The organism is Kitasatospora sp. NPDC034023, assembly GCF_055575795.1.
Genome location: NZ_JBVIRY010000004.1, coordinates 1 through 57,105, shown reverse-complemented (window position 1 = coordinate 57,105; position 57,105 = coordinate 1). Strand labels below are relative to the sequence as shown.

At 72.4% G+C, this 57,105-nt stretch carries 48 protein-coding genes and 1 pseudogene (1 of these 49 only partly in view); 35 read left to right on the top strand and 14 right to left on the bottom strand.

Features of this window, described 5'->3' with window-relative positions; genetic code table 11:
- Nucleotides 1-11 carry the end of a 4-hydroxy-3-methylbut-2-enyl diphosphate reductase gene (locus ACZ52R_RS07370; RefSeq protein ID WP_360506570.1) on the top strand. 964 nt of this gene lie to the left of the window's left edge, so only the last 11 of its 975 coding nucleotides appear in the window; its start codon lies off the left edge, out of view; its stop codon occupies nt 9-11.
- A 175-nt stretch (nt 12-186) separates the two neighbouring features.
- Nucleotides 187-933, top strand: coding sequence for a polyphosphate--glucose phosphotransferase (ppgK, locus tag ACZ52R_RS07365; RefSeq protein WP_465616811.1), 747 nt, complete (start codon nt 187-189; stop codon nt 931-933).
- A 29-nt stretch (nt 934-962) separates the two neighbouring features.
- Here ppgK and ACZ52R_RS07360 read toward each other — a convergent pair whose 3' ends face one another.
- On the bottom strand, nt 963-1,577 hold the full coding sequence (locus ACZ52R_RS07360; protein WP_465753064.1) for a DUF6542 domain-containing protein: 615 nt from the start codon (nt 1,575-1,577) through the stop codon (nt 963-965).
- 164 nt (nt 1,578-1,741) lie between these two features.
- Here ACZ52R_RS07360 and ACZ52R_RS07355 point away from each other — a divergent pair, with 164 nt between their 5' ends.
- Both ACZ52R_RS07355 and ychF read left to right on the top strand, forming a co-directional pair.
- Nucleotides 1,742-2,131, top strand: a complete 390-nt coding sequence (locus ACZ52R_RS07355; RefSeq protein ID WP_465616813.1) for a VOC family protein — start codon at nt 1,742-1,744, stop codon at nt 2,129-2,131.
- Nucleotides 2,132-2,215: 84 nt separating this feature from the next.
- The gene (ychF, locus tag ACZ52R_RS07350; RefSeq protein WP_465616815.1) at nt 2,216-3,289 is read left to right on the top strand and encodes a redox-regulated ATPase YchF; all 1,074 of its coding nucleotides are present in this window, start codon (nt 2,216-2,218) and stop codon (nt 3,287-3,289) included.
- Between the two features lie 86 nt (nt 3,290-3,375).
- On the opposite strand, the pseudogene ACZ52R_RS07345 reads toward ychF, so the two are convergent.
- A pseudogene (locus tag ACZ52R_RS07345) lies at nt 3,376-4,517 on the bottom strand (dihydrofolate reductase family protein).
- A 166-nt stretch (nt 4,518-4,683) separates the two neighbouring features.
- On the opposite strand from ACZ52R_RS07345, the gene ACZ52R_RS07340 reads away from it, so the two are divergent.
- The 19 genes from ACZ52R_RS07340 (at nt 4,684) to ACZ52R_RS07250 (ending at nt 31,238) form a co-directional block, all read left to right on the top strand.
- A complete protein-coding gene (locus ACZ52R_RS07340) occupies nt 4,684-5,502 on the top strand; it encodes a methyltransferase domain-containing protein (protein ID WP_465616817.1) in 819 nt (272 codons plus the stop codon).
- A 148-nt stretch (nt 5,503-5,650) separates the two neighbouring features.
- Nucleotides 5,651-7,168, top strand: a complete 1,518-nt coding sequence (locus ACZ52R_RS07335; protein WP_465661284.1) for a DUF4190 domain-containing protein — start codon at nt 5,651-5,653, stop codon at nt 7,166-7,168.
- Nucleotides 7,169-7,358: 190 nt separating this feature from the next.
- Nucleotides 7,359-7,571 (top strand): SPOR domain-containing protein, encoded by a 213-nt coding sequence (locus ACZ52R_RS07330; protein ID WP_465616821.1) that lies wholly within the window; start codon nt 7,359-7,361, stop codon nt 7,569-7,571.
- 18 nt (nt 7,572-7,589) lie between these two features.
- Nucleotides 7,590-8,063 (top strand): NUDIX domain-containing protein, encoded by a 474-nt coding sequence (locus tag ACZ52R_RS07325; RefSeq protein ID WP_465753062.1) that lies wholly within the window; start codon nt 7,590-7,592, stop codon nt 8,061-8,063.
- 139 nt (nt 8,064-8,202) lie between these two features.
- A complete protein-coding gene (locus ACZ52R_RS07320; protein ID WP_465616825.1) occupies nt 8,203-10,947 on the top strand; it encodes a SpoIIE family protein phosphatase in 2,745 nt (914 codons plus the stop codon).
- 239 nt (nt 10,948-11,186) lie between these two features.
- Nucleotides 11,187-13,796, top strand: a complete 2,610-nt coding sequence (locus ACZ52R_RS07315) for a SpoIIE family protein phosphatase (RefSeq protein WP_465753060.1) — start codon at nt 11,187-11,189, stop codon at nt 13,794-13,796.
- A gap of 159 nt (nt 13,797-13,955) precedes the next feature.
- Nucleotides 13,956-15,761 carry an ABC transporter family substrate-binding protein gene (locus tag ACZ52R_RS07310; RefSeq protein ID WP_465753059.1) on the top strand — a complete coding sequence of 602 codons (1,806 nt, stop codon included), beginning with the start codon at nt 13,956-13,958 and terminating at the stop codon, nt 15,759-15,761.
- Nucleotides 15,762-15,982: 221 nt separating this feature from the next.
- Nucleotides 15,983-17,851, top strand: coding sequence for a translational GTPase TypA (gene typA, locus ACZ52R_RS07305; RefSeq protein WP_465616829.1), 1,869 nt, complete (start codon nt 15,983-15,985; stop codon nt 17,849-17,851).
- Between the two features lie 431 nt (nt 17,852-18,282).
- Entirely contained in the window at nt 18,283-19,923 is a 1,641-nt protein-coding gene (locus ACZ52R_RS07300; protein ID WP_465616831.1) for a peptide ABC transporter substrate-binding protein, read from the top strand.
- Nucleotides 19,924-20,067: 144 nt separating this feature from the next.
- Complete coding sequence (locus tag ACZ52R_RS07295) at nt 20,068-20,994, top strand: ABC transporter permease (RefSeq protein WP_465616833.1); 927 nt, start codon at nt 20,068-20,070, stop codon at nt 20,992-20,994.
- Nucleotides 20,987-21,931, top strand: coding sequence for an ABC transporter permease (locus ACZ52R_RS07290; protein ID WP_465616835.1), 945 nt, complete (start codon nt 20,987-20,989; stop codon nt 21,929-21,931). The genes ACZ52R_RS07295 and ACZ52R_RS07290 overlap by 8 nt, the downstream gene beginning before the upstream one ends.
- A 19-nt stretch (nt 21,932-21,950) precedes the next feature.
- Entirely contained in the window at nt 21,951-23,000 is a 1,050-nt protein-coding gene (locus tag ACZ52R_RS07285) for an ABC transporter ATP-binding protein (RefSeq protein ID WP_360499917.1), read from the top strand.
- Nucleotides 22,993-24,009 (top strand): ABC transporter ATP-binding protein, encoded by a 1,017-nt coding sequence (locus tag ACZ52R_RS07280; protein ID WP_465616837.1) that lies wholly within the window; start codon nt 22,993-22,995, stop codon nt 24,007-24,009. Before ACZ52R_RS07285 ends, ACZ52R_RS07280 begins: the two co-directional genes overlap by 8 nt.
- A gap of 185 nt (nt 24,010-24,194) precedes the next feature.
- Entirely contained in the window at nt 24,195-25,817 is a 1,623-nt protein-coding gene (locus ACZ52R_RS07275; protein WP_465661278.1) for a peptide ABC transporter substrate-binding protein, read from the top strand.
- A 110-nt stretch (nt 25,818-25,927) separates the two neighbouring features.
- Entirely contained in the window at nt 25,928-26,854 is a 927-nt protein-coding gene (locus ACZ52R_RS07270; RefSeq protein WP_465753057.1) for an ABC transporter permease, read from the top strand.
- Nucleotides 26,855-26,930: 76 nt separating this feature from the next.
- The gene (locus tag ACZ52R_RS07265) at nt 26,931-27,845 is read left to right on the top strand and encodes an ABC transporter permease (protein ID WP_360500082.1); all 915 of its coding nucleotides are present in this window, start codon (nt 26,931-26,933) and stop codon (nt 27,843-27,845) included.
- 16 nt (nt 27,846-27,861) lie between these two features.
- Nucleotides 27,862-28,914: an ABC transporter ATP-binding protein gene (locus tag ACZ52R_RS07260; protein ID WP_360499924.1), complete on the top strand. Its 1,053-nt coding sequence runs from the start codon at nt 27,862-27,864 to the stop codon at nt 28,912-28,914.
- A gap of 25 nt (nt 28,915-28,939) precedes the next feature.
- A complete protein-coding gene (locus ACZ52R_RS07255; RefSeq protein ID WP_465616903.1) occupies nt 28,940-30,025 on the top strand; it encodes an ABC transporter ATP-binding protein in 1,086 nt (361 codons plus the stop codon).
- A gap of 163 nt (nt 30,026-30,188) precedes the next feature.
- Nucleotides 30,189-31,238 carry an ABC transporter ATP-binding protein gene (locus ACZ52R_RS07250; protein WP_465616843.1) on the top strand — a complete coding sequence of 350 codons (1,050 nt, stop codon included), beginning with the start codon at nt 30,189-30,191 and terminating at the stop codon, nt 31,236-31,238.
- Between the two features lie 22 nt (nt 31,239-31,260).
- On the opposite strand, the gene ACZ52R_RS07245 is transcribed toward ACZ52R_RS07250, so the two are convergent.
- The 5 genes from ACZ52R_RS07245 to ACZ52R_RS07225 form a co-directional block, all read right to left on the bottom strand.
- Nucleotides 31,261-32,979, bottom strand: coding sequence for an ABC transporter family substrate-binding protein (locus ACZ52R_RS07245; protein WP_465753055.1), 1,719 nt, complete (start codon nt 32,977-32,979; stop codon nt 31,261-31,263).
- 121 nt (nt 32,980-33,100) lie between these two features.
- On the bottom strand, nt 33,101-35,416 hold the full coding sequence (locus ACZ52R_RS07240; protein WP_465753052.1) for a peptidoglycan binding domain-containing protein: 2,316 nt from the start codon (nt 35,414-35,416) through the stop codon (nt 33,101-33,103).
- 243 nt (nt 35,417-35,659) lie between these two features.
- A complete protein-coding gene (locus ACZ52R_RS07235; RefSeq protein ID WP_465753050.1) occupies nt 35,660-36,118 on the bottom strand; it encodes a DUF6113 family protein in 459 nt (152 codons plus the stop codon).
- Complete coding sequence (mshB, locus tag ACZ52R_RS07230) at nt 36,118-37,023, bottom strand: N-acetyl-1-D-myo-inositol-2-amino-2-deoxy-alpha-D-glucopyranoside deacetylase (RefSeq protein WP_465753048.1); 906 nt, start codon at nt 37,021-37,023, stop codon at nt 36,118-36,120. The genes ACZ52R_RS07235 and mshB overlap by 1 nt, the downstream gene beginning before the upstream one ends.
- A 31-nt stretch (nt 37,024-37,054) precedes the next feature.
- Nucleotides 37,055-37,249 carry a DUF2304 family protein gene (locus ACZ52R_RS07225; protein ID WP_360499936.1) on the bottom strand — a complete coding sequence of 65 codons (195 nt, stop codon included), beginning with the start codon at nt 37,247-37,249 and terminating at the stop codon, nt 37,055-37,057.
- A gap of 312 nt (nt 37,250-37,561) precedes the next feature.
- On the opposite strand from ACZ52R_RS07225, the gene ACZ52R_RS07220 reads away from it, so the two are divergent.
- The 4 genes from ACZ52R_RS07220 (at nt 37,562) to ACZ52R_RS07205 (ending at nt 42,882) form a co-directional block, all read left to right on the top strand.
- Nucleotides 37,562-39,715 carry a S9 family peptidase gene (locus ACZ52R_RS07220; protein WP_465753046.1) on the top strand — a complete coding sequence of 718 codons (2,154 nt, stop codon included), beginning with the start codon at nt 37,562-37,564 and terminating at the stop codon, nt 39,713-39,715.
- 187 nt (nt 39,716-39,902) lie between these two features.
- Nucleotides 39,903-40,898: an ABC transporter ATP-binding protein gene (locus tag ACZ52R_RS07215; RefSeq protein WP_465616855.1), complete on the top strand. Its 996-nt coding sequence runs from the start codon at nt 39,903-39,905 to the stop codon at nt 40,896-40,898.
- Nucleotides 40,895-41,617, top strand: a complete 723-nt coding sequence (locus tag ACZ52R_RS07210) for an ABC transporter permease (protein ID WP_465616857.1) — start codon at nt 40,895-40,897, stop codon at nt 41,615-41,617. The genes ACZ52R_RS07215 and ACZ52R_RS07210 overlap by 4 nt, the downstream gene beginning before the upstream one ends.
- 8 nt (nt 41,618-41,625) lie before the next feature.
- Entirely contained in the window at nt 41,626-42,882 is a 1,257-nt protein-coding gene (locus ACZ52R_RS07205) for a sensor histidine kinase (protein ID WP_465616859.1), read from the top strand.
- On the opposite strand, the gene ACZ52R_RS07200 is transcribed toward ACZ52R_RS07205, so the two are convergent.
- A complete protein-coding gene (locus ACZ52R_RS07200) occupies nt 42,883-44,292 on the bottom strand; it encodes a sensor histidine kinase (protein WP_465616861.1) in 1,410 nt (469 codons plus the stop codon).
- Nucleotides 44,293-44,294: 2 nt separating this feature from the next.
- On the bottom strand, nt 44,295-44,960 hold the full coding sequence (locus ACZ52R_RS07195; RefSeq protein WP_465753043.1) for a response regulator transcription factor: 666 nt from the start codon (nt 44,958-44,960) through the stop codon (nt 44,295-44,297).
- A 142-nt stretch (nt 44,961-45,102) separates the two neighbouring features.
- On the opposite strand from ACZ52R_RS07195, the gene murJ reads away from it, so the two are divergent.
- The 3 genes from murJ to ACZ52R_RS07180 are packed head-to-tail and all read left to right on the top strand — an operon-like array spanning nt 45,103 to nt 47,380.
- A complete protein-coding gene (gene murJ / locus ACZ52R_RS07190; protein ID WP_465753041.1) occupies nt 45,103-46,698 on the top strand; it encodes a murein biosynthesis integral membrane protein MurJ in 1,596 nt (531 codons plus the stop codon).
- Nucleotides 46,695-47,015 (top strand): hypothetical protein, encoded by a 321-nt coding sequence (locus ACZ52R_RS07185; RefSeq protein ID WP_465616867.1) that lies wholly within the window; start codon nt 46,695-46,697, stop codon nt 47,013-47,015. Before murJ ends, ACZ52R_RS07185 begins: the two co-directional genes overlap by 4 nt.
- Before the next feature lie 14 nt (nt 47,016-47,029).
- Entirely contained in the window at nt 47,030-47,380 is a 351-nt protein-coding gene (locus ACZ52R_RS07180) for a hypothetical protein (protein WP_360499946.1), read from the top strand.
- Nucleotides 47,381-47,477: 97 nt separating this feature from the next.
- Here the strand turns inward: ACZ52R_RS07180 and ACZ52R_RS07175 are convergent, their stop codons facing one another.
- A complete protein-coding gene (locus ACZ52R_RS07175; RefSeq protein ID WP_465616869.1) occupies nt 47,478-47,978 on the bottom strand; it encodes a GNAT family N-acetyltransferase in 501 nt (166 codons plus the stop codon).
- Nucleotides 47,979-48,077: 99 nt separating this feature from the next.
- Between ACZ52R_RS07175 and ACZ52R_RS07170 the strand changes: the two genes are divergently transcribed.
- Nucleotides 48,078-48,707, top strand: a complete 630-nt coding sequence (locus ACZ52R_RS07170; protein WP_465616871.1) for a response regulator — start codon at nt 48,078-48,080, stop codon at nt 48,705-48,707.
- 12 nt (nt 48,708-48,719) lie between these two features.
- Here ACZ52R_RS07170 and ACZ52R_RS07165 read toward each other — a convergent pair whose 3' ends face one another.
- Both ACZ52R_RS07165 and ACZ52R_RS07160 read right to left on the bottom strand, forming a co-directional pair.
- The gene (locus ACZ52R_RS07165; RefSeq protein ID WP_465616873.1) at nt 48,720-49,592 is read right to left on the bottom strand and encodes a transglutaminase family protein; all 873 of its coding nucleotides are present in this window, start codon (nt 49,590-49,592) and stop codon (nt 48,720-48,722) included.
- A 128-nt stretch (nt 49,593-49,720) separates the two neighbouring features.
- Nucleotides 49,721-50,734 carry a GNAT family N-acetyltransferase gene (locus ACZ52R_RS07160; protein ID WP_465616875.1) on the bottom strand — a complete coding sequence of 338 codons (1,014 nt, stop codon included), beginning with the start codon at nt 50,732-50,734 and terminating at the stop codon, nt 49,721-49,723.
- Between the two features lie 130 nt (nt 50,735-50,864).
- Here ACZ52R_RS07160 and fdxA point away from each other — a divergent pair, with 130 nt between their 5' ends.
- The gene (fdxA, locus tag ACZ52R_RS07155) at nt 50,865-51,191 is read left to right on the top strand and encodes a ferredoxin (protein ID WP_030061559.1); all 327 of its coding nucleotides are present in this window, start codon (nt 50,865-50,867) and stop codon (nt 51,189-51,191) included.
- A gap of 20 nt (nt 51,192-51,211) precedes the next feature.
- Complete coding sequence (dapC, locus tag ACZ52R_RS07150) at nt 51,212-52,360, top strand: succinyldiaminopimelate transaminase (RefSeq protein WP_465616877.1); 1,149 nt, start codon at nt 51,212-51,214, stop codon at nt 52,358-52,360.
- A gap of 125 nt (nt 52,361-52,485) precedes the next feature.
- Here dapC and ACZ52R_RS07145 read toward each other — a convergent pair whose 3' ends face one another.
- Entirely contained in the window at nt 52,486-53,289 is an 804-nt protein-coding gene (locus tag ACZ52R_RS07145) for a hypothetical protein (protein WP_465616879.1), read from the bottom strand.
- 303 nt (nt 53,290-53,592) lie between these two features.
- On the bottom strand, nt 53,593-54,570 hold the full coding sequence (locus ACZ52R_RS07140; protein WP_465616905.1) for a VldE C-terminal domain-containing protein: 978 nt from the start codon (nt 54,568-54,570) through the stop codon (nt 53,593-53,595).
- Nucleotides 54,571-54,916: 346 nt separating this feature from the next.
- Here ACZ52R_RS07140 and dapE point away from each other — a divergent pair, with 346 nt between their 5' ends.
- Both dapE and ACZ52R_RS07130 read left to right on the top strand, forming a co-directional pair.
- Nucleotides 54,917-55,993 (top strand): succinyl-diaminopimelate desuccinylase, encoded by a 1,077-nt coding sequence (dapE, locus tag ACZ52R_RS07135; protein WP_465616881.1) that lies wholly within the window; start codon nt 54,917-54,919, stop codon nt 55,991-55,993.
- Nucleotides 55,994-56,125: 132 nt separating this feature from the next.
- Complete coding sequence (locus tag ACZ52R_RS07130; RefSeq protein WP_360499964.1) at nt 56,126-56,935, top strand: LOG family protein; 810 nt, start codon at nt 56,126-56,128, stop codon at nt 56,933-56,935.
- Nucleotides 56,936-57,105: the final 170 nt, after the last annotated feature.

Here is a 57,105-nt window from a genome sequence, read left to right as displayed (position 1 = left end):
GCAAGCTCTGACCACTCCGGAAGGGCCGGTACCCCCGCGCGGGGGTACCGGCCCTTCCGTCGTGTGGCCTTGCGTCGTGTGGCTTCCTGTCGTGTGGTTCTGCTGTGCGGGCGCGGGTGCCCTCTCGTAGTTTTGTTCACAGGCTGTGGACAAGCGGGTCCGCGGCCACGGCGGAGGGCGGACGTGATGACGGCGGTATTCGGCGTGGACATCGGCGGCTCGGGCATCAAGGGCGCACCGGTCGACCTCGCCCGGGGTGTGCTCGCCGCGGAGCGGCACAAGGTGCTCACCCCGCAGCCGTCCGCCCCCGAGGCCGTGGTCGCCGCCGTGTGCGAGGTGGTCCGCGCCTTCGACCACCGGGGCCCGGTCGGGCTGACCTTCCCCGGCGTGGTGGTCGGCGGCCGGACCAGGACCGCGGCCAATGTGGACAAGGGCTGGATCGGCGTGGACGCCGAGGGCCTGTTCCGCGAGGCGCTGGACCTGCCGACCACCGTCCTCAACGACGCGGACGCGGCCGGGCTCGCCGAGCTGACGCACGGCGCGGGCCGGGAGCAGCCGGGGGTCGTCCTGGTCCTCACCTTCGGCACCGGCATCGGCAGCGCGCTCTTCGTGGACGGCGCGCTGGTGCCCAACACCGAGCTGGGCCACCTGGAACTGCGCGGCAAGGACGCCGAGCGCCGGGCCTCCTCGGCCGCCAAGGAGCGGCACGGGCTGGACTGGGAGCAGTGGGCCGGGCGGGTCGACGAGTACCTGGACCTGGTGGAGATGCTGTTCTCGCCGCAGCTGATCGTGATCGGCGGCGGGGTGAGCCGCAAGCACGAGAAGTTCCTGCCGCTACTGAGGGACCGCGAGGCGCGGGTGGTGCCGGCCGAGCTGCGCAACGACGCGGGCATCGTCGGCGCCGCCATGGCGGCCGCCCGGGCGGCGGGCTGAGGCCCGCTCCCGGTGCTCCCCGCCGTGACTCAGCGGGAGCGGTGGATCCGGCGCTGGGCGACGAAGCGGGCGAGCACGATCAGCGCGGCGAGCCCAGTGCCGGAGAAGAGCCAGCCGGCCCGCAGGGCGAGCCCGGTCGCCAGCGAGACCACCTGGGCGGTGACGCCCGAGGAGCCGACCGGCGCGAGCAGCAGCAGCGCCAGGGCGAAGGCGATCGGCCCGCTGATCGGCGCGGCCAGCAGGTCGACGTAGCGGACCCGGACGGCCAGCTGGAAGCAGACCACCAGGTAGCCGAGGCCGAACAGCCAGTTCAGGTCGTCGAAGAGCAGCCGGTCCAGGCCCGCCACCGCGAGCGTGGCCAGGACGGCGACCACGCCGGCGCCGATGGCCGTCAGTCGGGTCGGCCGACCGGTCCGGCGCCGCCCGTACAGCTGCTCGTTGCCGCGCCCGCGCAGCGGCAGGCGCAGCCGCGGGGCGGCCGGGCGGGCGGGTCCGGCCGAGCCGGCCACCGGGCGCAGGCGGGAGGCGGGGGCGGACCCGGCGGTCTCGGGAGCCCGGCCTGGACCGGGGACGGCGGCTGCGGCCGCGCCGTTCGGCGGACGGCGTCTGGGCCCTGGCGGCTGGGTTCGAATGCTCTGCTCCACCTGTCCAACGTACGGTCCGATCATCGCCACACTGTGTAATGGACCGTTCAGGGCTTGTCCCGTGTCTCCGGGTGGCGTAGTCATGTGATCGTCGCTCAAGTGGGCTGATCTGCCCGGCCGAGTCGACACGGCATGTTCGTCAGGTGATGACACGGGGGCTCCGCATGACCGATTTCACGTTCGAACGACTCGACCACGTCCAGCTCGACATCCCGGCCGGAGCCGAGGACGAGTGCCGCGCGTTCTGGTCCGGCGTGCTCGGCATGGCCGAGCTGGAGAAGCCCCCGGTGCTGGCCGCCCGCGGCGGCTGCTGGTTCCGCGGCGGCGGGGTCGAGGTGCACCTGGGTGTGACCCCGGACTTCCGTCCGTCCCGCAAGGGGCACCCCGGCATCCTGGTGGGTTCGCTGGACGCGCTGGCCGAGCGCCTCACCGCGCACGGCCACGAGGTGCTCTGGGACGACAACCTGCCCGGCCACCGGCGCTTCCACGCCGCCGACAACCTGGGCAACCGGCTGGAGTTCCTGGAGCCCCGGGCGGCGGCGACCGAGGCGTGAGGCAGCGCGGGCGCTGCCCGTAGACTTGGGGGTCGGCCCGTACGGTGCCGACCCAACTCCTCCAAGCCCCCGGGACTGCGCTTCATGTCGCTCACGATCGGAATCGTCGGTCTGCCGAACGTCGGCAAGTCGACCCTGTTCAACGCCCTGACCAAGAACGACGTGCTGGCGGCCAACTACCCGTTCGCCACCATCGAGCCGAACGTCGGCGTGGTCGGCGTCCCGGACGCGCGGCTGGCCAAGCTCGCCGAGATCTTCGGCTCGCAGCGCATCCTTCCGGCCACCGTCGACTTCGTCGACATCGCCGGCATCGTGCGTGGTGCCAGCGAGGGCGAGGGCCTGGGCAACAAGTTCCTCGCCAACATCCGTGAGTCGGACGCGATCTGCCAGGTCGTGCGCGCCTTCACCGACCCGGACGTGGTGCACGTGGACGGCAAGGTGTCGCCCAAGGACGACATCGAGACCATCCACACCGAGCTGATCCTGGCCGACCTCCAGACCGTCGAGAAGGTCCTGCCGCGGCTGCAGAAGGAGGCGCGCCTCAAGAAGGACACCGCCCCGGTGCTGGCCGCCGCCGAGGCCGCGCAGGCGGTCCTGGAGACCGGCAAGACGCTCTTCGAGGCCGGCTTCGACACCACCCCGATCCGCGAGCTGCACCTGCTGACCGCCAAGCCCTTCCTCTACGTCTTCAACGTGGACGAGGACGAGCTGGCCGACGAGGACTTCAAGAACGCCCAGCGCGAGCTGGTCGCCCCGGCCGAGGCGATCTTCCTGAGCGCCAAGATCGAGTCCGAGCTGATCGAGCTCGACGACGCCGAGGCCCTGGAGCTCCTCCAGTCGATGGGCCAGGAGGAGCCCGGTCTGGCCACCCTCGCCCGGGTCGGCTTCGACACCCTCGGCCTGCAGACCTACCTGACGGCCGGCCCCAAGGAGACTCGGGCCTGGACCATCAAGAAGGGCGCCACCGCCCCCGAGGCCGCCGGTGTCATCCACACCGACTTCCAGAAGGGCTTCATCAAGGCCGAGGTGATCTCCTTCGCCGACCTGGTCGAGACCGGCTCCATCGCCGAGGCCCGCTCCAAGGGCAAGGCCCGCATCGAGGGCAAGGACTACGTCATGCAGGACGGCGACGTGGTGGAGTTCCGCTTCAACGTGTGATCATGCCGCTACTGCATGTCACCTGACTTGGCGGGTGGGCAGGCCGGAGAGGGTCGGACTCCGTGGAGTCCGACCCTCTCCTCATTTCAGCCGAGCAGGTGGGCGTTGACCGCGCGGGCGTCCTCGGCCAGCTCCGGCAGCTCGACCACCTCGACCCCGGCCGCCTCCAGCAGGGCGGTGCCCTGGCAGTCGGTGACGAACAGGTCCGGCTCGCGCCAGGCGACCACGACCCGGGGCACGCCCGCCGCGATGAGCAGCCGGGCGCACGGTACCGGCCGCGAGGCGCGCTGCCCGCAGGGCTCCAGCGAGCTGTAGACGGTCGCCCCGCGCAGCCGGGGGTCGCCGGCCGGGAGTTTGGCCAGGGCGGCCTCCTCGGCGTGGTCGTGGGCGTCCGCCTCCCGGCTGTAGCCCTCCGCCAGCACCCGGCCGTCGGCGCCGACGATCACCGCGCCGACCGAGAAGGCCGTCTCGGACGGCGGGCACTGGCGGGAGAGTTCGACGGCCCGGCGCAGGTGGTCGAGGTCGGTGGTCGCGGGGCGGTTCACGGCGCGGGCTCCTTCGGGGCGTACCTGAGCAGGACGACGTCGCCCACGGTACGTGCCTCCAGCAGGCGCATCCGCCGGGCCGGGCCGCCCGGGAAGGCGGCCGGGCGGACGAACCTGGGCGCCTCGGCCTGGCCGACCAGCAGCGGGGCGACGGCCAGCTGCAGCTCGTCCGCGAAGCCCCCGGCCAGGAACTGGGTGTGCACGCCCCCACCGCCCTCGACCATCAGCCGGCGCACTCCGCGCGCGCCCAGGTCGTCCAGCACCGCGCCGAGGTCCACCGCGCCGCCGAGCGCGACCACCTCGGCCAGCCCGTCCAGCCGGGGGCGCAGCGCCGCCGCCCCGGCGTCCGTGGTGTAGGCGAGCTTGGTGCCGCCGGTGTGCCAGAACCGCAGACCGGCGTCGAGGTCGCCGCTCGCGCTGAGGGTCACCTTCAGCGGGTACTCGGGCCGGCCCGCGGCCAGTCGGGCGGCCCGGCGGCCGGGGTCGTTGACCAGCAGGCGCGGGTTGTCGGCGCGCAGGGTGTTGCCGCCGACCAGGATCGCGTCGGCGGCGGCGCGCTCCTCGTCCACCCGGTCGAAGTCCGCGGCGTTGGAGAGCAGCAGCCGGTCGGGGGAGGCGTCGTCGAGGTGGCCGTCGAGCGAGACGGCGGCGCTCAGCAGGACGAAGGGGCGCTGGCCGGGCATGGGCGGGAACCGTTCTGTCGGGGGCGCCTCCACGGTACGGCGGGCGGGTGCGGCCGGGATGCCGCATGGTCGACATGTGAGACGGATCTTCTCGACATGCGGGACGCGGAGTAGCGTCGAGGACGTCGAGGAGAACGGAAAGCCGACCACACCCCAGGGGGATCCCATGTCCGGACCGCAGCCCTCCGCCGTCTACACCCACGGCCACCAGGAGGCGGTGCTGCGCTCGCACCGCTCCCGTACCGCCGCCGACTCGGCCGCCTACCTGCTGCCCGAACTGCGCCCCGGGCAGGCCCTGTTGGACATCGGCTGCGGGCCCGGCACGATCACCGCCGACCTGGCCGAGCTGGTCGGCCCGGACGGCCGGGTGGTGGCCGTGGACACCTCCGCCGAGGTGCTGGAGCAGGCCGCCGCGTACGTGGCCGGGCGCGGGCTGTCCAATGTCGTCTTCGAACGCGCCGACGTGCACCGACTGCCCTACCGGGACGGCGAGTTCGACGTGGTGCACGCCCACCAGGTGCTGCAGCACGTGGCCGACCCGGTGGCCGCGCTGCGCGAGATGCGGCGGGTGGCGGCCCCCGGCGGCGTGGTCGCGGCCCGGGACGTCGACTACGCCTCGATGACCTGGTTCCCCGAGGTGCCGGCGCTGGACCGGTGGCTGGAGCTGTACCGGCGGACCGCCCGTGCCAACGGCGGCGAGCCGGACGCCGGCCGGCGGCTGCTGTCCTGGGCCCGCGCGGCCGGCTTCGCGGAGGTCACCGCGAGCGCCACCACCTGGACGTACGCGACGCCCGAGCAGCGCGCCTGGTGGGGCGGGATGTGGGCGGACCGGGTGACCGGCACCGCGCTGGGCCGGACGGTGGTCGAGCGGGGCTACGCGGAGCAGGGCGAACCGGAGCGGATCGCGGCCGGCTGGCGGGAGTGGAGCGCCGCCGGGGACGGCTGGTTCTCGATGCTGCACGGCGAGGTCCTGGCCCGCGGCTGAGCGGCCGGACGGGGCCCCGGCCGGGGCGGGCGGGCGTTCGAAAAGATCGGGTAAAGTCGCGCGACCGTTCACATCCGGCCCGTTCGGGTCCGAGCCATGGTGCCGAACGCCGAGCCGATGCCCGCCCCGGCGGGTTGGGGGAGTCCACGTGTCCAAGCCTCAGTCCGAGCTGCCCGCCCCGGAGACGGAGCCGCCCGCGCGGACCGGGGCGGACGCGGGGGCGGACACCGGCGAGGCCGGGGCGGCGCCGGCGACGGGCCAGGATCCCCGGGTGGACTTCCGCAAGGAGGCCGACGAGCCCGCGGCCACCACTCCGGCCGACGCCGAGCCCGAGCCGGTGGCGGCACCCGAGCCGGTCCCGGCCGCACCCGCCGCACCCGCCCCCGTGTCCTCCGCCGACCCCTGGGCCGTGCCTGATTTCTCCGCCGTGCCCGCCGCGCCCGCCGTCACGCCCCCGCAGGCCGGGCCCCTGCCGTCGGCCGCCCCGCCCCAGCCGCCGCACCCGCTGCCCGCCGGAGGCTGGGCCTCCGTCACGCCCTCCGCCCAGTCCGGCTTCCGGCCCGGCCTGCAGCCCGGCCACCCGTCCCCGCAGCTCCCCGGCCCCGGGCACCCGTACCCGCAGTTTCCTGGCCCCGCCGCCACCAACGGCTTCGCGGTCGGCTCCCTGGTGACCGGCCTGGTCCTGGTGGCGCCGCTGGCCCTGGTGTTCGGCATCGTGGCGCTGGTCCAGATCAACCGCCGCAAGGAGCGCGGCTTCGGCATGGCGGTGACCGGGGTGGTGCTCGGCGCGATCGGCACGGTGCTGCTCTCGCTGCTGCTGGGCGCGGGGGACTTCAGCGGGGCGAACGGCGGCCGGTTCGCCCAGGCCCCGAAGGCCCCGGCCGGCTCCGTCCACTGGTCCGCCCTCAAGGCCGGCGACTGCTACAGCTCCCCCGACGGGGGATCGGTGGCCGAGGGCGACGGCGACGAGACGGTGTACTGGGTGCGCCGGGTGGCCTGCTCCGACCCGCACCACGGCGAGGTGGCCGGCACCGCCAAGTTCCCCGCGAGCAACGGCCCCTACCCGGGCGAGAGCGAGGTCCGGGAGTCGGCCGCCACGCTGTGCCGCAAGGTGCTGGACGACTACGCGCTCGACCAGTGGGCCGTCCCGGCCGGCATGGACGACGTCTACCTCTACCCGACCGCGAGCAACTGGGCGTCCGGCGAGCGGTACGCGACCTGCGCGTTCGAGGACCGCCACGACCAGCACCGGGGCACCGTCCGCACCGACCGGCGCAGCCTGACCGCGCCTCAGCTGGCCTATCTGGAGGCGCTCCGGGGCTTCAACGACGCCTACCTGGACCAGCCGAAGAAGGACGTCTCCGACGCCGAGGCCGACTACCGGAGCTGGGCCCGCACGATGGCCGCCGCCTCCCGCGCCGAGGCCGCCGCGCTCGGCGCGCCGACGACGGACTGGCCGGCCGACGTCCGGCCGAAGATCGCCAAGCTGGTCGAGGCCCAGTCGCAGGCGGCCGCGGCCTGGGACACCGCGGCCTCCGGCAACGACCCGGAGGGTGACATCCGCCGGGCCAGGGCGCTGGTGGCCAAGACGGTGCCGGTGTCCGTGGACATCCGCCGCACGCTGGGCCTGTCCACCGGCGAGCAGGTGCCCGACCTGCGGGTCTGAGCCGCTGGGGTGCGGTTACCGGCCGTTAACAACGCCCGTACCTGCCGGTAGCGAACCGCGCGTAGCGTCGCGGGTGTGCCCCCGGCCCGACCCCCACGCGAGCCGGGGGCACGACGGCGTCCGCCGTGACCGCCTCCGGGGTCGGACCCGGGGGCCTGACGCTCGGCGAAGCGCCGGATACCCTCCCGCCATGGGCACCTATCGGGTGATGCGGCAGGACGACAACGGCAACCGCTTCGTGGTCGCCGGGGACCTGGACCGCGCCGAGGCGCAGCGGCTGGCCGCCGAGTTCGAGGCCCGCGGCCACAAGCAGCTGTACTGGGTCGAGGCGCTTGGAGCGACGGAAGCGGCCGAGGCGGCGGAGTCGGCCGAGAGCGGGAACGGCGGACCCCGGAACGCCTGAGGCCGTAGGGTCGGGGCCATGGACGCCACGCACGCCACCCACCCCGCGGGCCCGGCCGACCTCCCTGCCGCGCCCCGGATCGTGGTCGGCGGCGCGCTGGTCCACGACGGCCGGGTGCTCGCGGCCCGGCGCAGAGCGCCCGAGGCGGTGGCCGGGCGGTGGGAGTTCCCCGGCGGGAAGGCCGAGCCCGGCGAGACGGAGGCGCAGGCGCTGGAGCGCGAGCTGCTGGAGGAGCTCGGGGTCCGGGCGCGCGCGCTGTCCCGGCTGCCCGGCGCGTGGGCCGTGCGCCCCGGCCTGGAGTTGCGCTTCTGGGCCGCCGAGCTGCTGGCCGGTGAGCCGCGCGCGCTGCAGGACCACGACGCGCTGCGCTGGTTGGGCCCGGACGAGTTGGACGCGGTCGACTGGATCGACCACGACCGGGACGTGCTGCCGTACGTCGCCCGGCTGCTCACCGGCCCGGGAGCGGCGGGCGACGCGCAGTCCGCCGGGTAGGTCAATCGGACAAGACGACCCAGCGACCGGGATAGCCTGGGTTGTGCTGGGTATGTCACTTTTCGGCACCATTCGTCACCATCGGTGAGCCGCCCCCAGCCGGCGACGCCGATCCCGACCAGAGCCGGAGGCCCCCTCGGTGTCGAGTACCGGGAACGGCGGCGGGGGAGAGCGGCGGGCAGCAACCGCGGGCAGCGCCGCCGCGCGCGCCCGACTGCGCCGCGCCGCCCGTCCGACCGCCCCCCAGCCGTCGGCCGGCCGACGCCGCGGTACCGTCGCCGCCCCGGACACCGAGCGGCCCGCCCAGCCCGCGCCGACCCTGGCCCTCCCCGAACCGGGCGACCGGTCCGGCCTGCGCAGCCGCCCCGGCCGGCCGTTCCCCGGCGGGCCGGCTGACGCCCCGAACGGCCCCGGCGCCCCGGCCGAGGGCAGCCTGCTCGACATGCTCAAGGTCGCCATCGCGATCCTCGACACGGCGGGCCGGGTGGTGCTCTGGAGCCCCGCCGCCGAGGAACTGCTCGGCTGGCCGAACGAGCTGCTGGTCGGCCGGCGGATCGACGAGCTGATCCCCGACCAGGACCAGGTCGTCCGGATCCGGGCCGCGATCCAGGACACCCTGCGGCACGGCCGCTGGGCCGGCTACGCGGAGCTGCGCGACCGCGACGGCGAGCCGGTCGCCGTGGACACCCGGATCTCCCTCCTGGTGGACGGCGACGGCTCCCCCTTCCTGCAGGTCAGCATGGCCGAGTCGGCGGCCGTACGGGCTGTCGAGCGCGATCTCGCGGTCCGTGACGCGCTGTTCGAGCAGTCCCCGCTGGGCATCGCCATCCTGGACACCGACCTGCGCTACACCGCCGTCAACCAGACCCTCGCCGAGATGAACGGCGTGGCCCTGGAGGACCACGTCGGCCGCACCACCGGTGAGACCCTGCCCGAGCGGGCCGCCGACGAGATCACCGCCATCCAGCGCCAGGTGCTGGCCACCGGCGAGCCGGTCATCGACGTCACCCTCGCCTCCCCGGTCACCACCCGGGCCGGCTACCGCTCGATCTCCTACAGCCGGATGACCGACCGCTCCGGCCGGGTGCTCGGCATCTCCGGCACCGTGATGGACGTGACCGAGCGCTACCGGGCGGTCGCCAAGGTCGAGCACGCCCGCCGCCGGCTCTCGCTGCTCAACGAGTTCGGCTCCCGGGTCGGCGACCTGCTGGACGCCTCCCGGATCGCCCAGGAGCTGGCCGGCTCGGTCGTTCCCCGGCTCACCGACCACTCGGCGGTGATCCTGCTCCAGGCCGTCGCGCACGGTGACGACCTGCCCCGGCACGGCCACGACCGGCGCACCTCGCTCCTCCAGCTCGGCACCGCCTCCGTCCAGGACGGCCCCGAGGTCGACGTGATGCTGCGCCGCGGCGCCCGGATCACCTTCGCCGAGGACTCCGCCTGCGGCCGGGTGCTGCGCACCGGCGTGCCCGAACTGCTCTCCGGCGCCGACCAGCTGGACGACGTCACCTACCCCGGCGACCCGAAGATGCAGGCCGGCCGGGACCTCGGTGTGCACTCGATGCTGGTCGTCCCGCTGCGCGCCCGCGGCATCGTGATCGGCCTGCTGCTGGTCAGCCGGGCCGGCTACCGCGAGGGCTTCGACCGGGACGACCTGGCCTTCACCGTCGAACTCGCCGACCGGGCCGGCAGCTCGCTCGACAACGCCCGCCTCTACGCCCGCGAGCGCACCGCCGCGCTCACCCTCCAGCGCACCCTGCTCCCGCAGCAGGTCCCGCAGCCCACCGGCGTCGAGGTCGCCTACCGGTACGTGCCCGGCAGCAGCGGCACCGAGGTCGGCGGTGACTGGTTCGACGTCATCCCGCTGCCCGGCGACCGCACCGCGCTGGTGGTCGGCGACGTGATGGGCCACGGACTGCGGGCCGCCGCCACCATGGGCCGACTGCGCACCGCCGTCCGGGTGCTGGCCGCCCTCGACCTGCCGCCGGACGTCCTGCTGCGGCACGTCCACGAACTGGCCGACGACCTCGCCCAGGGCCCGGACGAGGCGCTGCTCGCCACCTGCGTCTACGCGGTCTTCGACCCGGCGACGGCCCGGCTGACCGTCGCCAAGGCCGGGCACATCCCACCGGTGCTGGTGGTGCCGGGTCAGGAGAGCGATGAGCCGACCCGTACCGGCGGCCCGCTGCCCGGCGGCGCCGGCCGGATCCTCGACCTGCCCTCCGGCGCCCCGCTCGGGGTGGGCGGAGTCCCGTTCGAATCGGTCGAACTGAAGATCCCCGAGGGCAGCCTGCTCGCGCTGTGCACCGACGGCCTGGTCGAGTCCCGGGACAAGGACCTGGACGTCGGCCTCGGCCGACTGGTCACCGTCCTCCAGGAGCCGCACGCCTCCATCCAGGCCGCCTGCGAGGCGGTGCTCGACACCATGGAGCAGGGCCGCGAGCCGGACGACGTCGCGCTGCTGCTGGCCAGGCTGGGGCACGGCCAGGCCGGCACCCCGACGGCCGGCTGGACGCTGCCGGCCGAGCCCACCGCCGTCTCCCGGGCCCGCCGGCTGGTCCGCGCCACGCTCACCGAGTGGGGCGTCGAGGCGCTCACCGACACCGCCGAGCTGCTGGTCAGCGAGCTGGTCACGAACGCCGTCCGGTACGCCAGCGCCCCCATCGGGGTACGGCTGACGCTCGGCGAGACGCTGCTGGTCGAGATCTCCGACCCGCTGCCCGACCCGCCCCGGGAGCGGCACGCGGCCGAGGCCGACGAGGGCGGCCGGGGCCTGGAGCTGGTCCGCCGGCTGGCGCTGCGCTGGGGCGCCCGGGCCGAGGGCATCGGCAAGGTGGTCTGGTTCGAGCAGGCGCTGCCGGGTAATGAGCTCGACGAGTCGTGACTCGACGACCGCCGGACGAAACGCCAGGAGAGCGGTGCCGCATATGCCATCGGGGGGCCTGGGGGAGCGCGCGCCCCGGCAGGGGGCGCGAGCGTGGCATTGTGGTGGCGCGGGCGGTAGGACAAAAACCTTCGCCCGATCTGATGTTGTGATGTTGAGGGCGTGTGAACGTACCCCTCGATGATGAATACTCGGTCTTCTCGACATCCGGACGGTCGCGGGTTGGAGGGGTCGGTCCGTTGAACAGCACTCCGGCGCGGAACGCGCCGAGCAGCAGCGGTCATGCCGCTGTACCCGGGCAGGCCGGCTCGTTGCACCTGCCCGTACCGGCGGCCCCGCCGGAGGGTGAGATCGCGAGCCGCGGCGCCCACCCCGTCGCCGAGGCCCAACCATGGGGCGTCGGCGACCCTGGCTCGATCTACGACTACATCCGGGTCGCGACCTTCGCGATCGGCCCGGACGGGCGGATCAGCCAGTGGAGCGAACGCGCCGCCGAGTTCTTCGGCGTCCCGGCCGCCGATGCCGTCGGCGCCGACCCGATCGCCACCTTCGTCCCCCGCGAGCTCTGGCAGCGCGGCCGCACCCGGCTGGAGCGCACCCTGGCCGGCGAGGAGTGGGTCGGCACCACCCCCTACCGGGACGCCGACGGCGGCGAGGGCCTCGCCGAGCTCTACCTGATGCCCGACAGCGCCCTGCCCACCGCGGGCGCCACCTGCCTGGCCGTCGACCTCGGACGGCTACGCCGGATCGAGACCGACCTCGCCGCCTCCGAGGCCGTCTTCGGACAGACCCCCACCGGCTTCGTGCTGTTCGACGGCCGGCTGCGCCTGCAGCGGGTCAACGACTCCTTCGCCTCCGGCATGGGCCTGGTCCCCACCGACCTCGAGGGACTCACCCCGCACGACCTCTTCCCGCCGTCCGAGGCCGACCGGCTCAGCGCCGCCCTGCGCAAGGTCCTCGCCACCGGCGAGCCCGTCTTCGACCTGCGCTTCCACGGTGCCGTCCCGACCCGCGAGGGCAACCGGCTCTGGGCCGTCTCCCTGTACCGCCTCAACGGCGCCGCCGGGCAGCCGATGGGCGTGGCCGGGCAGGTCTCCGACGTCACCAGCCGGCACGTCGCCGAGCGCGAGGCCGACGGCGTGCGCCGCAACCTCGCCCTGCTCAACGAGGCCAGCGCGCACATCGGCTCCACGCTCGACCTGGAGACCACCGCCAAGGAACTGCTGGACGTCGTCGTCCCGCCGTTCTGCGACCTCGCCACCGTCGACCTCTACACCGCGCTGCTCTCCGGCGAGACCGTCCCCAGCGCCGGCCGGCTCGGCGACACCGTGCTCACCGACGGCAGCGGCGAACTGCGCCGGGTCGCCGTCTCCAGCGTCGTCGGCGGCGCCTCCTCGGTGCTCGGCTCGGTCACCGGCCTGCCCATCGCCGAGGCCGGCGGCACCCTCTGTTACCCGCGCCGCTCCCCGCACGCCCGGGCGCTGCGCACCGGCCGCAGCGTCGTCCCCGAGCCCGGCCCCGACCCGCTGATGCGCTCCACCCTGATCGTCCCGCTGGTCGCCCGCGACCAGGTGCTCGGCCTCGTCCAGCTCTCCCGGGCGATCGGCAGCGAGCCCTTCGACGCCCGCGACGTCGCGATCGCCGAAGAGCTCGTCGCCCGCGCCGCCGTCTGCATCGACAACGCCCGGCTCTACCGCCGCGAGCACGAGCGGGCGCTGATCCTCCAGCGCAGCCTGCTGCCCCCGGGCAACCCGGCCGCCAGCGGCCTGGAGATCGCCTGCCGCTACCTGCCCAGCAACAACAACACCGAGGTCGGCGGCGACTGGTTCGACGTCATCCCGCTGCCCGGCAACCGCACCGCGCTGGTCATCGGCGACGTGATGGGCCGCGGCCTGCGCGCCGCCGTCGCCATGGGCCAGCTGCGCACCGCCGTCCGCACCCTGGCCATGCTCGACCTGGAGCCGGGCGAGGTGCTCACCGCCCTCGACGAGATCGCCCGCGGCCTCGGTGACGACTCCGTGCCGGCCGGACCGCCCACCCCGTACGGGCGGCTCACCTCGACCGCCGACGAGGAGGCCCGCGAGGTCTACCTGGCGACCTGCGTCTACGCGGTCTTCGACGCCGTCAGTCGGCGCTGCTGGATCGCCAACGCCGGCCACCTGCCGCCGGTGCTGCTCAGCCCCGGCGAGGGCGCCCGGATGCTCGACGTGCCGCCCGGACTGCCGCTCGGCGTCGGCGGCGAGCCCTTCGAGGAAGTCGAGTTCGAACTCCTGGACGGCTCCGTCCTCGGCCTGTACACCGACGGCCTGGTGGAGAGCCGCAAGCACCAGCTGGACGAGGGCCTGCGCGCCTTCCGTACGGCGCTCTCCGCCGAGGGCAAGGGCCTGGAGGACCTCTGCGACCACGTGCTCGGCGAGCTCAACCCGCACCACGGCGAGGACGACATCGCCCTGCTGATGGCCAAGGTGCACGCGTTCCCCGAGGACGCCGTCGGCAACTGGTACCTGCCGCCCGAGCCCACCTCCGTCGCCAAGGCCCGCGAGCTGGCCTGCAGCTGGCTGCTGGCCCGGGGACTGGACGAGCTGGTCGACACCACCGAGCTGCTGGTCAGCGAGCTGGTCACCAACGCGCTCAAGCACGGGCGCGGTGAGATCCGGCTGCGGCTGCTGCGCGAGCGCGGCCTGGTCTGCGAGGTCTGGGACGACGGCTACGCCCAGCCCCGGCAGCGGCGCGCCCAGGAGACCGACGAGGGCGGGCGCGGCCTGCAGCTGGTCAGCCTGCTGGCCGAGCGCTGGGGCAGCCGGCGCACGCCGAAGGGCAAGATCGTCTGGTTCGAGCTGGCGCTGTAGCCGCCCCGGGAGTCGACCGGGCCGGCCGGGCCGCGGGGTCGGCCGCACCTGTCGGGCCGTACCGGTCGGGCCGTAAGGATTGGGCCGTAAGGGTGCAGTCGCCCCCGGCCCGCCGTGTCGGTGCGGGCCGGGCCGGGCGGGCGGCGTTCGATGGCCGCCATGCGCGTCCGCCAGCTCACCGCCGCAGCCGCCGCGCTGCTGCTCGCCGCCGGTCTCGGCGGCTGCTCCGACGACCCCGCCCCCACCCGCACCCCGGCCCCCGCGCCGTCCTCGGCCGATCCCACCGCCACCACCGGGGACGTCCGGCCCGCCGACCGCTCCGCCGTCCGGGACGGCGGCACGCTGCGCTGGGCGGTGGACGGCGTCCCGGCCACGCTGAACGTCTACCAGGGCGCGGCGACCGCCGACTCGGCGCTGCTCGCCCACGCGCTGTACCCCTCGCTGTTCCGCCCCGACGGGCACGGCCGGCTCGAACCCGACCCGGACTACCTGACGAGCGCGGAGTCCACGCCGCCCGGGCAGCAGCCGCAGGTGGTCACCTACCGGCTCAACCCGCACGCCGTCTGGAGCGACGGCACCCCGCTGTCGGCCGCCGACCTCGCCGCCCAGCGGGCCGCCCTCTCCGGCCTCAACCCCGCCTACCGGGGCGGGCACCCGGCCGGGTACGACGCCGTCGACTCGGTCGCCCGGGGCACCGACCCGTACGAGGTGCGGGTCACCTTCCGGCGGCCGTACGCCGAGTGGCGTTCGCTGTTCGGGCCGCTCTACCCGGCGGCCGAGACGGGCACGCCGGACGCCTTCAACCGGGCGCTGACCGGTGGCGGCCACCCGAGCGCCGGGCCGTACACCGTCTCCCGGTACGACGCCGAGGGCGGGCAGGTCACCGTGACGCGCAACCCGCTCTGGTGGGGGGACGCGCCGAAGGCCGACCGGATCGACTTCCTCGCCGCCCCGCCCGAGCAGCGGCTGGACGCGCTCGACCAGGACCGGCTGGACATCGCCCCGCTCACCGCGGCGGTGGACCGGGCGGTGCCGGCGCCCACCGGGTCCACCCCGGCGGCGGCTCCGCCCGCCGCGGCACCCGAGGCGGCGGCGACGGCGCTGCGGCGCGCCGAGTCGCTGCCCGGCGTCACCGTGCACCGGGCGGCCGCCGCCTCGCTCACCCAGCTCACCGTCAACGCCGCCCGCGGTCCGCTCACCGACCCGGCCGTGCGCCGCGCCCTCGGCCGCGCCGTCGACCGGCGGCGGATCGCCGACGCCGCGCTCACCCCGCTCGGCCTGCCCGCCGCGCCGCTCGGCAGCCACCTGCTCGCCGCAGACCAGGAGGGCTACCGCGACAACAGTGCGGCGGCCGGCCCGGCGGACGCGGCCCGGCTGCTGGACGGGGCGGGCTGGAAACGGCCCGCCGGCCGGGGCACCCGGACCAAGGGCGGCAAGGAGCTCGCCCTCACGCTGCTCGTCCCGGCCGGCTCGGCCACCGCCAGGCGCACCGCCGACGCGCTCACCGCCGACCTCGCGGAGTCCGGGATCGCCCTGAAGCCGGTGACGGTGCCCGCCGAGACCTTCGTCCGGGACCGTCTGGCCGCCGGGGACTACGACCTCGCGCTCTTCTCCTGGCCGGCCGGCCCCAGTCCGGCGAGCGAGCAGCGCCCCGCCTACGCCAAACCCCGGCCCGATCCCGACGGCGCGCTCGACCCAGGCACCAACTACGGCCGCAGCGGCACCGAGGAGATCGACCGGCTGTTCGACCGGGCCTCGGCCGAACTGGACCCGACGGCCCGGCTGGACCTGCTGCAGGAGGCGGACGTACGGATCTGGCAGCTCGGGCACTCGGTGCCGCTGTACCAGCGCCCCGAGCTGGTCGGCGTCCGGGAGGGCGTGGCGGGCGCGGGAGCCTTCGGCTTCGGCTGGCCGCGCTTCCAGGACGTGGGGTGGACCGGGTCCCGTAGGGCTGCCGGAGGGTGAACAGTGTGTGACCCAGCTGTGATCTTGGTCCCGCCCGACCTGCTCGTTTCCGCCCATCTGGGCGCTTCCCCGTACGATAGGAGGAAGCCGAGGCATGTCCATTGCCCGGCGGGTGGACCGGTAGTAGCAGGCGGAACGGGCGGCGGCGATCGATAGGGATCGCAAGTGCGCGTCACGCAGCCGGGCGCCGCAACCCACGATTCCGGGAGAATCAGCAAGGCATGCCCACGCGCAACGACATCCGTAACGTCGCCATCGTCGCCCACGTCGACCACGGCAAGACCACCCTGGTCGACGCCATGCTGAAGCAGGCCGGCGCCTTCGCCGCCCACCAGCAGCTCGACGACCGCATGATGGACTCGAACGACCTGGAGCGCGAGAAGGGCATCACCATTCTCGCGAAGAACACCGCCGTCAAGTACCACCCCAAGGAGGGTGGCGCGCCGGTCACGATCAACATCATCGACACCCCGGGCCACGCCGACTTCGGTGGCGAGGTCGAGCGCGGCCTGTCGATGGTCGACGCGGTCGTGCTGCTGGTCGACGCCTCCGAGGGTCCGCTGCCGCAGACCCGCTTCGTGCTGCGCAAGGCGCTGACGGCCAAGCTGCCGGTCATCCTGTGCATCAACAAGACCGACCGTGCGGACTCCCGGATCGACGAGGTCATCAACGAGACCTACGACCTCTTCCTGGACCTCGACGCCACCGAGGAGCAGATCGAGTTCCCGATCGTCTACGCCTGTGCGCGTGACGGCGTCGCCTCGATGACCAAGCCGGAGGACGGCACCGTGCCGGCCGACAGCGACTCGCTGGAGCCGTTCTTCTCCACCATCCTGGCGCACGTCCCGGCCCCGACCTACGACGAGGGCGCACCGCTCCAGGCGCACGTCACCAACCTGGACGCCGACAACTTCCTCGGCCGTATCGCGCTCTGCCGTGTCGAGCAGGGAGAGCTGCGCAAGGGCCAGCAGGTCGCGTGGATGAAGCGGGACGGCTCGGTCCAGCAGGTCAAGATCACCGAGCTGCTGATGACCGAGGCGCTCACCCGCAAGCCGGCCGAGGTGGCCGGCCCCGGCGACATCTGCGCCGTCGCGGGTATCCCGGACATCATGATCGGTGAGACCCTGGCCGACCTGGAGAACCCGGTCGCGCTGCCGCTCATCACGGTGGACGAGCCGGCCATCTCGATGGTCATCGGCACCAACACCTCGCCGCTGGTGGGCAAGGGCGGCAAGGGCCACAAGGTCACCGCCCGCATGGTGAAGGACCGCCTGGACCGCGAGCTGATCGGTAACGTCTCGCTGCGCGTGCTGCCGACCGAGCGTCCGGACGCCTGGGAGGTCCAGGGCCGTGGCGAGCTGGCGCTGGCCATCCTGGTCGAGACCATGCGCCGGGAGCTGTTCGAGCTGACCGTCGGCAAGCCGCAGGTCGTCACCAAGGTCATCAACGGCAAGGTGCACGAGCCGGTCGAGCGGATGACCATCGACAGCCCCGAGGAGTACCTCGGCGCCATCACCCAGCTGATGGCGACCCGCAAGGGCCGCATGGAGACCATGACGAACCACGGCTCCGGCTGGGTCCGCATGGAGTTCATCGTCCCGTCGCGTGGCCTGATCGGCTTCCGGACCCAGTTCCTGACGGACACCCGTGGCACGGGTATCGCGCACAGCATCTTCGAGGGCCACGAGCCGTGGTTCGGCGAGCTGCGGATGCGCAACAACGGTTCGCTGGTGGCGGACCGCGCGGGCGTCGTGACGCCGTTCGCGATGATGGGCATCCAGGAGCGCGGCACGCTGTTCGTCGAGCCCACCACCGAGGTGTACGAGGGCATGATCGTCGGCGAGAACTCGCGCCAGGACGACATGGACATCAACATCACCAAGGAGAAGAAGCTCACCAACATGCGTGCGGCCTCCTCCGACACCACGGAGAACCTGGTCCCGCCGCGCAAGCTCTCGCTGGAGCAGTCGCTGGAGTTCTGCCGCGAGGACGAGTGCATCGAGGTGACCCCGGAGACGGTTCGCATCCGTAAGGTCGTCCTGGACCAGAAGGACCGCGGACGCACTGCCTCGCGTGCCAAGAAGGCGTGATCCGGACGCACTGAACGGCCATTGGCCGGAATGATTCGCCCCCCTTTCCATTGGAGAGGGGGGCGAACTTTTTCAACTACTCCAAGTTGCCGGGGCCGCTATTAACCGAATAACGCTCATCACATCGAGGTGTCCGCTGAGCGGACGCGACGGTTCGTCATGCATGACGACTGTCCGTTTGGTACCTGTCTGGCTATGTCTCAAATGTCCGGTTTTCGAAACTTACCGACTGTTCATGTGACCTAATTGAGATCGTCACTGGTCACTTTCGTGTCCGTGCGTGACGGATAGTGGGTGCAGTCAGGCTCGGGTCAAGGGTGAACGCGCAGGGGTGCGCGCCGAAACCACGAGCGCGGACGGCACAGCGGGTCGGTGAGAACCGTTTCCGCAGTGCTCTCCTCGTTGCAACGTCGAATTCAGGAGGCACACCGATGCGTGGTGGGAGCCAGGCCAAGTGGGTTGTCGCAGCTGTTGCGGTCGCCCTTGCCGCGACTGCTTGTAGCAGCAGCAGCGACTCCTCCAGCGGGGGCAGCTCCGATGGTGCGGTCAACGCCCAGGGCGTCTTCAGCTACCAGAGCGCCGAGCCGCAGCGTCCGCTGCAGCCGGCGAACGCCATGGAGAACCAGGGCGGACGTATCGTCAAGCAGCTCTTCACGGGCCTCGTCGACTACGACCCCGCGACCGGTGCCCTGCGCAACCAGGTGGCCGACAAGATCGAGACCACCGATGCCAAGACCTACACCGTCACGCTGAAGTCCGGTTGGACCTTCCACGACGGCACCCCGGTCACCGCCAAGTCCTTCGTGAACTCGTGGAACTGGTCGGCCAACCCGGCGAACAACCAGATCAACTCGGACTGGTTCTCGGACATCGTCGGCTACGACGCGGTCCACCCGGACAAGGACAAGGGCGACCCGACGGCGAAGGAGATGTCGGGCCTCAAGGTCATCGACGACACTCACTTCACCATCGAACTGACCAGCACCGTCTCGTACTTCACGTACAAGCTCGGCTACTCGGCCTTCTTCCCGCTGCCCGAGGGCTTCTTCGCGGACCCGAAGGGCTACGGCGAGAAGCCGATCGGCAACGGCCCCTACAAGTTCGTCTCGTGGGAGCACAACAAGGCCATCACGCTGGCCGCCTACGACAAGTACACGGGCAGCAACAAGCCGAAGAACGGCGGAATCGTCTTCCGCAACTACACCTCGCCCGAGGCCGCGTACAAGGACCTGATGTCCGACACGCTGGACGTGCTGGACCAGGTCGACTCGACCGACCTGCCGAAGTACAAGGACGACCTGGGCAAGCGCGCCGTCGACCAGGCGCAGGGTGCCATCCAGAACATCTCCTTCGCGCTGTACAACGCGGAGTGGAGCGACCCGGCCAAGGCCAAGGTCCGCCAGGGTCTCTCGATGGCGATCGACCGCGACACCATCACCAAGACCGTGCTGAACAACAGCCGTCAGCCCGCCGACTCGTTCGTGGCGCCGGGCGTCATGGGCTACAAGGCCGGCACCTGCGGCGACGCCTGCAAGTACGACCCGGTCAAGGCGAAGCAGCTGATCGCCGAGGGCAACGGCGTCCCGGGCAACAAGATCGGCATCATCTACAACTCCGATGGCGGTCACAAGGAGTGGGTGGACGCGGTCTGCAACTCGATCCGCCAGGCGACCGGCGTCGAGTGCGTCGGTGACCCGAAGCCCGACTTCAAGACCTCTCGTGACATCATCACCAAGAAGACCGTCCCGAGCATGATGCGTACCGGCTGGGTGCAGGACTACCCGCTGAACGCCAACTTCCTGCGCGACGTCTACGGCACCGGTGCCTCGGCCAACGACGCCGGCTACTCGAGCGCCGAGTTCGACAAGCTGTCGCACGAGGCCGACGCCGCCACCTCGGTCGAGAAGACCGCCGACCTGTACCAGCAGGCCGAGGCCGTTCTGGCCAAGGACATGCCGGCGATCCCGCTCTGGTACTACAAGACCAACTCGGGTTACTCCAACAAGGTCCAGAACGTCAAGTTCAACTCCTTCGGCGACCCGGTCTACACCGACGTCGAGGTCAAGAAGTAGTAATCGGTCGGCACCGCCTGACCCGGTGACAACGGCCGGTGCCCGTCCCATCCCCACAAGGGCGAGGACTGGCACCGGCCGTTGGCACGCCGACTTATCTCTGGCCGGGTTGACGGGCCCGGCAGAGTCATACATGGAGGCACGATGGGGCGCTTTGTCGCGAGGCGACTGCTCCAGATGATTCCGGTGTTCCTCGGAACGACCGCACTCATCTTTTTCATGGTGCACTTGCTGCCCGGTGATCCGGTGGCAGCGTTGTGGGGCGACAAGGCGCCGGACCCGGTGCAGCTCGCCGCCCTGAAGCACCAGCAGGGACTCGACCAGCCGCTGCTGCAGCAGTACTTCTCCTACATGGGGAAGCTGTTCACCGGCGACTTCGGTACCTCTCTGGACGGCCGACCGGTGCTCGACAAGATCACCGAGGCGCTGCCTGTCACGATCCGGCTGGCGCTGTTCGCGTTCGGCATCGAGATCGTGCTCGGCATCGGCATCGGACTGTTCGCCGGTCTGCGTCGCGGCAAGGCGTTCGACAAGGGCGCGTTGGTCATGACGCTGCTGCTGATCTCGATCCCGGTCCCCGTGCTGGGCTTCATCTTCCAGACGGTCTTCGCGAACAACCTCAAGTGGGTCACCCCGACGGTCCAGGACTCGAACGACATCACCCAGCTGGTGCTGCCGGCCTTCGTCCTCGGCTCGCTGTCGCTGGCCTACGTCGCGCGTCTCACCCGTACCTCCATAGCCGAGAACACCAAGGCCGACTACGTCCGCACCGCGGTGGCCAAGGGCCTGCCGCGCCGGAAGGTCATCGGCACCCACCTGCTGCGCAACTCGATGATCCCGGTGGTCACCTTCCTCGGTACCGACCTCGGCTCCCTGATGGGCGGTGCGATCGTCACCGAAGGCATCTTCAACGTGAAGGGTGTCGGCAACGCGCTCTACCACGCCATCAACATGAAGGAGGGCGCGACCGTCTCCGGTTTCGTCGCCTTCCTGGTGCTCGTGTACCTGGCCGCCGGCCTGATCGTCGACCTGCTTTACGCGGTCCTGGACCCGAGGATCCGTTATGCCTGACCTGACCGAGAAGACCGCCGGGGACAACATCCCGGCCCAGCGCACCGCGGACACCCCCGCGCCGAAGCCGGAGAAGCCCCGCAGCCTCGGCTCGGACGCCTGGCACGACCTGCGCCGCAAGCCGATCTTCGTGATCTCCGCGCTGTTGATCCTGCTGCTGATCGTCATCGCGATCGCGCCGGGTCTGTTCACCTCGGTGGACCCGCGCGCCGGCGACCTGCGCAACCACTACCTGACGAAGCCGAACTACAGCCACTTCTTCCAGGCCGACTGGTTCGGTTACGACCTCCAGGGACGCAGCCTCTACGCCCGCGTCATCTACGGCGCCCGCGCCTCGGTCGTGGTCGGCATCACCGTCACCGCGGGTGTGACCATCTTCGGTGGCATCACCGGCATGCTCGCCGGCTACTTCGGCGGCTGGATCGACACGATCATCTCCCGGATCACCGACATCTTCTTCGGTATCCCGCTGCTGCTCGGTGCCCTGGTGATCCTGAACGCCTTCACCTCGCGCACCATCTGGAGCGTCGTCTTCGCCCTGGTCGCCCTGGGGTGGACCCAGATGACCCGCGTGATGCGCGGCTCGGTCATCACGGTCAAGCAGGCCGACTTCGTGACCGCGGCCAAGGCGCTCGGCGCCGGCACCAGCCGGATCCTGCTCAAGCACATCCTGCCGAACGCGATCGCCCCGGTGATCGTCGTCGCCACCATCGCGCTCGGCGGCTACATCGCCACCGAGGCGACGCTGAGCTTCCTCGGTATCGGTCTGCAGGACCCGACCATCTCCTGGGGTATCGACATCAACTCGGCCCAGAAGGTGATCCGGACGGCGCCGTTCGCGCTGTTCTTCCCCGCCGGAATGCTCAGCATCACGGTGCTGGCCTTCATCATGCTCGGCGACGCGGTGCGCGACGCCCTCGACCCGAAGCTCCGCTGAGAGAAGAGGTGACGACCCGATGACCACCGTGATCGAGAACAACCAGAAGAACGATCGTCTCGAAGTCGGAACCCCGCTCCTGGAGGTCAAGGACCTCCACGTGGAGTTCCACACCCGGGACGGGATCGCCAAGGCCGTGAACGGGGTCAACTACTCCGTCGCGGCGGGCGAGACGCTCGCCGTGCTCGGTGAGTCCGGCTCCGGCAAGTCCGTGACGGCGCAGACCATCATGGGCATCCTGGACATGCCCCCGGGCAAGGTGACCCAGGGCGAGATCCTGTTCCGCGGCCAGGACATGCTCAAGATGAGCAACGAGGGACGCCGGAAGATCCGCGGCCAGAAGATCGCGATGATCTTCCAGGACGCGCTCTCCGCCCTCAACCCCGTGCTCAGCGTCGGCTACCAGCTCGGCGAGATGTACCGGGTGCACCAGGGCGCCTCCAAGAAGGAGGCGAAGGAGAAGGCCATCGAGCTGATGGACCGGGTGCGCATCCCCGCCGCCCGGCAGCGGGTGAACGACTACCCGCACCAGTTCTCCGGTGGTATGCGCCAGCGCATCATGATCGCGATGGCGCTCTCCCTGCAGCCCGACCTGATCATCGCCGACGAGCCCACCACCGCCCTGGACGTGACCGTCCAGGCCCAGGTGATGGACCTGCTCGCCGAGCTGCAGGCCGAGTACAACATGGGTCTGATCCTGATCACCCACGACCTCGGCGTGGTCGCCGACGTCGCGGACAAGATCGCCGTGATGTACGCGGGCCGGATCGTGGAGACCGCCCCGGTGCACGAGCTGTACGCGAACCCCGCGCACCCGTACACCAAGGGCCTGCTCCGCTCCATCCCGCGCCTGGACCAGAAGGGCCAGGAGCTGTACGCGATCAAGGGCCTGCCCCCGAACCTGCTGAAGGTCCCGGCCGGCTGCGCGTTCAACCCCCGCTGCGATGTCGCCACCGACCTGTGCCGCACCGAGATCCCGGCGCTGCACCACGTGACGGACAAGGACGGCAAGGAGCTCACCGGCCGCCGCAGCGCGTGCCACCTCTGGAAGGAGACCCTCCATGGCTGAGAAGATCCTGGAGGTCAAGGACCTGGTCAAGCACTACCCGCTGACCCAGGGCATCCTGCTCAAGAAGCAGGTCGGCGCCGTCAAGGCGGTCGACGGCATCTCCTTCGACCTGGAGAAGGGTGAGACGCTCGGCATCGTCGGCGAGTCCGGCTGTGGCAAGTCCACGCTGGCCAAGGTGCTGATGAACCTGGAGCGGGCCACCTCCGGCCAGGTGCTGTTCAAGGGTGAGGACATCTCCACGCTGTCCGGCTCGGCGCTGAAGGCCGTCCGCCGGAACATCCAGATGGTCTTCCAGGACCCGTACACCTCGCTCAACCCGCGCATGACGGTCGGCGACATCATCGGTGAGCCGTTCGAGATCCACCCCGAGGTGGCGCCCAAGGGTGACCGCCGCAAGGCCGTCCAGGACCTGCTGGACGTCGTGGGTCTGAACCCGGAGTACATCAACCGGTACCCGCACCAGTTCTCCGGCGGCCAGCGCCAGCGCATCGGCATCGCCCGCGGTCTCGCGCTCAAGCCCGAGATCATCATCTGCGACGAGCCGGTCTCCGCCCTGGACGTGTCCGTCCAGGCGCAGGTGATCAACCTGCTGGAGCAGCTGCAGGGCGAGTTCGGGCTCTCCTACATGTTCATCGCGCACGACCTCTCCATCGTCCGGCACATCTCCGACCGCGTCGGCGTGATGTACCTGGGCAAGATGGTCGAGATCGGCACCGACGAGCAGATCTACGAGAACGCCACCCACCCGTACACCCAGGCGCTGCTCTCCGCGGTTCCGGTGCCGGACCCGACGGCGCGCGAGGCCCGCGACCGGATCATCCTGACCGGTGACATCCCCTCGCCGGCCAACCCGCCGTCCGGCTGCCGCTTCCGCACCCGCTGCTGGAAGGCGGAGGACCGCTGCGCCGAGGAGATCCCGCTGCTCGCGGTGCCCTCGGTGCTGAAGGGCGCGGCCGCGCACGACACGGCCTGCCACTTCCCCGAGGTCCGGGAGCAGGCCGCGGCCTGACCCCCGCTCTCCCCGGAAGGGCCCGTGGCTTCCCGCCACGGGCCCTTCCGTCATGCTGTGGATCCGGCGCCGCGTCAACTCCGCAGGGGGTCACGGCACCCGTCCGGGTGTACCCGACTCGCGCCGTCGCCGGGGCGCGCTTCTCATGGGGTGTGATGCGACACACACCATGAGGAGGGACCTCCATGCCCGTAGCCGCCCGCGCTCGTTGGGTCCTCGCCGTTGCGACGTCCGTGGCCCTGGTGGCCACCGGGTGCAGCAGCGGCGGCGGAGGCAGCGGCAGCTCGTCGGACACCAGCAAGACGTTCAGTTACCAGAGCAACGAGCCGCAGAACCCGCTGCAGCCCGCCAACGCGAACGAGGTCGGCGGCGGTCGCATCATCCAGAACCTCTTCAAGGGGCTGGTCGACTACAACCCCAGCAACGCCCAGCTCCGCATGCAGGTCGCGAGCGCGATCGACACCAGCGACTCCCAGACCTTCACCGTCACGCTGAACGACGGCTGGACGTTCCACGACGGCACCCCCGTGCAGGCCAAGAACTTCGTCGACGCCTGGAACTGGGCCGCCAGCCCGGCGAACAACCAGATCAACAGCTCCTGGTTCTCGGACATCGAGGGCTACCAGGACGTCCACCCGGCCACCGGCAGTCCGACCGCGGCCAAGATGTCCGGGCTGACCGTCACGGACAACCTGCACTTCACCATCAAGCTGAACCACAAGGTCTCGTACTTCGAGTACAAGCTCGGCTACATCGCCTTCTCGCCGCTGCCGGACGCCTTCTTCAACGACCCGGCCGGGTACGGGCAGAAGCCGGTGGGCAACGGCCCGTACCAGTTCGTCAGCTGGGCGCACAACACCCAGGTGGTCACCAAGTCCTACCCGGGCTACAAGGGCGTGGACAAGCCGAAGAACGGCGGCATCGTCTTCAAGATGTACACCACGTCCGAGGCCGCCTACGCCGACCTGCAGTCCAACAACCTCGACGTGATGGACCAGGTCCCGCCGTCCGCGCTGGCGACGTACAAGAGCGACCTCGGCGACCGGGCGGTGGACTCCCCGCAGGGTGCCATCCAGAACATCGGCTTCACGCTCTACCAGGCCGACTGGGCCGCGCCCGAGAAGGCCCAGGTGCGTCAGGGCCTGTCGATGGCCATCGACCGCGCGACCATCACCAAGACCGTGTTGCAGGGCTCCCGGGTGCCGGCCAGCGCCTGGGTCGCCGAGGGCGTCCAGGGCTACAAGGCCGGAACCTGCGGGGACTTCTGCAACTTCGACGTCGCCAAGGCCAAGCAGCTGATCCAGCAGGGCGGCGGCGTCCCCGGCAACAAGGTGCTGATCACCTACAACGCGGACGGCGGCCACAAGGAGTGGGTCGACGCGGTCTGCAACTCGATCCGGCAGAACACCGGCGTCGACTGCCTCGGCGACCCGAAGCCGGACTTCAAGACCGCCCGCCAGGCCATCACCTCGCACCAGCTCGACGGCGCGTTCCGCACCGGCTGGGTCCAGGACTACCCCCTGAACGCCAACTTCCTGGCCGACGTGTACCGCACCGGTGCCGCCTCCAACGACACCGGCTACAGCAACCCCCAGTTCGACCAGCTGTCCACCCAGGCCGACGAGGCCCCGAGCGTCAGCGACTCGACGACCGGTTACCAGCAGGCCGAGGCCGTGCTCGCGTCCGGCATGCCGACCATCCCCCTCTGGTACTACCGCACCAACTCGGGCTACTCGACCAAGGTGCAGAACGTGAAGTTCGACTCCTTCGGCAACCCGGCCTGGACGCAGGTCGAGGTCAAGGGCTGACGCCCCGGCCCTGATCCCCTCGCGCCGGCCCCGCCCTCCCCGCACGGAGGGCGGGGCCCGGTCTCCCGGCCGACCGGCCCCCCGGTCGGGCACCTAGGAAGGAGGCCCGGATGGGCAGTTACGTGCTGCGGCGGGTGCTGCAGATGATTCCGGTGTTCTTCGGCACCACGTTCCTGATCTTCGTGATGGTCTACACGCTGCCGGGCGACCCGGTGGTGGCGCTGTTCGGCGAGAAGGCCGCCGACCCGTCCGTGGTCGCGAGCATCAAGCACACGTACTACCTGGACCAGCCGGTCTGGAAGCAGTACCTGCACTACATGGGGAACCTCTTCCAGGGGGACTTCGGCACCAGCTTCACCGGCCGCCCGGTCGCCGACATCATGGCGGACGCCTTCCCGGTCACCATCCGGCTGGCACTGCTGGCCTTCGTCTTCGAGATCGTCGTGGGCCTCTCCTTCGGCGTGGTCTCCGGGCTGAAGCGCGGCAGCATCGCGGACACCCTGGTGCTGGTCCTGACCCTGGTGGTGATCTCGATCCCGGTCTTCGTGCTCGCCTACATCGCCCAGACGGTGTTCGCCACCAACCTGGGCTGGGTCACGCCGACGGTGCAGGACAGCTACGACCTCACCCAGCTGGTCCTGCCGGCGGTCGTCCTGGCCTCGCTCTCGCTCGCGTTCGTCGCCCGGCTCACCCGGACCTCCATCGGCGAGAACCTGCGGGCCGACTACATCCGCACCGCGACCGCCAAGGGCCTGCCCCGGCGGACCATCATCACCCGCCATCTGCTGCGCAACTCGCTGATCCCCGTGGTCACCTTCCTGGGCACCGACCTCGGCGCGCTGATGGGCGGTGCGATCGTCACCGAGGGCATCTTCAACGTGCAGGGCATCGGCAACGTCCTGTACCGGGCGATCAACCAGAAGGAAGGTCCGACCGTGGTCGGCATCGTGACCGTGCTGGTGATCATCTACCTGATCGCCAGCCTGCTCGTCGACCTGCTCTACGCGGTCCTGGACCCGAGGATCCGCTATGCCTGACGTCCACGACGAGGACTCGTACGAACCGCATCCGAAGCCGGGCGTCTCGCACCTCGACTACGCGGGGGAGCAGGGCATGGCGGTCGAACAGGAAACCCTGATCGAACCCGACGCGGAGAAGCGGGAGGAGGCCCGCAGCCTCTGGGGCGACGCCTGGCGGGACCTGCGGCGGCGGCCGATCTTCCTGATCTCGGTGCTGCTGATCGTCCTGCTGGTGCTCATGGCGATCTTCCCGTGGGCCTTCACCGACGCCAACCCGCGCAAGGCCGACCTGGTGCACGACTACCTCAAGCGGCCCGACTGGACGGACTTCTTCGGCGCCGGCTGGTTCGGCTACGACGCCCAGGGGCGGTCCATCTACGCCCGGGTGATCTACGGCGCCCGCGCCTCGATCACCGTCGGCATCGTCGTGACCGCCGGGGTCACCCTGCTCGGCGGGCTGACCGGCATGGTCGCCGGGTACTTCGGCGGAGCCGTCGACGCGGTGATCTCCCGGATCATCGACATCTTCTTCGGCATCCCGCTGCTGCTCGGCGCCCTGGTCCTGTTGAACGGGTTCGCCAGCCGTACGGTCTGGGCCGTGGTGTTCGCGCTGGTCGTCCTCGGCTGGACCCAGATCGCCCGCGTCATGCGCGGCGCGGTGCTGACCGTCAAGCAGTCCGACTACGTGGTGGCGGGCCGGGCGCTCGGGGCCGGGACCGGGCGGCTGATGCTCCGGCACATCCTGCCGAACGCGGTCGCGCCGGTGATCGTGGTGGCGACCATCGCGCTCGGCGGCTACATCGCGACCGAGGCGACGCTGAGCTTCCTCGGCATCGGCCTGCAGGAACCGACCATCTCCTGGGGCATCGACATCTCCTCCGCCCAGAAGGTGATCCGGACCGCGCCGTACGTGATGTTCTTCCCGGCCGCGGCACTGTCCATCACCGTGCTGGCCTTCATCATGATGGGCGACGCGGTGCGCGACGCCCTCGATCCGAAGCTTCGCTGAGCGAGGGGAGCACACCGTGGGTACAGCGGCGCAGACCACCGAGCGCGAGCGCGGGACCCCGTACGAGGGGCCGCTGCTCGACGTGCGGGACCTGCACGTCGAGTTCGTCACCAGGGACGGCGTCGCCAGGGCCGTGAACGGGGTCAACTACTCCGTCTCGGCCGGCGAGACGCTGGCCGTGCTGGGCGAGTCGGGCTCCGGCAAGTCGGTGACCGCGCAGGCGATCATGGGCATCCTGGACATGCCGCCCGCCCGGATCCCGCGCGGCGAGATCCGCTTCCGGGGCCAGGACATGCTGAAGATGAGCAAGGAGGAGCGGCGCAGGATCCGCGGTGGGCGGATCGCGATGATCTTCCAGGACGCGCTGTCCTCCCTGAACCCGGTGCTGTCGGTGGGCTTCCAGCTCGGCGAGATGTTCCGGGCCCACCGGGGCGTCTCCCGCAAGGAGGCGAAGGACAAGGCCGTCGAGCTGATGGACCGGGTGCGCATCCCGGCAGCCAAGGACCGGGTGAACGATTACCCGCACCAGTTCTCGGGCGGTATGCGCCAGCGCATCATGATCGCGATGGCGCTGGCGCTGGAGCCGGACCTGATCATCGCGGACGAGCCCACCACCGCCCTGGACGTCACCGTGCAGGCCCAGGTGATGGACCTGCTGGCCGAGCTCCAGGCCGAGTTCCACATGGGTCTGATCCTGATCACCCACGACCTGGGCGTGGTCGCCGACGTCGCGGACAAGATCGCCGTGATGTACGCCGGCCGCATCGTCGAGACGGCCCCGGTCCACGACCTGTACGCGCGCCCCGCGCACCCGTACACCCGGGGCCTGCTGGACTCCATCCCACGGCTGGACCAGAAGGGCCAGGAGCTCTACGCCATCAAGGGCCTGCCGCCCAACCTGCTGCGGATCCCCACGGGCTGCGCCTTCAATCCGCGCTGCCCGCGCGCGCAGGACATCTGCCGGGCCCAGGTGCCGGAGCTGTTCCCCGTCACCGAGGACGACGGGACACCGCTGGAGGGGCGCGGCAGCGCCTGCTTCTTCTGGAAGGAGACCCTCCATGACCGCTAACGGGGCCAGCGCACTGGGCGCGGCGATGCCGGAGGAGGTCGCCTTCACCCAGGAGGTGCCGCGCGGCGAGCCGATCCTCGAAATCCGGGACCTGGTCAAGTACTTCCCGCTGACCCAGGGTGTCCTGTTCAGGAAACAGGTCGGCGCCGTCAAGGCGGTCGACGGGGTCAGCTTCGACCTGATGCAGGGTGAGACGCTCGGTATCGTCGGCGAGTCCGGCTGCGGGAAGTCCACGCTGGCCAAGGTGCTGATGAACCTGGAGCCGGCCACTGCGGGCTCGGTCCGGTACAAGGGGGAGGAGATCTCCCGGCTGTCCGGCGCGGCGCTGAAGGCCGTCCGCCGGAACATCCAGATGGTGTTCCAGGACCCGTACACCTCGCTGAACCCGCGCATGACGGTCGGCGACATCATCGGTGAGCCGTTCGAGATCCACCCCGAGGTGGCGCCCAGGGGCGACCGCCGCAAGGCCGTCCAGGACCTGCTGGATGTGGTCGGGCTCAACCCGGAGTACATCAACCGGTACCCGCACCAGTTCTCCGGCGGCCAGCGCCAGCGCATCGGCATCGCCCGCGGTCTCGCGCTCAAGCCCGAGATCATCATCTGCGACGAGCCGGTCTCCGCCCTGGACGTGTCCGTCCAGGCGCAGGTGATCAACCTGCTGGAGCAGCTGCAGGGCGAGTTCAACCTGTCGTACATGTTCATCGCGCACGACCTCTCCATCGTCCGGCACATCTCCGACCGGGTCGGCGTGATGTACCTCGGGCGGATGGTCGAGATCGGCAGCGACGCGGAGATCTACGACCACGCCACCCACCCGTACACCCAGGCGCTGCTCTCCGCGGTGCCCGTACCGGACCCGACGGCGCGCGAGTCCCGGGACCGGATCGTCCTCACCGGGGACGTGCCCTCGCCGGCCAACCCGCCGTCGGGCTGCCGCTTCCGCACCCGCTGCTGGAAGGCGCAGCAGCGGTGCGAGGTCGAGGTGCCGCTGCTCGTCGCGCCGTCCTGGCTGGCCGGGGCGGCGTCCCACGACTCGGCGTGTCACTTCGCTGCGGAGCGCGAAAGTGAGCAGAGCGCCGCGGAGCGCGAGAACGGGCAGGGCGCCGACTGAAGGTTTCGCCCCAAGGGCGCGTCCTCGTGTCGGGGGCGCGCCCTTGGCCGTCCGTCCCGTGATGGAAAAGAGATCTGCCGCAGGCTCGCCAAGTGCGGCCCGGTCCTTGATAGTTGCTCTGCGCCTATCGATGCTCGCTGCTGCGCGGAGGAGGGCTGCCCACATGGACGCGGTGGAGGTGATCGGCGGCGGACGGGAGGGCCTGGAGCCAGGGACCCCGTTGCTGGAGGTCGAGGATCTGCACGTGGAGTTCCACACCCGGGACGGCGTCGCCAAGGCCGTCAACGGGGTGAGCTACGCGGTGTCGGCCGGCGAGACGCTGGCGGTGCTGGGGGAGTCCGGCTCCGGCAAGTCGGTGACGGCGCAGGCCGTCATGGGCATCCTGGACATGCCGCCGGGGCGGATCACCTCGGGGCGGGTCCTGTTCCGCGGCGAGGACCTGCTGACCATGAGTGCCAACGCCCGGCGGGCCGTGCGGGGCCGGCGGATCGCGATGATCTTCCAGGACGCGCTGTCCGCGCTCAACCCCGTGCTCAGCGTGGGGTACCAGCTGGGCGAGATGTTCCGGACGCACCACGGCGTCACTCGCAAGGAGGCCCGGGAGAAGGCCGTCGAGCTGATGGAGCGGGTGCGCATCCCGGCCGCCCGGCAGCGCGTCGGCGACTTCCCGCACCAGTTCTCCGGCGGTATGCGCCAGCGCATCATGATCGCGATGGCGCTGGCCCTGGAGCCGGACCTGATCATCGCCGACGAGCCCACCACGGCCCTGGACGTGACCGTCCAGGCCCAGGTGATGGACCTGCTGGCCGAGCTGCAGACCGAGTTCCACATGGGCCTGATCCTGATCACCCACGACCTGGGCGTGGTCGCCGACGTCGCGGACAAGATCGCGGTGATGTACGCGGGCCGGATCGTGGAGACCGCCCCGGTGCACGAGCTGTACGCGCGCCCGGCCCACCCGTACACCCGGGGCCTGCTGGACTCCATCCCGCGCCTGGACCAGAAGGGCCAGGACCTGCACGCCATCAAGGGCCTGCCGCCCAACCTGCTGCGGATCCCGGAGGGCTGCGCCTTCAACCCCCGCTGCGACCGGGCGCAGGACCGATGTCGGAGCGAACTCCCGCTGCTGGTGCCGGTGGCGGGCGAGCACGGGGAGGAGCTGGCGGGCCGCCGCAGCGCCTGCCACTACTGGCGCGAGACGCTGCACGGCTGAGCCCGCCCGGCGGCCACCGCGGCTACTTCACGAAGCCGACGTTCTCCCAGACGATGTCGGACAGGCCCTGCGCGCCGATGTTTGCGAGGTCGGCGCGGGCGCCGTACAGCTGCGGGCGCTGGTAGAGCGGCAGGACCCCGGCCACCTTCCAGAGTTCGCCGTCGGCCTGGTTGATGGCTTCGGAGGTGGTGGCCGCGTCGGCCGCCGCGGCGGCCCGGTCGAGCGCGGCGTCGACCGCCGGGCTGCCTGCGCCGACGTGGTTGGTGCCGCCGTTCTGGACGAAGTTGGCGCGGTTGCCGCTGGCCGGGAAGGGGGTGCCGAGCAGCGAGTAGGCGGTGAGGTCGAAGTCGCTGCGGTTGATGTACTTGTCGAAGAACTCGTTGACGGGGGCGGTCACCGTGCTGACCTTGATCCCGACGTCCTTGAGCATCTTGGTGGTAGTGGCGGCCTCGTTCTGGGCCTGGGTGACGCCGACCGGGATGACCATCCGCAGGTTCAGCTCGCGGCCGTCCTTCTTGCGCACGTCGCCGTCGAGCTTCCAGCCGGCCGAGTCCAGCTTGCGGGCGGCCTCGGCGGGGTCGTAGCGGGCCAGGCCCAGCGAGTTGTCGCGGTAGCCGTTCTGGTTGGCGACCAGCAGGTGGTTGTTGAGCGGGACGGCGGGCCAGTCCAGGCCGTTGAGGTCGGAGCGGATGACGGCGTCCCGGTTGATCGCCTGGAACACGGCCTGGCGTACGGTCGCGTCGCTCAGCGCGGTGCTGCGGGCGTTCAGGGTGATCTGGCGGAAGTCCGGGCCGCCGGCCCGGCGTACGACGGCGCCCTTGGTGTTCCTGATGGTCTGGTAACCGGCCACGTCCGGGCCGTTGTTGACGAGGTCGAGTCGGCCCTTGGCGAAGGCGGCGGCCATCTCGTCGGGGAGCATCGCGTGGAAGACGATCCGGTCCAGCATCGGCTTGTCGCCCCACCACGCCGGGTCGGCGACCAGGGTGACGGTCTGCGCGGCGCGGTCGAGCTGCTCGACCTTGAACGGGCCGGCGGTGACCGGGATCGCGTCCAGGTAGGCGGTGTTGAACAGCTCCGGGGTGGAGATCCGGCCGGCCGGCAGCAGCGGGGCGTTGCCGGCGCCGTTGAACATCGACTGCCACTCCGAGAACGGCCGGTCGAAGGTCATCACGGCCTGGAAGTCGTCCTTGCCGCGCTCGACCGAGGAGACCAGCTCGAAGCCGGTGCTGCTGGACGGCTTGTAGGCCGGGTCCTTGCCGTTCAGGGCCCGCCAGTTGGCCTCGATGTCGCGCCAGGTGATCGGGGTGCCGTCGGACCAGTGGGCCTTCGGGTTGAGCGTCCAGGTGACCACCTGCCGGCCGTCCCTGAGCTCGGCGTGGGCCTCCTGCAGGTAGGCCGGGTTGACGGTCTGGGTGCCGGCGGCGTCCGAGCGGAAGAAGGTCGGCAGCAGCGGCTTGGTGACGGCGATGGTCGAGGACTCGCTGCCGTCGTTGTGGATCGGCGACCACTGGTGGGAGAACTGGGCGATCGCCAGGTTCAGGGTGCCGCCCTGGCGCAGCTGGCCGCGGTCGTGGGGGTTGATGTCGACCGAGGTGAGCTTGGGTGTGGCGGGGGCGGACGGCAGTACGTCGGCGCCGTCGCCGCCCTGGCCGGAGGCGCAGGAGCAGAGCGTGAGCGAGAGGGTGAGGGCGGCGAGGCCGGCGAGCAGAGCCGTCCCGTGGTGCTGGAGGCGGCGGGCCATCGGCGTGCTCCCCGAGGTGGATGTGGCGGAAGGTGTGGCGTCACATCTTGCTGACCGGAAGGGGGAGTTGTCGAGGGGCGGGACCGGATGCGGGCCCGCCCCCCGACGGGAGGCCAGGACGTCAGACGGGGAACTTGAAGGTGCGGTCCTTGTCGCCGGTCTTGTCGAAGACCGAGGCGATGCCGTCCGCGACGTCCTGCGGGGTGATCGCGACGAGCTGGCCGTTCTTCTTGAACTTCATCTTGTCGAACACACCGCCCAGCTGGGCGGTGAGCGCGTCGAGGTCCCACTTGGGCACGATCTTGCCGGAGGCGTCCGGGACGAGCGTGAGCGCCTTGGAGGCGGTCTTCGCACCGAAGTCCCAGGGCTTGGTGCCGGCCAGGACGTGCACCTTGCCGCTGGCCACCTGCTTGCCGAGGCTGTCGGCGGCGGCCTGCAGGGCCTGGGTGGAGACCTTGGGCTGGGCGGCCGTGACGGCGAGGGCGATCGGCTGGTCGGGCTTGCCGGCCGCGCGGTCGCGGTAGGCCTGCTCGACCACGTCCAGGGCACTCGCCGAGTCGACCGCCTGGCCGGCCCGGCCGGGGACGACGACCGGCTCGCCGTTGTCGCCGAACTTGACGTAGCCCTCCTGCAGGCCCTGGCCCGAGCCGGCCGCCAGTGAGTCGAGGGCGGCCTTGAGCTTGGCCCGGTCGACCTTGACCTCCGGCGCGACGGCCTTGCTGCCGCCCTGGAGCGACTTGATGACGTCGACCGGGCTGTAGCTGTGCTGCGCCAGGTCGTCGACGGTGGCGGTGGTGTCGAAGCTCAGCCCGGCGACCGTCGGGTCGAGGTCCACGGCCTGGTCGCCGACCTTCAGCTTGAGCGGCTGCTGGCCGGCCTTGCCGACCGACTCGTCCAGCGAGTGGATCGCCTGGTCACGGCTGTTGCCGCCGATGTCGGTGCCGAGCACCACGGTGCCCTTGGGGACGTCGGACTGGTTGAGCATCAGGCCGGTGCCGTACGCGGCGGCGCCGAGGAACAGCACGCCGGCGATGCCGTAGACGCCCAGCTTGACCAGCTTCTTGCCGGCGCCGCGCTTGGCCTTGGCGGGTGCGGCAGCGGACTGGGCCTTGCCGGGAGCCGGGGACGGTGCCGGGGTGGGCGAGGGAGCGCCCTGGGCGGCCTCGGGCCGAGGGCCGGCGCCCGGGGCCGGCAGCGGGGTGACCTCGGTGACCTCGGGGTCGCGGCCGGGCTGCGGGCCCGCGCCGGGCGTGCCCGGGAAGAGCCCACCGGGGCCCACCGGGGCGGCGGGGCCGTCCTGGCCGGGGGCGGCCGGGCGCTGGGTGGCGAACGGGTCGGTGCCGGTCGGCGCCGAGGCGAACAGGCCCGGCTGCGAACGGCCGTCGGCACCGCGCGGGGCGCCGTTGCGGGGCGGGCCGGATATGCCGGCGGGCGGCGGGGTGTTCTCGCGGATCGGCTGGAAGCCGTCGACGGAGGTGTCCTCCGGGCTCGGCTCGGCGACCGGCGCACCCTGCGGGAGCGGACCGGTCGGGCGGCCGTTCGACTGGAAGCCGTTCTGCGGGCCGCCCTGGCGGGGGCCGTTCTGCCGGGCGCCGTTCTGTCGCGCCCCGTTCTGCGGGGGACGGTTCTGCTGGGGGTGGCCGCCGCGCGGGCCGCGCGTGCCGGCGTCGGGACCGGGGGCCGGGGCGAACGGATCGGCGACGGGCGCGAAGGGATCCGCGACGTCGTAGATGCCGGGCTCCTCCGCCGGGGCCTCGGGGCGGTACGGCGCGGCGGAGGCGGGGTTCGACGCCTTGCCCTGGGCGGGCACCGGACGGCCCTTCGGGGCGCCGTTGGCGCGGGCGGCGGCGCCCCCGGCCGGGCGGGCGCCCTGCGGCCGGGGCTCGGCGGCCGCGGCCTCCGGCGCGCTCGGGGCACCGGCCGGCACGGCGGCCGGGGCGGGCTCGGCGGCCGACGCCTTCTTCTGGCGCGGCCGGAACCACGCGCCGGTGGACTCGGACTCCGAGGTCGCCGGCGGGATCGGCGGGATCTGCCACTCCGGCGGCAGGTTCGGCGGGGTGGCCGTACCGGCGCCGCCCTCCATCACGCCGAGGACGGGCGAGGCCGGCGCGGAGCGGTGGCGCGGGCCGCCCTGCTCGGGGGCGGCGGCCGGGGCCTCCTCGGCGGGGGCGTCCTCGTTCTTGACGGTGCTGCGGACGACGACCGGCGGGATCGGACGCGAGCCGGGGATGTTGATCCGGACCCGGGTGGTCAGGGTGGTCTCGGTCTTCGGGCCGTCGTCCTCGCCGCCGTCCGCGGTGCCCTGGCCGGCACCGGCCGCGGCCCGGTCGCCGCCGGGAAGCCCCGGCGTGCCGTAGGGCGGGGTGCCCGACGGGTAGGCGTCCGGGCCCGTGCGCCGAGGCGTCGGGTGGGCGTTGTCAGATTCGCGGCTGCTCAATGCTGCTCTGCTCCGGGTTCGCGGGCGGGCCGTGTGGCGCGACCGCGGTTCGTGGTCGCCGGGCCCGGCTGGGGCGGGCGGCGGTCGGGTACGGCGTTCTGCGGGACCACCATACTGGGAAGAACTGAGCGGTGAACGGCTTCGGACAGATCCTGATACGTCCGGTTCCTCCGGTATGAGAGTAAGGCCGGGTACTCCTGACTGCGCGTCGTACGCGGTCCGGTACGCCGCGCTCGTCCGGGGTCAGCGCGGCGGGCCGGGCACCCCGGGGAACCAGCTGGTGCGGGTGGGCAGGGTGGCGCAGATCACGCCCAGCACCGAGCCGGCGAACAGCCAGGCCAGCGAGGTGGCGTTGGACCAAAGGACGTTGTCGCCCTCCGGCCGGGGCACGATCAGCAGCAGCATCGCCAGGAACCAGCCGGCCGCGGGCGCGCCCGCGCCGAGCCGGGTACCGGTGATCCGCAGGCCGCCGTAGAAGGTGGCGGCGGTCGCGGCGAGGGCGAGGAGGACTCCCACGGGCGGCCACAGGGCCTGCACAAAGGATCCGCAGATCGACACCGCGATGCCCAGCAGGAAGAACAGGACATAGGCCGCGATCCGGGCGGCGCGCGGGGGTTGAGGCTCGACCAGCCGCTCGTCGCGGGTGCCGAGGACGGTCGCCGGGATCGAGCGGCGCGGCGGCCGGGCGGCGGGCTTGCTCATCACATGTCCTCCCCGGCGCTCGCGGGGTCGTCGTCGAGGCCCGCGAACAGGTCGTCCTCCGGATCGCCGGGCCCGGCCTGGCCGTGCACCAACTGGTAGTACTCGGTGGCGAGCAGGGGCTGGCCGAGGTTGTTGGAGAGCGCGAAGAAGGCGCCGTCCACGGTGATCTGGGTGGCGTGCGCGGCCATCGCCGCCGCCTTGAGCCCGGCGTACGCGGCGCCGTCCAGCGCCGTGGTGACCGCCTCGTCGGCGACCACGCCGGGGACGTCGGACGGCTGGGACACGCCCGGGAAGGACGCCTTCGCGGCGGTCTCCGCGAGCCCGGCCTCGATCACCGAACGGGGCATCCGGTTCCAGTACACCTTGGCGATCCGCCAGGCCGGGCCCAGTTCGGGGCGGTACGCCGGGTCGGCGGCCAGCTCGTACGCGCGCATCGCGACCCGGTGCGCCTGGATGTGGTCCGGGTGCCCGTAGCCGCCGTTCTCGTCGTACGTGACCAGCACCTGCGGCCGCACCTCGCGGATCACCGCGACCAGGTGGCCGGCCGCCTCGTCCACGTCCGCGCGCCAGAAGCAGCCGGGCGCGTCGTTGTCGGGCACGCCCATCATCCCGGAGTCGCGGTAGCGGCCCGGGCCGCCGAGGAAGCGGGCGTCGGTGACGCCCAAGGCGCGCATCGCCTCGGTCAGCTCGCCGATCCGGTACGCGCCGAGAGTGTCGTCCCGATCAGCCGTCAGGTGGGCCAGCTCCGGGGGGATCACCTCGCCGCCCTCGCCGAGGGTGCAGGTCACCAGCGTGACCCGGGCGCCCTCGGCGGCGTACCGGGCCATGGTGGCGCCGTTGCCGATCGACTCGTCGTCGGGGTGCGCGTGCACCAGGAGGAGTCGGCGGCCGGTAGTCGCGGTCATGGGAGGAAGCCTAACCACCGGCTCGCGGGGGTCAGAGCTTCAGGCCGTTGATCATCCCGGCGAGGTTGCTGGTGACCTGGCTGATCGACGGGGCGATCGAGCTGGAGGCCAGGTAGAAGCCGAGGAGCCCGCAGACGATCGCGTGCCCCAGCTTCAGGCCGGAGCGGCGGATCAGGACCACCACGATGACCAGCATCAGCACGGCTGCGGAGATGTTCATGGCCATGTCGGCTCACACCCCTTCTCGGGCGCGCCACCCAGGGGGAGGGCGCGATGGGACGGTGCGGGACTGGGGCTGCGGGTGGCCGGGGCCCGGGACGGGGCCGACGATCACTCGCCTGACAAGTCATACCCGATGAGTAAGGGGAGCATTACATTCAGTGAGGCCTCGCGCGCCGGGGCACCGTGGCACTCACGGGGCGCATGGGCCGGTCGGAGGGGGTATCCGCCTCTTTGGGGTGTACTTCGCGACGATGCTCCGAACGAGTGATCACCAGCCTCCCGGCAGCGGCAGTTCGGCGTCGTAGGGTCTGGTGCCATGACCTCCCACACCCCTGCGGACACCTTCCCCCGGCAGTACGCGCGGACCCTGCGCTACACCGTCGGCGCGCCCCGCTCCTTCTCCGTCGCACCGGACGGCTCGCGGGTCGTCTTCCTCCGCTCGCGCTCCGGCAGCGACCGGGCCAACCTGCTCTGGACCCTCGACACCGCCACCGGCGAGGAGCGGATCGCCGCCGACCCGGCGGTCCTGCTCGGCGGCGGCGAGGAGGACCTGTCGCCGGCCGAGAAGGCCCGCCGCGAGCGCAGCCGCGAGAGCTCGGCCGGTGTCGTCGGCTACGCCCTGGACACGGCCGGCGGGCTGGCCGCCTTCGCCCTCTCCGGCCGCCTCTTCACCGCCGACCTGGCCGCCGGCACCACCGCCGAACTGCCCGCCCGCGGCCCGCTGCTGGACCCGCGGCCGTCCCCGGACGGCGCCTACGTCGCGTACGCCAACACCGTCGGCGAGCTGCGGCTGACCCGGACCGACGGCAGCGGCGACCGGGTGCTCGCCGAGCCGGACGGCCCGAACGTCACCTGGGGGCAGGCCGAGTTCATCGCCCAGGAGGAGATGGACCGCGACCGCGGCTTCTGGTGGTCCCCGGAGGGCGACCGGCTGCTGGTCGAGCGCGCCGACGACAGCCCGGTGCGCCGCTGGTGGATCGCCGACCCGGCCAACCCGGACCGCGAGCCCGCCGAGGTCGCCTACCCGGCGGCCGGCACCGCCAACGCCGAGGTCGGCCTCTGGGCGTTCGACCTGCACGGCGGACGCACCGAGGTGGTCTGGGACCGTACGGCCTTCCCGTACCTCGGCCGCGTGCACTGGTCGAAGGGCGGCGTGCCGCTGCTGCAGGTGCAGTCCCGCGACCAGCGCAGCCAGCGGATCCTCGGCCTGGACGTGGCCACCGGCACCACCGAGGTGCTGCACGAGGAGGAGGACGAGGCCTGGCTGGAGCTGTTCCGGGGCGTCCCGGCGTGGACCCCGGACGGCAAGCTGGTGCGGATCTCCGACGAGGGAGGGGTCCGGGCGCTGGTGGTCGGCGACCAGGCCGTCACCGGGGCCGACCTGCACCTGCGGTCGGTCGTCGCGGTCACCGAGGACGAGGTGATCTTCACCGCCTCCGGTGGCGCCACCGAGGCCGACCCCGAGCCCGGCTGGATCGCCGTCGGCCGGATCAGCCACGACGGCAAGCGGCTCGGCTGGGAGTCCTCCAACGGGCGGCCGTTCACCTCCGTCACCAGCGCCGTGCACGGTGGCGGGATCACCGTGCGGGCCACCGCCGAGCCGGACCTGCCCGGCACCCTGGTCCAGGTCGCCCGCGACCTGCCCGAGGGCGTGGTGGTCGACGACGTCGCCACCATCGCCTCCTACGCCGAGACCCCGGTCATCACCGCCCGCCCGGTCTTCCGCTTCGCCGGCGAGCGCCGCATCCCGGCCGCCGTCTTCCTGCCCACCGGCTACGACCGCGAGCGCGACGGCCTGCTGCCCGTCCTGATGGACCCGTACGGCGGACCGCACGGCCAGCGCGTTGTCCAGGCGCACAACCCGCACCTCAACTCGCAGTGGTTCGCCGACCAGGGCTTCGCGGTGGTCGTCGCCGACGGGCGCGGCACCCCCGGGCGCGGGCCGGCCTGGGAGAAGGCGATCGCCTCCGACTTCGCCGGGGCCACCCTGGACGACCAGGTGGAGGCGCTGCAGGCGCTCGCCGAGGAGTTCCCGCTGGACCTCGGCCGGGTCGCCATCCGCGGCTGGTCGTACGGCGGTTACCTCTCCGCGCTCGCCGTACTGCGCCGCCCGGACGTCTTCCACGCGGCGGTGTCCGGCGCCCCGGTGACCGACTGGGAGCTGTACGACACCCACTACACCGAGCGCTACCTGGGCGACCCGGCCGAGCGGCCCGAGGTGTACGCCGCCAACTCGCTGAGCGGGTACGCGGCCGGGCTGGAGTGCCCGCTGATGATCATCCACGGGCTGGCCGACGACAACGTGGTGGCCGCGCACACCCTGCGGCTCTCCTCGGCGCTGCTCGCCGCCGGGCGCCCGCACACCGTGCTGCCGCTGTCCGGCGTCACGCACATGACCCCGCAGGAGGAGGTCGCGGAGAACCTGCTGCTGCTCCAGGTCGACTTCGTGAAGCGCGCGCTGGGGGCGTGAGCCGAGAAAGCCCCTGACCTGCCCTTTCCGCGGCCGGTGCCCCTGACGGGGGTACCGGCCGCCGGCATGACATCCGTCATGCCGAAGGCACGACGGCGGACACTGCCGCCGGCACCCGCCCGCGCGGGACTCTGAGGTGGTGCGAACAGCACCGGACGCGACACCATCAGGGAAGAGGAGCCGGGCGATGGACACCGAGGTGGCCGCCTTCCGCGGCGTGCGCAAGAGCTACGGGCGAGTACGCGCCGTGGACGGACTGGACCTCGTGCTGCGGCCGGGCGAGACCGTCGCCCTGCTCGGCCCGAACGGCGCCGGGAAGTCCACCAGCCTGGACCTGCTGCTGGGACTGCGCGAGCCCGACCAGGGCAGCGTGACGCTCTTCGGCGGCACCCCACGGGCGGCGATCGAGACCGGCCGGGTCGGCGCGATGCTGCAGAGCGGCGGGCTGATGTCCGACGTCAAGGTGCGCGAGCTGGTCCAGCTCGCCTGCGACGTACACCCCCGCGGTCGGTCGGTCGCGGGGGTGCTGGCCGACGCGGGGGTCACGGAACTGGCGGAGCGCCGGGTCGACAAGCTGTCCGGAGGCCAGGAGCAGCGGGTCCGCTTCGCCCTGGCGATCGCGGGCGACAACGACCTGATCGTGCTGGACGAGCCCACCACCGGCATGGACGTCAGCGTCCGGCAGTCGTTCTGGGCGAGCATGCGGGCGCAGGCCGACGCCGGACGCACGGTGCTGTTCGCTACCCACTACCTGGAGGAGGCCGACTCGATCGCCGACCGCGTCCTGGTGCTGCACCGGGGCCGGCTGATCGCCGACGGCAGCTCCGCGGAGATCAAGGCGCGGGCCGGCGCCCGCCGGATCGCCTTCGAACTCCACGACGGCGACGGGCAGTTCGACGAAGGCCTGCTGCGCGCCCTGCCGGGGGTGCGGGCGCTGGACGTCACCGCCCGGATCCCCGGGGTGCGGACGGTGCGGATCCGCACCGCGGACGCCGACGCGAGCGTCGCCGGGCTCTACCGGGCGGGCCTGTACCCGCGCGGGCTGGAGGTCACCGGCGTGGGCCTGGAGCAGGCCTTCCTGACCATCACCGGCGAGCTGGACCGCGAGGACGCGGCCAACGACACCGCCGGCGACGCCGCTCACGACGCCGCTCACGACGCCGAGAAGGAGACCGTGCGATGACCACCCTGATCAAGCTGGAGATCCTGCGGACCCTCCGCAACCGGCGGTACCTGTTCTTCACCGTCGTCTACCCGGCGCTGATGTACATCTTCTTCATCCACGCCTACGGCGCCGCCAACCAGGCCGGCGGGCTGCCGGTGAAGACCTACTTCATGGTCTCGATGGCCACCTTCGGCGCGGTCGGCGCGGTGCTGACCGGCAGCGCGCAGCGGATCTCGCTGGAGCGCAAGAGCGGCTGGACCCGCCAGCTGCGGCTGACCGCCCTGCCCGGCCGGGCGTACACCGTCGGAAAGATCGCCGCGAGCTCGGTGACCACGCTGCCGGCGATCCTGGTGGTCTTCGCGGTCGGCGTCGCCCAGGGCGTCTCGCTCACCGTGCCGCAGTGGATCGGGCTGGGCGCCGCGCTGTGGCTGGGCAGCTTCGTCTTCGCGGCGCTCGGTGTTGCGCTCGGGTACGCGGCGGCGCCGGACGCGGTGCAGCCGGTCGTGATGATCACCTACATGGCGATGGCGCTGCTCGGCGGCACCTGGTTCCCGGTGAGCGGCTCGCTGGAGAAGTTCGCCCGGTTCAACCCGGTGTACCTGTACAACCACCTGGCCACCTTCACCCGGCCGGGGCAGTCCCTGGACACCGTCGCGGTCGCCGGGCTGGCCGGCTTCCTCGTGGTGTTCGTCGTCGCCGCGGCGGCCCTGTACCGCCGCGACACCCGCCAGGCATGATGATCGACATGAGCGACCCGCGTCAGACCCACCGCCCCGACGAGCGGCCGGAGGCGGGTGTGGCGCGTGCGTCGTTCATGAACGTCCCCGGCTCCCCGGTGGAGAGCCGGCGGCAGCTGCTGGTCAAGGTCGCCTGGATGCTGCTGTGGATGGTCTACCTGGCCTACCCGGTGAGCCGGCTGGTGAACGGCGAGCACGACACGGCCGCGCGGGTGCTCGGCTGGAGCTGCCTGGCGTTCTTTGTGGCCGGCTACGTCCTGCTGGTGATCTTCCGCTCGACCGGGGGAATGTGGCCGCGCGCCTGCCGGGTGGTCGTCGCGGTGATGGTGGTGCTCGCGATCGCGTGCGCCGTCGTGCTCGGCGAAGCCTTCCTGACCCTGTTCATCTACACCTCGGTGTGCGTCGCGGTCATCACACCGGCGCGGTACGCGCTGCGCGCCCTGGCCGCCATGGCCGCGCTGATCGCCGCCGTCGGCCTGCTCATCCACGCGAGTACGGACAACATCGCCACCTTCGCGCTCAGCGGGTTCCTCTCCGGCGTCGCGATGACCGGCCTGCAGCGGCTGGTCGCCACCATGAAGGAGCTGCGCGAGGCCCGGGCCGCCGTCGCGCACCTGGCCGCCTCCGAGGAGCGGCTGCGGCTCGCCCGCGACCTGCACGACCTGCTCGGGCACTCGCTCTCGCTGATCACCCTGAAGAGCGAGCTGGCCGGGCGGTTCATGGACGCCGGCAAGGACGAGGCGGCGCGGGCACAGGTCGCCGACATCGAGCAGGTCGCCCGGCAGTCGCTGATCGACGTCCGGGAGGCGGTGACCGGCTTCCGCCGTCCGACCCTGCCGGTCGAACTCGCCGCCGCCCGTACCGCGCTGGCCGCCGCCCAGGTCCGGCTGGAGGCCGCGCCGGAGCTGGTGGACAGCTGGCCGGGGCTGGCCAACGAGGAGGCGGGCGCGCTGGCCTGGGCGCTGCGCGAGGCCGTCACCAACATCATCCGGCACGGCGAGGGCGCCACCGTCTGCACCGTGACGGGGGACGAGAGCTGGGAGGCGAGCGGCGAGCGCTACGCCGTCCTGGAGATCGCCGACGACGGTCACGGGCCGGGCAAGTCCCAGCCGGGGAACGGGCTGTCCGGGCTGGAGGAGCGGCTGGCACTGGTCGGCGGGCGGCTGGAGGCCGGGGCGGGGGAGCGCGGGAAGGGCTTCCGGCTGCGCGCCTCGGTGCCGCTGCGGACGGTGTCCGCCGCGGCCGGGTCGTCGACGGCCGGCTAACTAGGCAGGCGGCAGCTCCAGTACGAAGCGGGCGCCGCGCGGGGCGTGGGCGACGCGCAGGGTGCCGCCGTGCCGGGTGGCGACGTCCGCGGCGATGGCCAGGCCCAGGCCGCTGCCGCCGGCGTCCCGGCTGCGGGCCTCGTCGAGCCGGGTGAACGGCTCGAAGATCCGTTCGCGGTCCTCCGGCGGCACGCCCGGGCCGTCGTCCCGGACCTCCAGGACGCAGCGGTGCGGGGTCTGCCGCGCGGACATCGCCACCTCGCCGGCCGCGTGCCGCTGGGCGTTGTCCAGCAGGTTGCGCACCAGCCGGTGCAGCCGGATCCGGCTGCCGCGCACCAGCACCGGGTCGGGCGCGTCCACCCGCAGGGCGAGCCGGGCGCCGAGGACCGGGCGGTACTGGTCGGCGAGTTCGCGCAGCACGGCGGACAGGTCGACGGTGGTGAGCCGGCCGGCCGTCGCCGGGTGGGTGCCCCGGGCCAGGAACAGCAGGTCCTCGGTGAGCTGTTGGAGGCGCTCGACCGAGGTGAGTGCCTCCCGGGTGGCGGCCGGCCAGTCGGTGTGCTCGGGGTGGGCCAGCGAGACCTCGAGGTTGGTGCGCAGGGCCGCGATCGGGCTGCGCAGCTCGTGCGAGGCGTCCGCGACGAAACGCTGCTGCTGGGCGGCCGAGCGCTCCAGCCGGTCCAGTGTGGCGTTGGTGGTCCGGGCCATCCGGCTGATCTCGTCCCCGGAGCGCGGCACCGGGACGCGGCGGTCCAGCCGGTGCTCGCCGATCTCGGCCAGCTCGGCGCGGATCGCGTCCACCGGGCGCAGCGCCCGGCTGGTCGCCGTCCAGACCATCAGCGCGACCAGCAGTGCGGCGGCGGGCACGCCGACCCGGAGCACCGGGTCGATGCTGCGCAGCGAGGCCTCGGCGCCGAACGGGGTGGCCAGCACGTACACCGTGAACGGGCCGACCATCGGTTTCGTCTGGTCGCCGTCCTTGCGCAGCAGCGGGCTCCAGCTGCCCATCGCGGTGAAGGTGCGCCCCGAGTAGCGGTTGGCGGCGGCCGAGCCCGCGGGGCCGATGGTGATCCGCTGGACGGTCTGCCACGCGTCCGGTGCCAGGCGCGGTACGACGGTCGGCGGCGGCCCGGTCAGGTGCTGGGTGGTCAGCGGGCCGCCCTTGATCAGCACCTGGCCGTCGCGGTCCAGCACCACGTACGGCAACTGCCCGCTGTCCGCGAGCTGTTGGCCGAACTTGTAGCCGCTGCTGATCTCCCGGGCCTGCGCCTTCGCCTCCGCCTGGGCGGCCTCCAGCTGGGCGTCGTACATGTGGCCGCGCAGCCACCAGGCGCCGCCGCCGAGCAGCAGCAGCGCCGCCAGGCCGGCCGCCAGTGAGGTGCGCAGGCGGGTCGAGAGACGGCCGAGCACGGTCAGGCCTCCAGCCGGTAGCCGGCGCCACGCACGGTGGTGATCGAGCGGGCGCCGAACGGGGAGTCCACCTTGCGGCGCAGCATGCTGACGTACACCTCGACGATGGACTCCTCGCCGTCGAAGGCGATGTCCCACACCTCGTCGACGATCCGGCGCTTGGACAGCACCTCGCCGGGGTGCTCGGCCAGGCAGCGCAGCACGGCGAACTCGCGCTCGGTGAGGGTGATCTCGGCGCTGCCCCGGCCGCAGCGGCGGCCCGCCGGGTCCAGCCACAGGTCGCCGACCCGCAGCAGCGGGCCGGGGGTCTGGCTGCGGCGGATCAGGGCGCGCAGGCGGGCCAGGAAGACCAGGTAGGAGAACGGCTTGGTGAGGTAGTCGTCGGCGCCGGTGTCCAGGCCCTCGGCCTCGTCGTACTCGCCGTCCTTGGCGGTCAGCATCAGGATCGGGGTGGTCACGTCGTCGGCGCGCAGCGCCTCGCACACCTTGTAGCCGTTCAGGCCGGGCAGCATGATGTCGAGCACGATCGCCCGGTAGGGGTGCCGCTGGGCCAGTCGCAGGCCGGTGAGGCCGTCCGGGGCGAGGTCGACGGTGTAGCCCTCGGCCTCCAGGCCGCGGCGCACGGCCGCGGCGACCTGGGCGTCGTCCTCCACCACCAGAATCTCCATGCGGATCAGGATGCCACCGGCGCCGGATCCGTTCCTTAAGCGCTCTTCAGCTTTCTCAGCCTCGCTTCAGGGGACTTGGCGCATGCTCTCGCCGTTTCGCCGATCCGTTCGGGTCGGTGCCCGGAGCGAGAGGGGCTGGCGGATGACCGTTCTCCAGGAGGCCGTGCGGGCCCGTGGGCTTCCTGCGGTCCGGTCCGCCCGGCACCGCAAGCCGCGGCGCACCGTCCCGCCGAGCGTGGTGATGGCGGCGGGGACGGTGGTGTCCCGGGCCACCGGCTTCGTCCGCTCGGCGGTCCTGGTGGCCGTCCTCGGCTCGGGGGTCCTCGCGGACGGCTACAACGTGGCGAACACCGTGCCCAACATCCTGTTCGTGCTGCTGATCGGCGGCGCGCTGAACACCGCGCTGGTGCCCCATCTGGTGCGTGCCGCCGAGGAGTCGGCGGACGGCGGCGCGGCGCACGTCAACCGGCTGGTGACGGTGCTGGTGGCCGCGCTGGTGGTGCTGACGGCGGTGGTGGTGCCGGCCGCGCCGTACGTGGTGCGGGCGTACACCTCGTACGGCGGCGCGCAGTTGGACCGCACGGTGCTGCTGGCGTACCTGTGTCTGCCGCAGGTGTTCTTCTACGGCCTGTTCACGGTGCTGGGCCAACTCCTCAACGCCCGGCAGCGGTTCGCGCCGATGGCGTGGGCGCCGGTGCTCAACAACCTGGTCGTGATCGGGGTTCTCGGCGCCTATGTCGGACAACGGTCCTTCTCCGGCGCCGACTTGGCCGTGCTGGGCGCCGGTACGACGGCGGGCGTGGTCGCGCAGAGCCTGCTGCTGCTGCCCTGTCTGCGGGCCGCCGGGGTGCGGCTGCGGCCGCGCTGGGACTGGCGCGAGGCCGGGCTCGGCGAGCCGCTGCGGGCTGCCGGATGGACGCTGCTGCTGGTGCTCGGCGACCAGGTCGGCTACTGGGTGGTGACCCGGCTCTCCACGCTCGTCGGCTCGCAGGCCGCCGCGGCCGGGCTGCCCGGCGTCGGGTACACGGCGTACAGCAGCGCGTACCTGTTGTGGATCGTGCCGCACGGCGTGGTCACGGTGTCCGTGGTGACCGCCGTCGTCCCCTCGCTCAGCGCCGCGGCCGACTCCCCGCGCGTCGTCCGCGGGCTGCTCGCCCGTACGGTCCGCACGATCGGGGCGGTCACCGTTCCGGCGGCCTGCGCGCTCGCCGTCCTCGCGCCGCAGCTGTGCGCCCTCGCCTTCGGCCACGGCCGTACCGGCTCCGCCGACGTCCAGGCCATCGCGGGCATGCTGACCGCCTTCGCGCCCGGCCTGGTCCTCTACTCGGCCTCGTACGCGCTGACCCGCACCTTCTACGCGCTCGGCGACAGCCGCACGCCCTTCCTGCTCAATCTGCTGCCCGTCGCCGCGACCGCGCTCGGTGCCCTGCTCTGCCACCGGCTGCTGCCGCTGCGCTGGGCCGTCACCGGGATGGCCGGCTGCTACGGCGGCTCCTTCCTGCTCACCGTCCTGGCCGCCTACCCGCTGCTGCGCAGGCGTCTCGGCCCGCTGCGCGTGCTGGGCGCGCACGCCAAGCTGCTCGCCGCCGCCCTCCCGGCCGCGGCCGCCGCCTGGTGGGCCACCCGCTACGGCCTGCCGGCCGCCGGCGCCGTCCTCGCCGTCGTCTACCTCCTCCTCGCCCGTCTCCTCCGCATCGAAGAACTGTCCGCTCTCACCGAACGGTTGCGCCGCTCATGACCCAGCTTCCCGATGACATCGTCCGTACCCTCGACGTCCTCCTCCCCGAGGGCCACCCCCTGCGCGCCCAAGTCGCCCACCTGCGCGTCGAGTCCCGCTGCCGATGCGGTTGCAGCACCGCCCTCTTCGCCGGTGTCGAGGACGGCGCCCGCTCGGAGGTGGTGGCCGAGGCGGCCATCGGCTCCGACGGCGAGGTGCTCCTCTTCGCCGAGGACGGCCGGCTCTCCTGGCTGGAGGTCTGCTCCTGGAGCGACCCCAAGCTCACCCTCGCCGACGCCGCCCGCTACCTCCTCGGGGAACCTTCCGACCCGAGCTGATCGTCCTGTCGGGCATGTCCTCTGTCCTCATCCTCGGCTTCGACCCGCACACCGTCCCCGGCATGGACGGCGACGCCCTGCGGGCCGTCCTCGACGCCGAACTCGCCCGCTTCGCCGACCACGGCATCGACGCCGCGATGACCCTGGTCGCCCCCGACGCGACCGCCGAGCCCGCGATCGTCGCCGCGCTCGACGGGCACGGATGGGACGTCGTCGTCATCGGCGGCGGCATCCGCAAGCCCGAACCGGCCCTCCCCTTCTTCGAACTCGTCGTCAACCTCGTCCGCCGCCATGCCCCGCACGCCGCCATCGCCTTCAACACCAGCGGCGCCGACAGCGTTGAGGCCGCCCAGCGCTGGCTCTGACCCGCACCGCACCTGCACCCGCAGCCGTCGCTGCAGCCGTTGCAGGAGCAGGAGCCGGAAGGAGCGGGAGGTCGGCCGGGCCGACTTCCCGCTCCGGCTACTCCGGCGGGCTCAGGTCGGCCAGGCTGCGGCGGTAGGAGAGTCCGGGGCGGTCGCCGAGCAGGACCTCGTCCACGAACCGGAAGCCGTTGCGGGCGAGGACGGCCTGTGAGGCCGGGTTGTCGACCGTGGTGGCGGCGGTCAGGCCGGTCAGGCCGTACGAGGTGGCGGCGAGGCGGCAGACCTCGGCGACGACGGCGGAGGCGAGGCCGCGGCCGGCGGCGGATTCGGCGATGCGGTAGCCGAGTTCGGCCGAGCCGTCGACGAGGTCCAGCAGGTTGACGCGGCCGACGAGGTCCCCGTCCGCGTCCCGGACGACGTGGAACCGGCAGGTGCCCTCGGCCTGTTCGGCGAGGAGCGCGGCGAGGCGGGCGGGGAACTCGGCGAAGTAGGCGTCACCGCGGTCCGGGACGGTGCGGGCGAAGTAGGCGCGGTTGGTGCGTTCGAAGGCCAGCAGGGCCTCGGCGTGGTCGGGGCGGAGGAGTTCCAGGGTCGGCATCCGGACAGTGTGGTCCCACGGGGACGCGGTGAACCACCGGAATACCTCCCGCAGCTCTGCCCCCACGGGCGGCTCGACTCGCCCTCTAAGGTCATGGCCATGAACGACACTGACAACGGGGCCTCGATCCGCGTGCTGCTCGCCGAGGATCAGGGGATGGTCCGGGAGGCGCTGGCCGCGCTGCTCGGACTGGAGGGGGACATCGACGTCGTCGCGCAGGTCGGGCGCGGGGACGAGGTGGTGGCGGCGGTGCTGGCGAATGACGTGCAGGTCGCCGTGCTGGACATCGAGATGCCTGGCATGACGGGCATCGAGGCGGCCGCCGAGCTGAGCAGGCGGGCACCGCGCACCAAGGTGGTCATCGCGACGACCTTCGGCCGCCCCGGCTACCTGCGCCGGGCGATGGAGTCGGGCGCCGACGCGTTCCTGGTGAAGGACGCGCCCGCCTCCGAACTGGCCGAGGCGATCCGCCGGGTGCTGCGCGGCGAGCGGGTGATCGACCCGGCGCTGGCGGCGGCCGCGCTGGCCGAGGGCGCCAACCCGCTGACCGCGCGCGAGCGGGACGTCCTGGGTGCGGCCGCCGACGGCGCGGTGAACGCGGACATCGCCAAGCGGCTGCACCTGTCGGAGGGAACGGTCCGCAACTACCTGTCGATGGCGATCCAGAAGACCGAGGCCCGCAACCGCACCGAGGCGGTCCGGATCGCCCGCGAGAAGGGCTGGCTGTAACCGGCGGAGGGCTCAGTTGAGCCGGTGCCGCGCCGCCCGCGCCTCCTGCCGGACCTTGGCGGCCCCGTCCGGGTCGAAGGCGTCCAGGATCTGCGCGTACGCGTCCATCTCCGCCGAGCCGCCGAGGAAGTCCCCGGTGCGGACGAGGAGTTCGGCCCGCTCCAGCCGGAGCTGGGCGGGGTGGCGGGGCAGCAGCAGGGCGAGCTCGGTGGCCCAGAGCTGGGTCCGGGCGTGCTCGGGGCGGTCGGCGGCCCAGGCCCGGATGTTGCCGAGCACGCGCAGCACGATGTCCAGCGGCTGGGCCGGGGTGAGCAGGGCTGGCGTGAACTCGTGCCCGGCGGCGGCGACCAGGTCCTCGACGTCCGCGGGGTCGAGCAGCCGCCCGCCGTGGAACGGGTCGGCCAGGATGTACTCCTCGCCGCCGGCCGGCCCGCCGACGGCGACGATGAAGTGGCCCGGCAGCGCGATGCCGTGGACGGTGAGCCCGGCCCGCCGCCCGACCGCCATCCACACCAGCGAGAGCATGATCGGCAGTCCCCGCCGCCGCCGCAACACCTCGGGCAGCAGCGAGGACTCCAGCCGCCGGTAGTCCGCCTGCTGCCCGTGGAAGCGCTCCCGCCCGGCGAGGACGGCCGCGAGCAGGGCAGCGGTCTCCTCCGGCCCGGCAGGCGCGCGCTCGGCGACGGCCAGCCGGACGGCGCCCGCGTGCCGTTCCAGCGCGGCTTCGCAGGCGGCGAGCAGGGCGTCCACGCCCGGCGGCTCGCCGGGATCGCCCGGGTCGAGCGCCGGGCCGTGTTCGGCGGCGGCGAGCAGGCAGAGCAGCACGGGGTCGGGCTGCTCGGAGCGGGCGGCGGTCCGGAAGCGGTCTCTGCTCTGCTCGGTCACGGTGACGGCGACGGCTTTCGTACGGCGGACGGACAAGGCGACTGGCGGGCAAAACGAGTGGCGGGCAAAACGAGTGGCGGGCAAAACGACCGGCAGGCAGGCCGCGAACGGGACGAACGGCGGTTCGGCTACCCCTGGGGAAGAAGGGCGTAGTGGTAAGTGTGACTGGTCGTGAAGCCGAGTCCGTCATAGAGCGCGATCGCCCCCGCGTTCTCCGCCTCGACCTGCAGGTATCCGCCGCTCGCGCCCTCCTCGGCCGCCCGCGAGGCGAGCACCGCCATGACCGCCGTCGCCAGCCCGGCCCGCCGAGCGTACGGCTGCACCTCGATCGCGCCGAAGCAGGCCCAGGGCCCCTCGATGACGCAGCGTCCGATCGCCAGCGGCGGTTGCCCGGGCGCCCCCGGCACGGTGGCGAACCAGAGCGACGGTCCGCCGTGCAGCACCTGCCGCGCCGCCTCCTCGACCGCCGGGTCCTCGCCCACCCGCCGGTACAGCGACAGCCACGCGTCGTCCGCCGTCCGTGACAGCCGCACCCGGTCGTGCCCGCCGCCCGCGCGGGCGAGCCCGGCGAGCGGGGCGGTGCGGACCAGGGTGGGCGCGTACCCGGCGCCCAGCCGGTCGAGTTCCGCCCGCAGGTCCTTCGGCGACCCCGGGGTGATCACCTCGACGTACGAGGGCAGCCCGCGGTCCGCGTACCAGGCGCGGACGGTCGCCAGGGCCTCCGGCAGCGGCAGCCCCGGGTCCCCGAGCGCCTGGACGGAGTTGGCCCGCCGGGTGAACCCGGCCGAGGCGCGCAGCGTCCACTCGCCCAGCGGCTCCTGCTCGACGGCGGGCCAGCCGCGGCCCGCGATCCGCTGCAGTTCGACCGGCGAGGTGACCGGCAGCGGAGCGCGCCGGGCGGGAAACGGCGGCACGACCTTGCCTGCGACCAGCAGCTTCTCCGGCAAGAAGACCGGATCCCCGGATCGCGGCTCGATCGTCAACCCATGGTCGTCCCACGATGTGAGCACGCCGATCGAATCCCGGAACACCGGCCGGTCGTCCACGAACTCGGAGAGGCGTCGGACGGACACGCGTCGTCCCACGTCAGAGCGATCTATCCGGACCTCTGGCCGGTCGTCAACCGGGTTGCCCGTCGCCATGTGGCCACCTCCTGTGCATTTGCGGTCTCCGACCCGCGATACTAGGGGCGGGCATCGACGACGCCGCGCTCACCGCGCACGCGAGCAGAACAGAACGGGCCACCAGGCCCTTCCGAGGAGGAACGACAGCGTGACTTACGTCATCGCGCAGCCTTGTGTCGACGTGAAGGACAAGGCGTGCATCGAAGAGTGCCCGGTTGACTGCATCTACGAGGGCGAGCGATCGCTCTACATCCACCCGGATGAGTGTGTCGACTGTGGCGCATGCGAGCCGGTCTGCCCGGTCGAGGCGATTTTCTACGAGGACGACACTCCGGAGGAGTGGAAGGACTACTACAAGGCGAACGTCGAGTTCTTCGACGACCTGGGCTCGCCCGGTGGCGCCTCGAAGCTGGGCCTGATCGAGCGCGACCACCCGTTCATCGCCGCTCTGCCGCCGCAGAACGCCGACCACTGACGATCGGTGGCATCGAAGCTGTGAACAACGACAGCACGCGCGCGCCGTTCCCGGGCCACCCGGGGGCGGCGCGCCGCGTTTCGGAACTCCTGCCGGTCTTCCCCTGGGACAAGCTGGAGCCGTACAAGGCGACCGCCCTGGCCCACCCGGGCGGCCTCTGCGACTTCTCCGTCGGCACCCCGGTGGACCCGGTTCCCGAGGTGATCCAGAAGGCGCTGGCCGCGCACACCGACACGCCCGGCTACCCGACCGTCTGGGGCCCGCTGGAGCTGCGCGAGGCGATCGCCGGCTGGCTGCACCGCCGCCTCGGCGCCGAGATCGGCCCGCAGGCCGTCCTGCCGACCGTCGGCTCCAAGGAACTGGTGGCCTGGCTGCCGACCCAGCTCGGCCTCGGCCCCGGCGACCAGGTCGCCTACCCGCGCCTGGCCTACCCGACGTACGAGGTGGGCGCGCGGCTGTGCGGCGCCGAGCCGGTCGAGTACGACTCGGTGGACGAGCTGGACGGCTCCCGGGTGCGGCTGCTCTGGGTGAACTCGCCGTCCAACCCGACCGGCCGGGTGCTGGGCGCGGACGAACTGCGCCGCGCCGTCGAGTGGGCCCGCGAGCACCGGGCGCTGCTGGTCAGCGACGAGTGCTACTTCGAGCTGGGCTGGGAGGCCGAGCCGGTCTCCGTCCTGCACCCGGAGGTGTGCGGCGGCGGCCACGAGGGCCTGCTGGCCGTCCACTCGCTCTCCAAGCGCTCCAACCTGGCCGGCTACCGCGCCTCCTTCGTCGCGGGCGACCCGGTGGTGGTCAGGGAGCTGCTGGAGGTGCGCAAGCACGGCGGCATGATCGTGCCCGCCCCGGTCCAGGCCGCGACCGTCGCCGCGCTCGCGGACGACGCGCACGTGGCCGAGCAGCGGGAGCGGTACGCGGCCCGGCGCTCGGCGCTGCGCGCTGCGCTGGAGGCGTACGGCTTCCGGATCGAGTACTCCGAGGCGAGCCTCTACCTGTGGGCGACCCAGGACCGCCCGTGCTGGGAGACCGTGGCCGAACTGGCCGGGCTGGGCATCCTGGTGGCGCCCGGCGACTTCTACGGTCCGGCCGGCGAGCGCTTCGTCCGGGTCGCGTTCACCGCGACCGACGAGCGGGTCGCCGCGGCCGTGGAGCGGCTGAACGCGGCGTGCTGAACGCGGCGTGCTGAGAACAGTGCGCTGAGCGAGGCGCGCTGGGCGAGGCGCCTGCCGCACGCCGAAGGGGCCGGTGTTCCGAGCGGAACACCGGCCCCTTCGTCATGCCGACTGCGGCACGCGGACTACAGCGGCAGGCCGCTGATGTTGCCGCCGTTCACGCCGTTCAGCAGCCCGCCGACCGGGCCGAGCGAGCCGGTCAGGCCGGACAGCGGGTTGTTCGGGCCGAGGTCGGCGCCGCCGAGGCGGTTGGCCGAACCGTGCTCGGCCAGGCCCAGGACGTCGGTGCCGGGCAGGTCGGCCGGCAGGGCGTGCTCGACCGAGCCGAGCGGCAGCGCGCGCTCCACCGAGCCCAGCGGCAGGGCGTCGGTGACGGCGTTGGTGCCGGGGACGGCACCGGAGAGCTTGTCGGCGCCCGGCAGGGCCTGGGCGATGGCGCCCGCCTGGGCGAGCCCGCCGACCGGGCCGGCGTCCGCGTTGGCGCTGCGGGTGCCCATGCCCTTGCCGGTGACGGCCTCGCCGAGCTTGCCGGCCAGCGCCGAGGCGACCTTCGGGGTGACGGCGGAGAGCTGGCCGGTGGTGGCGGCGGTCTGGTCGACCGGCGCGGTCAGCGAGCCGGCCTTCTCGTTCGCCTCGGGGAGCTGGTGGGCGACGATGCTGCCGGCGGCGTCGGCGGAGGCCGGTACGCCGGCGGCGACGGTGGCCGCGCCGGTGGTGCCGGCGGCCTGGCCGAGCTGGTGGGTGGTGTGCTGGAGGGTGGAACCGGTGTCGGTGTTGGTCAGCTGGCCCAGCGGCGCTGCGAGGTCGCTCTTGGGCAGCAGGGCGTCCCCGCCCAGGGCGGACGCGGAGCCGGCCGCGACCAGCGGGGTCGCTCCGGCCGCCACGACGAGCGCGGCCTGAGCGATCCGGCGCGTGAGGGGGTGAGACATGGGGCTCCTCGAAGGGGTCTGGGTCCGTCCCGTCCGCCCCTGGGACCGGGCGTGGACGACCGGGCGGACGACGTTGTTACCGCTTGAGAAGCCAGAAGGTTTCGGCCGGTGCAAGAAAAGCTCCTGACCGACCATCGGATCGTAAGACTGCAGCAGTGGCGCACACCGGGCCTCGCCCGACAGCGCTGCACCGGTCCAGGCCAAGGGGAGTGACGGTTCTCCAACAGGGGTCGCCGAACGGGCGGCGGGTCCAGCGAAGTTGACCGGAATCACCCGTCCGGCGGCAACCCGAACGTGAGTGCGTCAGCCCTTGGCGGACGGCGCCAGAGTGACCTGGACGAGCTTGGTCGAGGTACCCGACGGCTGCGGCTGCCAGCCGTCCCCCGACTTGGACTTGCGCCAGATCTTCCCGTCGTAGGCGACCGTCGCGATGCCCAGCTGCTGGGCCTGGGCGACCGCCCAGTGGGCCACCTCCCAGCCGCTGGCCCGCTCGGCGCTCACCCCGCCGTCCGCGCCGGCGTCCGACGAGGACGTCAGCGCGGCGGTGGCCGGGTCCGGGGTCAGCGCCACCGCGTTCTCGGCGCCCTTGATGGTCGAGGCGTAGCCGGTGGCCGGCGTGACGGTACGGCCGAACTCCCGGCGCACCCGGTCGGACAGCACCTGCGCCCGGTCCGGCACCGCGACCGGGGTGGCGGAGGCGCCCGCCGTGGGGGACGGGGAGTCCGCCGGGTCCGGAGCGGCGTAGTCGTGCACGATGCAGGAGAACGAGGCGGGCTCCCGGCCCGCCAGCGCCGAGGTGAGCAGGGTCGCCTTGGTCTCGTGCTTGGCGTAGGCCTGCGGATACCCGCTCTTCTGCACAGCCTGCGCGGCGTCGGTCAGCGGCAGCCGGGTGTAACCGGGGACCTTGACCAGGCCGTCCAGGAACTTGTTCGTCGCGTACACCGGGTCCGCGATCTGCGCCGGGGTGCCCCAGCCCATCGACGGCCGCTGCTGGAAGAGGCCGATCGAGTCCCGGTCGCCGCCCTCGAGGTTGCGCAGCTTGGACTCCTGCATGGCGGTCGCCAACGAGATCGCGGTGGCCCGGTCCGGCAGCCCGCGCGAGCGCGCCACCGCCGCGATCGTCGCCGCGTTGGCGGCCTGCGGCAGCTCCAGGGTGCCGTTGCCGGCCGCGGTCTTCACCGTGCAGCCCTCGGTCTCGCCCGGCTTGAAGCCGAACCACCAGATGCCGACCACGGCCAGACCCGCGACCAGCGCGAGACCGAGCAGCCCGACGATCACCATCAGCAGCGCGCGCAGCGGCCCGCGGCGGCGGGCGGGCGCCGTCTCGTCGCCCAGCTCCTCGCTGCTCCTTCTCCTGGCCACCGTCGCCCCTCTCGCGCCTGCTTCTTGATCCGACACCGTACCCACTCGGACGGATGTGCGGCGCCCCCCGGTTGCCGTTACTCGCCCGCTCGCCTCCGGGCGCTCGGGATCCGGTGCCGACGGTCGGCGCTCCAAGGCCCTCGTTCCTCGGGCCTCCTCGCTTCTCCCTTTCGGCTCCGGCGCGCCCTTCGGCTCGGGGCGGGGGCCCGAACCGTGTCACGGAACGACCACGGAGGGCACATCCGGCGCGGACTAGGCTGGCGCCATGAGCAGCCCGAACCCGACGCCCCTGGACCTCACTCTCGACGGCGGCGCGCTGACCGCCAGGCTCGTCGACTTCCCCTCGGTGAGCGGCGACGAGCAGGCGCTCGCCGACGCCGTGGAGGCCGCCCTGCGCGGCTGCCCGCACCTCACCGTGGACCGGTACGGCAACAACGTGGTCGCCCGGACGAACCTGGGCCGTGCCGAGCGGGTCCTCCTGGCCGGCCACCTGGACACCGTGCCGATCGCCGACAACCTGCCGTCGTACGTCGAGGGCGACCTGCTCTACGGCTGCGGCACCTCGGACATGAAGTCCGGCGTGGCCGTCCAGCTGCGGCTCGCCGCCACCCTGCCCGAGCCCAACCGCGACCTCACCTTCGTGTTCTACGACTGCGAGGAGGTGGAGGCCCACCGCAACGGCCTCGGCCACCTCGCCAAGGAGCGCCCGGACTGGCTGGCCGCCGACTTCGCGGTGCTGATGGAGCCCAGCGGCGCCATGGTCGAGGGAGGCTGCCAGGGCACCCTGCGGGCGCAGGTCCGGCTGACCGGTGTGCGCGCCCACGCGGCCCGCAGCTGGCTCGGCGACAACGCCATCCACCACGCCGCCGAGGTGCTCACCCGGCTCGCGCAGTACCGGCCGCGCCGGGTGGAGATCGACGGCCTGGAGTACCGCGAGGGCCTGAACGCGGTCCGGATCGACGGCGGTGTGGCCGGCAACGTGATCCCGGACGAGTGTGTCGTCACGGTCAACTTCCGCTACGCGCCGGACCGCAGCGAGGCGGAGGCGGAGAAGCACGTGCGCGAGGTCTTCGACGGCTTCGAGCTGACCGTCACCGACTTCGCCCCGGGGGCCCTGCCCGGCCTCTCCCAGCCGGCCGCGCAGGCATTCCTGGCGGCCACCGGCGGCCAGGCCCGGGCCAAATTCGGCTGGACGGACGTCGCCCGGTTCAGCGCGCTGGGCGTCCCGGCGGTCAACTACGGCCCCGGCGACCCGAACCTCGCGCACAAGCGGGAGGAGCACTGCTCGCTGAGCGCCATCGCGGAGACCGAGGAGCGGCTGCGGGCCTGGCTGACCAGCTGAGCGCCCCGCTCACCGGCAGAGCCTCGGCGCCGGGCAGCTGATCCGATCAGCGGTCGAACGCTACCTTCCGGTTGCCCAACCGACCTTCCCCCGTTGCCTGAAAACGGGGGAAGGCGGGCGTAGGGTTTCGTCATGACAGGCACAGGAGACGAAAAGCAGTACGGGCACGGCCCCGAGCAGGTCGGCGTGCCTCGGAAGAAGAAGGCCTGGCCCGAGAAGCAGAAGGGCCCGGTGCTGGTGCGCCGGGACCAGGTCGGTACGAGCACCACGGACCAGCGCCTGCTGGACACCACCGGCCCCACCGACTGGCTGCACACCGACCCGTGGCGGGTGCTGCGGATCACCTCCGAGTTCGTCGAGGGCTTCGGCGCCCTCGCCGAACTCCCGCCCGCGATCAGCGTCTTCGGCTCCGCCCGGACCCCGGCCGACTCGCCCGAGTACGAGGCCGGCATGGCCATCGGCCGGGCCCTCGCCGAGGCCGGCTACGCGGTGATCACCGGCGGCGGCCCGGGCGCGATGGAGGCCGCCAACCGCGGCGCCTCCGAGGCCGGCGGCCTCAGCGTCGGGCTCGGCATCGAGCTGCCCTTCGAGCAGGGCCTCAACGAGTTCGTCGACCTCGGGCTGAACTTCCGTTACTTCTTCGTCCGCAAGACGATGTTCGTGAAGTACGCGCAGGGCTTCGTGGTCCTGCCCGGCGGCCTCGGCACCCTGGACGAGCTGTTCGAGGCGCTCACCCTGGTGCAGACGAAGAAGGTCACCCGCTTCCCGGTGATCCTCTACGGCACCGCGTACTGGGGCGGCCTCTTCGAGTGGCTGAAGAACACCCTGGTCGCGCAGGGCAAGGCGGCCCCGCACGACCTGGAGCTGTTCCACATCACCGACGAGGTCGACGAGGTCATGAAGATCCTCGCCGACGCCCGTCGGCCCGCCAACGAGATCTAGCGCGAGCGAGCCGAAGGGGCACCGGGTTCCGAGCGTCCCGGAGGCGAGCCGGGCGCCGGCAAGGAGGCCTAGGCCCAATGCCGGTGACTTTGTGGTCTGTGTGTCGTTGGTTGTGGTGTGGCGAGGGTGGGGCAGGTCAAGTCGTGTGCGGGTGAGCGGTTGTCGGATCG

Excerpts from the sequence above, each read along its gene's own strand:
- ppgK (WP_465616811.1), top strand. The coding sequence starts at position 187 with ATGACGGCGGTATTCGGCGTGGACATCGGCGGCTCGGGCATCAAGGGC.
- ACZ52R_RS07355 (WP_465616813.1), top strand. The coding sequence starts at position 1,742 with ATGACCGATTTCACGTTCGAACGACTCGACCACGTCCAGCTCGACATC.
- ychF (WP_465616815.1), top strand. The coding sequence starts at position 2,216 with ATGTCGCTCACGATCGGAATCGTCGGTCTGCCGAACGTCGGCAAGTCG.
- ACZ52R_RS07340 (WP_465616817.1), top strand. The coding sequence starts at position 4,684 with ATGTCCGGACCGCAGCCCTCCGCCGTCTACACCCACGGCCACCAGGAG.
- ACZ52R_RS07330 (WP_465616821.1), top strand. The coding sequence starts at position 7,359 with ATGGGCACCTATCGGGTGATGCGGCAGGACGACAACGGCAACCGCTTC.
- ACZ52R_RS07325 (WP_465753062.1), top strand. The coding sequence starts at position 7,590 with ATGGACGCCACGCACGCCACCCACCCCGCGGGCCCGGCCGACCTCCCT.
- ACZ52R_RS07310 (WP_465753059.1), top strand. The coding sequence starts at position 13,956 with ATGCGCGTCCGCCAGCTCACCGCCGCAGCCGCCGCGCTGCTGCTCGCC.
- typA (WP_465616829.1), top strand. The coding sequence starts at position 15,983 with ATGCCCACGCGCAACGACATCCGTAACGTCGCCATCGTCGCCCACGTC.
- ACZ52R_RS07300 (WP_465616831.1), top strand. The coding sequence starts at position 18,283 with ATGCGTGGTGGGAGCCAGGCCAAGTGGGTTGTCGCAGCTGTTGCGGTC.
- ACZ52R_RS07295 (WP_465616833.1), top strand. The coding sequence starts at position 20,068 with ATGGGGCGCTTTGTCGCGAGGCGACTGCTCCAGATGATTCCGGTGTTC.
- ACZ52R_RS07290 (WP_465616835.1), top strand. The coding sequence starts at position 20,987 with ATGCCTGACCTGACCGAGAAGACCGCCGGGGACAACATCCCGGCCCAG.
- ACZ52R_RS07285 (WP_360499917.1), top strand. The coding sequence starts at position 21,951 with ATGACCACCGTGATCGAGAACAACCAGAAGAACGATCGTCTCGAAGTC.
- ACZ52R_RS07280 (WP_465616837.1), top strand. The coding sequence starts at position 22,993 with ATGGCTGAGAAGATCCTGGAGGTCAAGGACCTGGTCAAGCACTACCCG.
- ACZ52R_RS07275 (WP_465661278.1), top strand. The coding sequence starts at position 24,195 with ATGCCCGTAGCCGCCCGCGCTCGTTGGGTCCTCGCCGTTGCGACGTCC.
- ACZ52R_RS07270 (WP_465753057.1), top strand. The coding sequence starts at position 25,928 with ATGGGCAGTTACGTGCTGCGGCGGGTGCTGCAGATGATTCCGGTGTTC.
- ACZ52R_RS07265 (WP_360500082.1), top strand. The coding sequence starts at position 26,931 with ATGGCGGTCGAACAGGAAACCCTGATCGAACCCGACGCGGAGAAGCGG.
- ACZ52R_RS07255 (WP_465616903.1), top strand. The coding sequence starts at position 28,940 with ATGCCGGAGGAGGTCGCCTTCACCCAGGAGGTGCCGCGCGGCGAGCCG.
- ACZ52R_RS07250 (WP_465616843.1), top strand. The coding sequence starts at position 30,189 with ATGGACGCGGTGGAGGTGATCGGCGGCGGACGGGAGGGCCTGGAGCCA.
- ACZ52R_RS07245 (WP_465753055.1), bottom strand. The coding sequence starts at position 32,979 with ATGGCCCGCCGCCTCCAGCACCACGGGACGGCTCTGCTCGCCGGCCTC.
- ACZ52R_RS07235 (WP_465753050.1), bottom strand. The coding sequence starts at position 36,118 with ATGAGCAAGCCCGCCGCCCGGCCGCCGCGCCGCTCGATCCCGGCGACC.
- mshB (WP_465753048.1), bottom strand. The coding sequence starts at position 37,023 with ATGACCGCGACTACCGGCCGCCGACTCCTCCTGGTGCACGCGCACCCC.
- ACZ52R_RS07225 (WP_360499936.1), bottom strand. The coding sequence starts at position 37,249 with ATGGCCATGAACATCTCCGCAGCCGTGCTGATGCTGGTCATCGTGGTG.
- ACZ52R_RS07220 (WP_465753046.1), top strand. The coding sequence starts at position 37,562 with ATGACCTCCCACACCCCTGCGGACACCTTCCCCCGGCAGTACGCGCGG.
- ACZ52R_RS07215 (WP_465616855.1), top strand. The coding sequence starts at position 39,903 with ATGGACACCGAGGTGGCCGCCTTCCGCGGCGTGCGCAAGAGCTACGGG.
- ACZ52R_RS07210 (WP_465616857.1), top strand. The coding sequence starts at position 40,895 with ATGACCACCCTGATCAAGCTGGAGATCCTGCGGACCCTCCGCAACCGG.
- ACZ52R_RS07205 (WP_465616859.1), top strand. The coding sequence starts at position 41,626 with ATGAGCGACCCGCGTCAGACCCACCGCCCCGACGAGCGGCCGGAGGCG.
- ACZ52R_RS07195 (WP_465753043.1), bottom strand. The coding sequence starts at position 44,960 with ATGGAGATTCTGGTGGTGGAGGACGACGCCCAGGTCGCCGCGGCCGTG.
- murJ (WP_465753041.1), top strand. The coding sequence starts at position 45,103 with ATGACCGTTCTCCAGGAGGCCGTGCGGGCCCGTGGGCTTCCTGCGGTC.
- ACZ52R_RS07185 (WP_465616867.1), top strand. The coding sequence starts at position 46,695 with ATGACCCAGCTTCCCGATGACATCGTCCGTACCCTCGACGTCCTCCTC.
- ACZ52R_RS07180 (WP_360499946.1), top strand. The coding sequence starts at position 47,030 with ATGTCCTCTGTCCTCATCCTCGGCTTCGACCCGCACACCGTCCCCGGC.
- ACZ52R_RS07175 (WP_465616869.1), bottom strand. The coding sequence starts at position 47,978 with ATGCCGACCCTGGAACTCCTCCGCCCCGACCACGCCGAGGCCCTGCTG.
- ACZ52R_RS07170 (WP_465616871.1), top strand. The coding sequence starts at position 48,078 with ATGAACGACACTGACAACGGGGCCTCGATCCGCGTGCTGCTCGCCGAG.
- ACZ52R_RS07160 (WP_465616875.1), bottom strand. The coding sequence starts at position 50,734 with ATGGCGACGGGCAACCCGGTTGACGACCGGCCAGAGGTCCGGATAGAT.
- ACZ52R_RS07145 (WP_465616879.1), bottom strand. The coding sequence starts at position 53,289 with ATGTCTCACCCCCTCACGCGCCGGATCGCTCAGGCCGCGCTCGTCGTG.
- ACZ52R_RS07140 (WP_465616905.1), bottom strand. The coding sequence starts at position 54,570 with ATGGTGATCGTCGGGCTGCTCGGTCTCGCGCTGGTCGCGGGTCTGGCC.
- dapE (WP_465616881.1), top strand. The coding sequence starts at position 54,917 with ATGAGCAGCCCGAACCCGACGCCCCTGGACCTCACTCTCGACGGCGGC.
- ACZ52R_RS07130 (WP_360499964.1), top strand. The coding sequence starts at position 56,126 with ATGACAGGCACAGGAGACGAAAAGCAGTACGGGCACGGCCCCGAGCAG.